The organism is Streptococcus hyovaginalis DSM 12219 (assembly GCF_000420785.1).
Taxonomy (GTDB): Bacteria; Bacillota; Bacilli; order Lactobacillales; family Streptococcaceae; genus Streptococcus; species Streptococcus hyovaginalis.
This window is the reverse complement of sequence record NZ_ATVP01000012.1, coordinates 1-57,671: the sequence shown is the minus strand read 5'-3', so window position 1 is coordinate 57,671 and position 57,671 is coordinate 1. Positions and strand designations below refer to the sequence as shown.

Below are 57,671 nucleotides of genomic sequence, written 5' to 3'. Positions count from 1 at the left end.
TTGGAATCCCAGTTGTTCCAGACGTATGCGTCATGTATTGAATGACATCTTCTGGCAAGAGGGTCTCAACTACCTCCATCCTATCAGCTAGGACAAGCTCCCGTACAGAAATCAGCCTTGTGGTCTCTTTTTCTGACATTCCAGTAACCCGTTCCATAGTCTCCTGGTCATAAATAATAAAAGAGCTCTCCAAACGCTGCGCAAAAACATCCAAAGTTGAACTCGGTAAATGATAAGAAACCATTACGGGGACGGCACCTAGATACGTCACCGCAGCAGCAACAGGTAAGTAACAAATGAGGCACTTTTATAGAGCATGACCTTGTCAGATTGAGAGATACCAAAACTCGCTAAACGACCAGCCGTTTCAACAATGGCCTCATGAACCTCTTGATAAGTCGATTCTGATGACAACTGCGGAAATGCCTCATAAACTTTATCTAAAATAATCGCCGTTTCCGGAAATGCCTCTGCTGCTTCTTTGAACTGACTATAGAGATTGAGTGGACGGTAAGTTATCTCTTTAAACATACACACCTATTTGTGAATTTTTTAATTTATTATACCACAAGATAATACTAATTAGATTATTTTTTGATGATTTTTAAATCGTGTCAGTGAAAGTGCCCTAAACAATTTTCCTCTTTCTTACTTGACGGTCTCTATTTGCCATTTCTTGAAACCTTTAAAACGAATCGCCCCATCCTGATCGGTCCGGTAGACCTGAATTTCTGACTTTTTAAAACGTTCCAAGGTTTCTTGATGGGGATGGTGATAACGATTCTTAAGACCAGCTGATACGAGGGCTATCTTAGCATCTGTAAACGTTAAAAAGGCTTGATCAGATGACCCTTTCGATCCATGGTGACCTGCTTTTAAGACATCCACTGGAAGGTGGGGATACTTAGCCATAAGAGCATGCTCCCCTTCCACCTCAAGATCCCCTGTAAAAAGAAAACGTTTATCTAATAGTTTGCCATACAAAACCAAAGAATCATTATTACCACCATCTCCTTGAGACCAAGGATAGAGAACCTGTAAAGCTGACCCCATAATCGGTAAATTATCGCCTGCTTTGACAATTCTTACCTTGACCTTCATATCCTGCAATACCTTAACAAAAGACGAATTCGTCATAGCACCTGGGCTGACTATGATTTCCTTAACATGAAACTGTTTGACCAAAACCTGCATATCTCCCATGTGATCGGTATCAGTATGTGTAATGACCAGCTGGTCAATGGTCGAAACACCACGACTAATTAAATAAGGAATTGACGTCCGCTCGGCATTAGATGCACTTCTCCTTTTTCGCCACTCCTCTTTGACTTCAAAATTCACCCGACCTCCTGTATCAATCAAAAGATTTTTCCCTGTGGTATCTCTAATGAAAATCGAATCCCCTTGGCCAACATCCATAACCGTCACTTCATTCTCCAAGGGATGTTTCGTCACGAAAAAAGTGCTTAGAATGCCTAAAATCAAAAACCATCTCAAAAACTTTTGTTTCCAGAAATCATACAAACATGCCAAAAGTATCAGCATAAAAATGAGAACCACTACACTAGGGCTACCAAAAATAAGAGGCTTTGGCGATAGCTGATCCGTCCATTTGATAAAGAACTCAAGAAAGGAAAAAATAGGATTGAGTCCCCTTAGAACTACCAAGGGGCTGACTAATAAAACAAGACTTAATAATGGTAAGAGGAAAACATCGAAAATAACTGAAAAACATGCGGTTAACAGAATTGACAAGGGTTGAAAGGTACCAAAATAAAAAATCAACAAAGGTAAAATCCCCGCTGAAAGCACTAAGCTCTCAGCAATCACTTTAGATCGTCCCTGATATCGCTCCAAATCGAGTGTTGATAAGATAAAGGCGTAAGCAAAGGACAGAACACCACCTGTTGTTTGGAGAAAATGCGGTGATAGAATAAATAACACTAAAATGGTCACTCCCAAATTATCCCATTTTCTAAGACCAAATTGACTTAAAATAGCTTGAATGAGACTACGCACTACAGAAATAGTGAATCCGGTTAATCCAGCATACAGAAAGGCAAAAGGAACAAGAAAGAAGACAAGGTTTTCTCTCAAAATCCCACTTCTTAAAAGAAAGTAACGAAAAAGACCAATAAAAAAACCAACCTGCATACCTGACAAAGCAAAGAGGTGGATGATCCCTAGATTACTATAAATCTGTCCCATTTCATCGAAAGCCTTATCTAAATAACCTAGCAACAAACCCGTCATATAGTGTTTCATCGGTTCAGGAAAGTGTTGATTAATATGGACTAAAAGTTGTCGTCGCCATAATCGGACCCACTCCAAGGGAGAATTCGGCTTGACCCGACTAACTTTTCGAATAACAGCGATTTGTACAGTCCCATAGATCCCTTCCTTCCTCAAATAGGAAGCATACTGAAAACCATTGAAATTTCGCTGCTCAGCAGGCTGTTCAACACTTCCTTCTACTTCAAGTTCAACAAGCTGGCTAAGATTTTGAAAATAAGCTTTTTCAGCTTTTGAGTTTAAACGGTAATAAACCTGATACTTTTGCTTACCCTCCATAGCTCTTACAGAAAGAAGGTCGCCATCAACTGAAACTGTATCAGGTACTAGCCTCAACTCTGAAACCCGACTTGGCAATTGTCTGACCAAGTCCTCTTGACGGTGTCTAACAATCCCAAAGTAAGAAGCAAACAAACAGATAATAAGGAAAGTTTGCCAAATAGTCTGCCTGTCATACTGCTTGATCAAGGCAAGTACGGCAATACAAGTCAAACCTAGAGCTATCCATGATTGTGATAGAATGACAAAATAAGTTAAGGCTATCAAAAAAGCCAAATACATTGGCTTTAGGGAAAAGCGTCTAATCAACGGTTACTTCCTCACGCAGCTTCTCTAGAGTCTTTTCACCGATACCGGAAACATTGGCTAAATCCTCAACAGATTTAAATCCACCACTACTATCGCGATAATCTAAAATATCTTGCGCCCTCTTTTGACCGATCCCAGAAATGGTTTGTAAGTCCGTAAGCGTCGCTGTATTGAGATTAATCTTATCTGACACTGAAGAAGCACCTGGTTCATTTGCTAAAACAGCTGGATCTTTAGGAACAACTGTGATATTTTCCCCTTGGCTTGCCACATAAATCACTGCCTCATCGGTTAGTTTTTGAGCAAAATTAACTGATTTACGGTCTGCCTCTTCTGTCACACCACCCGCTAAAAGAACAGCCTCGTTCACACGACTTTTATCTGGCAACTGATAAACACCAGGCTTTTTGACAGCCCCTTTCACATCCACAGTGATAACATCAGTATCTCGCTCTTTCGCCTGCTTCTTTTTGACTTCTTCTGAAGAAATAGCTGTGTCACTATCAGATGACACCTCTTTTGACCACGATGGCAGCGTACTTTCTAATTCTTTTTGTGAACCATTGACCACAAGAAAACCACACACCATCAATAAGGTCAAAATAACAAGTGTTAAACCAGCAATGAGTTTATACTCACGAATTTTATCTAAAATATCCTCAAGCATGATTATCCTCCTAACTGATAATTCGCAAAGAACATCAAAAAACTTCAGGCAACTGAAATTTTTACAAATCTTAAGACCTGCTTTGAGCTGCTATCAGTGAGTACCCCTTACAAGAAAAGAGAACGATGCATCCTTTTCCTGTAACAAAAAAAATGGAAAAGCGTCAACCAGTTAAAGAAGCTATCAGCAAGTTCTCATTTGTCCTTGTCACCGAAAACGTCTCGAAAGGGATTTTTGAGTTAAAATGGTGCAAACAAAGTGGCATCAAAACGATCTAAAATAGATTTAGGAAGCTAAAACTATAATGAACTTTATTCGTATCAAAAAAATTCACTGATCCTTTTCAGTGGAACATCTGCTGACTGCATTAGTTTTCTCGTAAAATAATAAGAGGCTGGACTTCAGCCCAACCTCCCAAGTAACCTTATAAGTAAGAATAATCTAAGATACCCCTTAAAATAGCATTCTCAAAAAATGGTCTCCTGCAAAGATTAAGGTTTCTTAACTGTTCTCGCAGGATCCCAAACAAAACTGGCAATAAAGCTAAATAGTAAGGTAAAAAAGACAGCTACAAGAGCTATAATACCTAACGGAATGCGGTAGAGTAACGTCAGAGGATTTCGCTTCATTTTAGCAGTACGATAAGTGTCATTATCAGTATCTAAGCGGTCAAACTCCGCCTGAATGCGACTAGCTACCTCTGCAATCCCCGCATCATTCATCCGCCGAATATCAGAAATATCAATCGGATTTCCAAAGTTCATATCCACCCGTTCTCCACTCATCAAGCCTCCCAGGGTCATCGGTCCTGTATAAGCGGCAGGCATGATTCTCACCTTGGCCATTTTCGCAATAACAGCGACACCACCTTTAACATCTTGAGAATGACGACTGCCACTTGGAAACATCACCAAAGACCGATCGCCTTTTTTTAACATATTAACGGGATACTTAATGGCTTCTTGTCCTGGATTTTCACGGTCAATTGGAAAAGCGCCACACATACGAATCCACCATGAAAAAATACGATTGGTAAACAACTCTTTTTTAGCCATAAAAATAAACTGCTTGGGACGAGCCGCAAAAGCCATATAAATGGGATCCCAGAACGTACGATGCGGTGCTACAAAAATGTAATTCTCATCTGCCGGTAAAATTTTCTCCTCATTATGATAGTGGGCATTACCATTAAAAACCCATAATAAAAAGACAACTAAACCACGTAAATAGGCATAAAACATGTCATTTCCTCCATACAAACTCTCATTATTATAGCATTTTATACCCTTTTAGAAAACTGGATACCTGCAAGCAAAAGCATTTCAGTTTTCACTTGACTTATGAAAGCCTTTTCTATATGATGGCAATAAGATAACACCCAACAAAGGAGGATCTGTTATGAATCAATTTGAAGCCTTCAAAGCTACCTTATCCGAAGAAAGTCTCAAAGCGATTTACGAGGAAAGCAAGATTGAAATCGCAGGAGATAGTCTAGAAGGAACCGAAACTTTCTCTGCAGCCCTAGCTACCCAAATGGCCATTAATTTGGTTGAAAAATACCATGATTGGCTTAATACTGAAAACTAAAGCGTCTAATATCCTTAAGACTAGCTCTCACCTATCAAACTACTTCAATCCCCTATCACCTCCGATATCACCCCAAAAAATAAACTAACCTTAACACCAGACTGGTCTCCAAAACCAGTCTTTTTTGATATAATGTTCCTATGTCTAAAATCCATTTACAAGAAGGAGAGCGCATCGATCAGCTCTTCTCAACTGATGTTAAAATTATTCAAAACAAGGCTGTATTTAGCTACTCTATTGACAGCGTTCTCCTATCCCGTTTTCCTAAAATTCCTTCAAAGGGACGCATTGTAGACCTCTGCTCAGGAAATGGTGCTGTCGGTCTTTTTGCCAGCACCAGAACGAAGGCTTCAATCACTTTAATTGAACTGCAAGAACGCTTAGCTGATATGGCTAAACGCTCCATCCAGCTTAATCACCTAGAAGATCAAGTGGTCATGATTCAGGATGACCTCAAAAATCTTTTAGACCATGTTCCGCGCTCTCAGGTTGACCTCATTCTCTGCAATCCACCTTACTTTAAAGCAATAGAAACTTCCAAAAAAAACCTCTCTGAGCACTATCTCCTAGCACGCCACGAAATTACTACCAATTTAGAAGAGATTTGTCAGGTCTCACGACACGCTCTTAAGTCAAACGGTCGTCTTGCCATGGTTCATAGACCCGATCGTTTTTTAGATATCCTCGATACCTTGAGGCAGTACAATTTAGCACCAAAGCGTATCCAGTTTGTCTATCCTAAAATGGGAAAAGAGGCTAATATGCTTCTGATCGAAGCGATCAAAGACGGATCGACAGACGGTTTGAAAATATTGCCACCACTCTTTGTTCATAAGGATAACGGTGACTATACTGATGCCATTTTTGACATCTATTTTGGCAAAAGGGACAAATGACATGACTGACATTAAAGCTTATATGTACGTCTTGGAATGCGCAGACGGCACACTCTATACCGGCTACACGACAGACGTCGAGCGTCGCTTGAGCACACACAATACTGGCAAAGGTGCCAAATACACTAGAGCCCGGCTACCAGTCAAACTCCTCTATCAAGAAAGCTTCCCAAGCAAACAAGAAGCCCAAAGTGCCGAAGCCTATTTCAAACAAAAAACACGTCTGCAAAAATTAGCATATATCAAAAAACATAGCAAGCCTTAATCGAGTTGCTATGTTTTTTATAATGTCATCGTGGAGACGATCTTTAATATTGTCTTTTTATCTCTCACCTTTGTTGCGAATCACAAAACCTGTTTTCTTTTCGCTTGAGGTGTTTTTGTGTGGTTTTTTATTATCTTGACGACGGTTATCTTTTTTGAATTTATCATCACGACGTTTAAAGTCTCGGCGGCCACCATCGCGATTATCACGACGGCGATCTCCTCGACCACCGCGGCGACGGTCATTGTCACGACCTCCACGGTTGCGCTCACGATTACCGCGACCACCTTTACCTTTACCACCACCCGATGGTTTAAATGGCAATGGTTTTTCGCGAGCAATCTCTACTTCTGGCATGCTCTCTGGATCTTGAACGGTTAAGCTCAAGACATAGAGTGCTAATTCTTCAGGGGTGAATTCTTGCGCCAATTGGACGGCATCTCCCTTGAATTTTTCGAAGTTTGCACGGATAGACTCATCCGCAAAATCACGTTCAATTTTCTTTAGAGCTACTTTTTTCTTAGCTTGGAAGGCTTCCTCAGCTGTCGCCGGTTTAAGACCCTTCATCGCTTTTTTTGTCAATTTCTCAATCATTGACAAGTAGCCCATCTCATTTGGTGATACAAATGTGATTGACTCACCAGATTTTCCAGCACGTCCTGTACGACCAATACGGTGAACATAACTTTCTGGATCTTGTGGAATATCATAGTTATAAACATGTGTAACACCAGAAATATCCAAACCACGTGCAGCAACGTCTGTCGCTACAAGGATATCAATTTGGTCATTTTTGAAATCGCGGATAACACGAAGACGTTTATTTTGATCCAAATCACCATGGATACCTTCTGCACGGAAACCACGAAGTTTCAAACCACGTGTCAATTCATCAACACGACGTTTAGTACGACCAAAGACGATTGATAGTTCAGGTTGATCAACATCCATAAGACGTGTCATAGTATCAAATTTATCTTGCTCTTTAACACGAACATAATACTGATCAACGTTAACATTAGTTAACTCTTTAGCTTCGATCTTAACGTGCTCAGGTTCTTTCATAAATTTAACACCAATGCGTTTAATAGCGTCAGGCATCGTCGCAGAGAAAAGAAGGGTTTGACGCTCTTCTGGCACACGGCTGATAATCGCTTCGATATCCTCCAAGAATCCCATGTTAAGCATTTCATCAGCTTCATCGAGGATTAATGTTTCAACATTATCCAATTTTAAAGCTTTACGTTTGATTAAATCAAGTAAACGTCCTGGCGTACCAACAACAATGTGAGCACCTGATTTTAGGGCTTTAATTTGTTTTTCGATGGATGAACCACCAAAAACAGACCGGACTTTTACCCCCTTATCACGACCAAAACGGAAAAGTTCTTCTTGCGATTGGACAGCTAACTCACGAGTCGGTGCAATAACAAGGGCTTGAATCACGTTTCTGTCAGTAGAAATCTTATGAAGTGTAGGCAAACCAAAAGCAGCTGTTTTTCCCGTACCAGTTTGAGCTTGACCAATCACATCTTTTCCTTCAAGTGCGAGTGGAATCGTCAACTCTTGGATAGGTGATGCTTTTTCAAAACCGGCAGTTACAACGGCTGCTTGGATATCTTCACTAAGGTTTAATTCTGTAAATTTCAAATGTTTCTCTTTTCTAAAAGTGGTGCGAAGCCACTTTATTAAGCTGGTGCAGACAATTGGCTCACTAAAAGCCAGTTCAAATCCTTATGACATGATAAAAATTTGGCAAATCAAAGTTTGAAAACTTTTCTAGCCAACACATCTGCTAGTAATTATGACAACTTATCTAGTGTAACACATTCCTATTTAAAAAAATAGGAATTAAACCGCAATTTAACATAAACACGTTTTCATAAAAAGTCAATAAACGTATTAATAGTCACTTCCTAGAGAAGTTGTCCAGATGAGTAAGATAAAATGTCTAGCAATTGAAAGGCTATTCCAAGATAGATCACAATCATAGCAACTCTCCGCCAAGATGTGAGAGCCGTCACGGGGATATTGCCAGCCACCATTAAGGCGCCCATAACCATTAGGACAGACGCCAGCTTACAAAGGTAATCTTGATGACAAAACGAGAAGATGGCAGATAAGATAAGGGCAACTAGGTATAACAATTTCATTGTCTTCAAAGACTGCCCTGAATATTTCATATATGGCATCAACATGAAGCATACCAAAATTGCTAAACCATTAATGCACTTAATCAACACCACCTTTTCGTTTGACTCCTTCTCAATGGATGTATTTTCTTATTTAATTGATAGCCACATACCGACGAACCCCACTGTAAGATTGGTAGCTAAGCCAGGTATGCCCATCCGCTGTGATAACTTGGTCATAATACAGACGGTAACCTTTATCTAATTTAAAAACGACTGGACTTGAAAGGTTAGCCTGATGACGAACCATAGCCTCCTTGGTAAATGTCCATTGCCCTTTAGGCGGAATCGTTACTGAATGATCTTTGGATGGTTGGGTAACAGCATTATCAGGATCCTTTACGTCTGTCTCGATCGCAATGTACCGTCTCACACCACTATAAGACACATAGGAAAGCCATTGATGACCATTGTCTGAGAGAACCTTGTCATAATTAATGGCCTCACCAGCTTCAAAGTAAAACTGAACTGGGCTTGATAAACTTGTCTGATTTCGAACCGCGACCCGTTCTTTAAAACGATACGTTCCCCTAGTAGGGAGGGTGCTCTCAGGACGAGACCCCTCTGAATCACTGACTTGCCCTGGATTACCAACAATCGTAATAGCTACCTTAACACTTAAGACACCCCTCAAATAACCATCATTTTCTTGATAATAAAGGTGAATATTATACTCACCTGAATGATGCTTATGATCTGCTAAGTTGACATGTAAGGTGTAATCGCCATCTTGTGTTTTTTTAGCCTGATACCATACCAAATCGTCCTGACCTGACTGACTCGTCCATATCGGAACTTTGACAGCTGTAATAGGATTGGGATTGCTCACCTGACTCACTACCACATCAAAGCCTTGAGGTGTAACATTGATCACATCCAAACGACCTGCGGGAACAATGTGATTACCTATGCTTGACTGAGCATCTGGTTGAGTATGTTTATCGTCTTTAACCGGATCAGCAGGTTTTTCGGCGATAAGATTAATCGGTACATAGCGTCTCACACCGCTATAAGACATGTAGGAAAGCCATTCATAGCCATCTGCAACAAGAACCTTGTCGTAGTTAACGCGTTCTCCTTTTTGATAGTAGAACTGTGTTTTAGCTGATAGTTTTGCATCATTTTTAACAGCTGTTTGTTCGGTAAACGTAAATGTTCCACTTTGTGGAAGGCTTAGTTTTGCCGCTTCTTCCAGTGTTTCTTCAACCACCGGAGTACCACTCTCTACAGCCTTCAAGGCGACATAGCGCTGTATACCACTATAACTTTGATAAGTTAACCAAAGGTAACCATCATTTTTCGTCACATGTTGATAATAAACAGAGTCACCTTTATGGTATTCAAAAACAGTTGCGCTATCAATCTGAGGGGCATTTTTAACAGCGACAGTTTCTGTAAAAATATAGTTCCCTGACTCCGGAAGTTTATTTTCTGCCATCGTAGGGACATGATTCGTTTCCTTAAGCGTTTGCGTCACTGCTTGACTAGCTGATCCTTGACTGATTACGGACTCTACCGTTGACGGTATCACCGGTGCTACCTCAGAAGAGTCCATTACCATTTGTGAAGAATCACCACTCTTTGAATGCATCACTTGAGGCACGCTTACCTGAACTTCTGATGTCACAGCTTTTCCATCAACATCCTGCTGAGACTGGGCTGTTGCTGATGATGACTCTGAGATAGACTCTGGCAAAATGGCCATCTCGGAAGTGATATTCTCCTCTGTCTGCTCTAAAACAAGCTGATGGGTTGTTGTAGCTGGGGCAATGTTTGCTTGAACGGTATCTGCCGCTACTGACTGTTGACCAGTAACAAGATAGGCACCTAATAAAACGGAAGCTGCACCAAACGAATAGGTGCGTATCGCATAACGCTGTTGTAATTGACTACTTTGATGTGCCATTAGGGTTACCTCCTTTAAAACATTTGCATTACACTACATTATAGTTATATTATAATTTTTAAATATTACTTTGTCAATGTATTTTTGTAATTTTTGTAACATTTATGTAACATGAGGTATGTTACATAAAAATAAAAGTAATAAAAAAGACGATACTAAGATCGTCTTCGACTATTTCAAAACAGCTGCTGCTAGCGCTTGTTGAATCTGAACAATATTTTTATCGCTCTTAAATTGTAAAATTTCAGCCGGTTCCATCGCTGATGAAATCCAAATTTTGAGTTCAGCATCAAGATCAAAGTGCCCCGAAGTTTCTACGGTAAAACGTGAAATAGAGCGATATGGCAAGGATTTATAAGAGATCTTCTTACCTGTTACCCCTTGTTTATCAACCAATATCAAGCGCTTTTCCGTAAAGACAATCAGATCACGAACCAGGGAGAAAGCCAGCTCGACTTGCTCGTTGGGGATCAAAATATCGCGCAGCTGTTCCTCCACCTTGTCGTTATCTTTTTGAGAAGCATTCCCAAGTAGACCAGAAAATAATCCCATCGTATACCCCTTCCATTTTGCTTATTATTATCATTATACCACATATTCTTGCCGCTTCGCTCTCATTTACTGGTAAATAACAGCGATTTGTTGATTAAAATTAAATAAAAATGATAAAATTAAAAAAATATTGACAATTTGTATTGTTAAACAAAATCTGTTGTTAATGTCTTCAAGGTGATATCCTAGGATCGTAAGCTTAACAGTTTTCAGGTTTACTCCTAAAGCCATTCCCAGACTGTTTAGAGAGAAGCGATTCAAATACTCTAATCATACTATCAACGATTTAGGAACGAGAAAGCAAACTCACAGAGATTTCTATCTTGTAGCGCAGTTGTTGACTGGTAGTATTTGTCGCATTCGCGACAACGTCTCCCTAGTCGACTTTGCGAGGGAAAGACTACGAAATCAAGTCAACTTTATTGGTTACTGATTTCTGTACAGAGGCGCAGTAGGTTGTAATATGCTCTTTCGACACCTTACAGAAAATCTGATTCGCAATGAAAATGAAGAACAAAACGAAGCAACAAGCTGAAGATAGAACTGAAGTTCATCAAAGCGAGTCAACGAAGCTGTGGCTTCATTTTCAACGTTTAGCCTTTGTAAACTGACTAACGTCAGTTCCTATTTCCAACTAGAAAAGGTCCCCTGGACCTTTTCTACATCTTCTCCTCAAGCTCCACATCAGGATACTTGTCCGCGAACCAACGGAGGGCGAAGTCGTTTTCAAAGAGGAAGACAGGCTGGTCGTGGCGGTCTTTTGCTAGGATGTTTCGGCTTGAGCTCATGCGTTCGTCAAGATCTTCTGGCTTAATCCAGCGGACGGTCTTTTTACCCATTGGTGTCATGACCACTTCTGCGTTGTACTCACCCTCCATACGGTGCTTGAAGACTTCAAACTGGAGCTGACCGACAGCACCGAGCATGTATTCGCCTGTTTGGTAGTTTTTGTAGAGCTGGATGGCTCCTTCTTGTACCAATTGCTCAATGCCTTTATGGAAGGATTTTTGTTTCATGACATTCTTAGCAGAAACTTTCATGAAAATCTCGGGTGTGAAGGTCGGTAGCGGTTCAAACTCGAACTTGTTTTTGCCAATAGTCAGCGTATCACCAACCTGATAAGTCCCTGTGTCATAAACCCCGATGATATCACCGGCCACAGCATTTTCCACATTTTCACGAGATTCAGCCATGAATTGCGTGACGTTGGATAACTTAGCTCCCTTGCCTGTGCGAGGAAGATTAACACTCATCCCACGTTCAAATTCACCAGAGACGATACGTACAAAAGCGATACGGTCACGATGCCGAGGATCCATATTAGCTTGAATTTTAAAGACGAAGCCAGAGAAATCCTTGTCTAGCGGATCAATCATCTTGTCTTCAGTCGTTTTATGACCATGTGGTTCTGGTGCAAACTCTAAGAACGTATCAAGGAAGGTCTGCACACCAAAATTAGTAAGGGCTGACCCGAAGAATACTGGTGTCAACTCACCAGCTAAGATGGCTTCTTGTGAGAACTCATTTCCAGCTTCGCTCAAGAGCTCAGTGTCTTCCTTAGCTTGCTCATAGAAGGGATTGTTGGCAAAGAGCTTATCACCATCAGCAATTTCTGCAAAACGGTCATCTCCCTTATAAAGCTCTAAACGTTGGTTATGGATATCATAAAGCCCTTCAAAAGCACGTCCCATACCGATTGGCCAGTTCATAGGATAAGAGGCGATACCTAGGACTTCTTCTAATTCTTCTAAAAGGTCCAAAGGTTCGCGGCCATCACGGTCCAATTTATTGATAAAGGTGAAAACTGGGATATTACGGTGTTTCACAACTTCAAAGAGTTTCTTGGTTTGGGCCTCGATACCCTTGGCAGAGTCCACGACCATGACAGCAGCATCCACTGCCATAAGGGTACGATAAGTATCCTCTGAGAAATCCTCGTGACCAGGCGTGTCCAAGATATTGACGCGTTTACCTGCGTAGTCAAACTGCATGACAGATGACGTTACAGAGATACCACGTTGTTTCTCGATGTCCATCCAGTCAGATTTAGCAAAGTTACCCGTTTTCTTTCCTTTGACGGTACCAGCTTCACGCAGCTCGCCACCAAAATAGAGCAATTGTTCTGTAATCGTCGTTTTACCAGCATCCGGGTGAGAGATGATAGCAAAGGTACGACGGCGTTTAATTTCGTCTTGAATTGACATAGTTCTTCCTTTGATTTTTCTGATGATAACAATTAGTTTCGGTTCATTTTTCAGCATACAAAAAGAGTTGTATAACTGACAACTCTTTTATTATAGCTAAATAAGCAATAGCAAGCAAGTCAGACTCTCACCGTCACACGTTCAAGTTCTCTTGACATAATTCTTTGAACTAGTGCCATCAATATTGAAATAACCAAGCTAACAATTAATAAATTCAGCATACCATTCTTACTAGCTAAAATTGGTGTCTCTCGTAAAAAACCATAATTCGCTTGAAAGACCAAATCAACGAGACCAATCATAAGGTTCACGATAAAGGTCATTTGTAGAATGGTTTTCAAAGAAAGTTGGATTCTAGACTCACTTTGATAGAGGTAAATCAAACTATTAATCAACAAGGCCATATGCCCAAATACATAAGATAAGATGGTTAAGTGAGGAAAAGGGTAAGGATCAAAGATAGGATAAGAAAGTGCACAGATAGCACCTGCTGTACCAAGATAGGCAAAATACGTTTTTATTCTCCCTTTTGGTAAAAAGAGAATAGCTAAAGTAGCCAGTCGACAATGATAAAAAGGAAGACATTCCGTCACATCAAAGTGAACCAAAATGTACCAACCATACAATGAAATGATTTGGAAAAATTGAAGTCTTCGCCAAAAAATCTGATAACCTGACAGATTATAAAAAAGCCGAGTCATCCCAATAGACAAAATCACAAGCGTCAAAAGAAAACTATACACAAGAGGGGTAATCCTAGGTGCATGACTGGCTGTACCCGTTATGATTGACATAATACTATACATAATCCGTTACTCTAAATTTTCTAAGCGCGTCACAATATCAGCCAACTTCATCGAATGACTACCTTTTAATAAGATTTGGTCGTCTTTTGATAAATTATCAACAATTGCTTGAGATAGAGCGTCAAAATCATCTTTAGTATCTGATTTTTCAAAGAAAAATACTGTATTTTCCGGGAATCTTCTTCTAGCCAAATCTGATAAGGACCTAATATCTTGCCCATAGAAGAAGAGCATATCCAGATTGTCTACGGATAAACTATCAAGGATGCTTTCATGAAGAGTAATAGAAGCATCTCCTAATTCTTTCATATCAGCAAGAACAGCTAGCTTTTTCCCCCCTTCATTTTGAGGAATACTTGAAAAGGTTTCTAAAATCAATTTCATGGCTGTTGGATTAGCATTGTAAACATCTGATAGGATGTCCGCACCGTTGCCAGCTTTTTTCCACTCGGTACGGTTTTTGGTCAATTCCAATGCTTTGAAGGCTCGGTAAATATCTTGGTCTGACACCATTAGCAATTTAGCAACATAAGCAGCTATCATGGCATTGGTCGCATTGTATTTTCCCGTAACCGGTAAATATACTGACTCTTCTAAAAAATTCGTTTTAAAAGTTAAGGATGCCCTCGCCTCTTGAAGATCTGTAATATAGATATCTTCATCAGCACCAAAACGAATGGTTGTTTGATTTTTAGGTAAATAGGAATCAATAATGGAATCCGCTGGAGCAATCAAAATCCCATCACTCCCCATGCCATCCGTTATTTGCATCTTACCTTCTGCAATCTTTTCACGGCTGCCAAAGAATTCTAGATGAGCTTCTGCGACTAAAGTGACTAAGCCTATGTGCGGCTTGGCTATCTCCGATAAGAGTTTTATATCACCAAGATGGTCTTGCCCCATTTCCAGAACCAGTTTCTCCGTATTATCTGGCATATGAAGAATGGTGTAAGGAAGACCAATCTCGTTATTGTAGTTCCCTTGGGTCTTGTAAGTATTGTAAGTTGTCGACAAGAGTTGAGCAATCATGTCTTTAGTCGTTGTTTTACCATTCGAACCTGTGACAGCGATCACATCGACACGACTACGCTCCACATAATAGGCGGCTAATTGTTGAAAAGCCGTTAAACAATTCTCAACTAGTAGATAGGGATGCCCTTCAATGGCTTTCTCAGATAAGGTAGCCACAGCGCCATTTTGAAAAGCTAAATCGATAAAGTCATGGCCATCGCGTGACCCTTTTAGAGGGAGAAAAAGATCACCATTGGTGATTTTACGCGAATCAAATTCAATCTGTCTCAGGTCTACATCATCAAATTCTGTTATATCGTTTTTGGCACCGACAACTTTGGCGACTTCGTATAATCGTAATTTCATCTTACAATCCTTCTTCTTGTTCAGTAATGGTTCCATTATATCATAATTTTTCAAGGAGCTTTTTATGATTAAAAACATCACTTTACTAACTTATGCCACAAAACGAATCATATCTTGCTATTTTGAAGACTTATGATATGATAAATAAGATTGTTCTTTCAATCGACAGAGTAAATGATTTGCGTCAAGTGTATGTGAATGGGATGTTGTCACATAACGAAACGAAGCGTGCGATAAATCATTGCATCCGCTGTTAGCTATATCTAGGTCACTCATAATAGAAGACTCAGATAGACCTTAACAGCTCCACAAACTTTTTAAGGAGCTTTATCATGAAAACTTTATTCACTCTTCCAAAACTAAGCGTGCGCCGCTTGGCAACGATTGGTATCTTTTTGGCCTTGACCTATGTCATCGGGCGTTTTTCACTAACGCTTATCCCAAAACAACTGGTTCTAAGCTTTACCTTCATTACAGAAACTGTTATTGGGGTTTTAGCGGGCCAAAGTCTTAGTTTCCTTATTTTTGGTCTTTTTGACATTGTTGATACCCTTTTTTCTGAAAAAGCTGGCATGTTTTTAATCGGTTGGACTATCATGGAAGCTATTTTAGGTTTCTTCTACGGGGCATTCTTCTTTGGCAAGTCCGTCACTTGGTCCTCCAAAAAAGATTGGCTCTATGTGTCTCTTGCAGTCGCCGTGATTACCATCTTGGGGAGCTTCATCATGACACCTCTTCTCATCCAGCATTATTATAAAGTACCTATTGCAGCACAATTCATCGCTGGTCGTTGGCTCAAAATTTTCGAAATCCCAATCCGGACTGTGGTGACAATGGCGATCTTATCTCAATTACAGCGACTAGCCGAATACCGTAAACTCTTAAATCCTAAAGCATAAAAAATACCCTAGCGCCTCATCCTACGCTAGGGTATTTTCCTTAAATGAGATGGCTCTCACGTTTGTCATAGATTTCTTGAGCTAAGACAACTAATTGTTCAATCAAATCAGCATACGATAAACTCATATTCTCCCACAAGAGCGGGTACATGGACCACTGGGTAAAGCCTGGCATGGTATTTAATTCATTTAAAAAAATCTCGCCAGATTCTGTGTAAAAGAAATCACAACGCGATAAGCCACAACCACCAATAGCTTTGAAAGCCATTTCTGCGTAGCGACGCATTTGTGCCATAACATCCGAAGGGATATCCGCAGGAATTGCCATAGTGATTTTATTATCAATATACTTGGCTTGATAGTCATAGAAAGCAACATCTTTCACAACTTCACCGGCTTCTGTAGTTTTGACATCAGCATTGCCTAGAATCCCAACTTCGATTTCACGCGCCGTCACACCTTGCTCAATCAAAATGCGGCTGTCGTATTTGAGCGCTTCTGCAATAGCTTTACGCAATTCTGACTCGCTTTCTGCTTTTGAAATCCCTACCGATGACCCCATATTGGCTGGTTTCACAAACACTGGAAATGAGAGCGACTGTAAACTTTCCGAAATGCTCTTTTCAAGATCATTACCTTCAATATAGACAGTATAAGCTACTTGAGGAACCCCTGTTGAGGCCAAAACCTGCTTGGTCGTGATTTTGTCCATAGCCACGCTTGAGGAGAGGATATTGGTCCCTACATAAGGCATTCCCAATACTTCTAAGAACCCTTGAATAGAGCCATCTTCTCCCATGGGTCCATGAAGCACAGGGAAAACAACGGCATTTTCCTCGTAAATATCTGAAGGTTTGATAACTTGATCAAGACGAATCGTTTCACTCGTCATCAGAACTTCAGTCTCAGACGGTTTCTCCGTAAACTCTTGAGTTTTAATAAATTGACCTGTTTGAGCAATAAAATAGGTCTTAACTTGAAATGCCTCATAGTTAACAGCCCGCATAACACTTTCCGCAGATAAAACGGAGACTTCACGCTCGGCAGAACGTCCACCATAGAGCAGTACTATTGTTTTTTTTGTCATAAGGTTTCACTTTCCACTTTTTATCATCTCATGCTTAGCAAAGCGCTAGAGAGATCAATTCAACTTATCATAACATAATTGTTCTTAAAGATAAAATCACCAGCAATCCTATCATAGCTAGCCACTATCACAATTCCGTTCTGTTTTCAATAGCTCTCAACAAAGTAACTTCATCAGCATATTCGATATCAGATCCTACGGCTAAACCGCGTGCCAGACGCGTCACCTTAATTCCCGCTGGTTTAAGAACCCGAGAAATATACATGGCAGTCGCTTCACCATCTGCAGTTGCATTGGTGGCAATAATGACTTCCTGGATATCACTATCCATGAGGCGCGTGATCAATGTTTTTAAATTAATATCATCTGGACCGACGCCATTCATAGGGGAAATCAAACCATGTAGGACATGATATAGACCATGGTACTCTTGAATTTTTTCCATGGCAGAGACATCCTTGGAGTCTTCCACAATTAAAAGTACCGTACGGTCACGATTCTCATCCGTACAGATATCACAAGGATCTTCATCGGTTAAGTTCCCACAAACAGAGCAGTAAGTGAGGTCGCGTTTAGCTGCTAAGAGATTTTTAGCAAAGTCATTTACATCCTCATCAGCCATGGCAATCGTATAGAAGGCCAAACGAGTAGCCGTTTTGATACCGATTCCCGGCAATTTTGAAAAGCTATCAATTAATTTTGCAATTGGTGTTGGGTATAACACGTTATTTCCCCTTTTCTAATTCACTAGGAAGCATATTTGGCAACATAGAGATCAATGATGTCTCTAGCAATATACTGGTGGGCCTTGGACAGATAATCTGATGCATTGGGATACATAATACCAACGGCAATATGATTATTTTGGTCATAAGCAACCACATTCAAATTAACGGTGCTCACCGTTTTTCCATCACTATCTTGTGTAAAAGTTTCAGCGGTTCCTGTTTTGCCACTAATAATCGTATTGCGACCGCGCATATCAGACCCTGTTGCCAGACTGCTATTACTATTAACCACATTATAAAAACCTTGTTGAATAATAGCCATCTGCTCTGGCGTTATCTCAACCTGATTGAGGCTTTTAGGCGCTATAGCACGAATTTGATTACCAATGCCCCCCTCAGCATTCTGATCATAAATCCCTTCAACCAAATGTGCCGACATCCGATTGCCACCATTAGATACTGTTGCTGCATACTGGGCAAGTTGCAAAGTATTGTAATTATCAAATTGTCCAAAAGATTCTGTTAGCGTATTCGAGACAGTAAAGTCTTTGGGAACAAATCCTTCTGAGACGCTTGGCAAATCAAGACCCGTTGACGAGCCTAGCCCATATTCTGCATATGTTTTACGCAAATCTCCCATGGCCTTTTGGTAACCTTTTGAAGCCAAAGGCATGTTGTAGATATAAGGTTGCCCCATCATTCTCAAGGCTAATTGTACCATATAAGTGTTAGAAGAGTATTCCAAGGCCTGACTAGCCGTTATAGAGAGAGAACCTTTGGTAAACCAAGAATTAATCGCTGTGCTATCACCCGCGAAAACAATCGGCATATCTGTCAATATCTCATTGCCTGTTAGAGCACCCGTCTGCCAACCAGCTGTCAATGTCGCTCCCTTTACGACTGAACCAGGAGTGAACACTTCATTGATAGTTCCTAAGACATTGGTCTCAACCTGATCGCTTCCTTTATCGTGTGATAAACCTGCCATTGATAAGATGGCCCCTGTTTTAGGATCCATAGCCACGGCATAGACACCATCTGAATACCTTGCTTTACCAGCCGATAGTTCTTGTTGGTAATATTTTTTGAGAATACCTTCCACCTCTGCTTGAAAATCACTATTAATGGTTAATTTAATGTGATTGCCCTTGTGCCCTTGGGAAACGATCTGTTCGTCTACAACTTTACCATTCTTATTAATCGTAATGGTCTTTGATTCGTGCTTTCCTTGAAGTTCCTCTTCGTATTGTTTCTCCAAGTAAGAGGTGCCTACTCTGTCATTAAGAGAGTAACCTTTTTTCAAGTAAGCCTCAGCTTCTTCCTCGGGTAGACCTGTCTTTTCACTTGAAATACGACCAAGCAGTGGCGCCAAGGAGCTAGTAGGTTCTTCCCGATCCCAACCATCAGAAATGGTAATCCCTGCCATTTCAGGAGACTTTTCTTGAACGGCTTGGATTTGTTCTGAAGTCAGATCATCTGTCAGTAATCGAGTAGTGTCAAAGACAGCAGTCCCGTTCATTTGACTAAAGAGAGCTACCGTTTTTAAGGTGTCCTGATCATAATCAATGTCGTTTTCTGACACTGTTGCCACAGCATTTGTATAAATCTCTGAAGAGGACAGACTGTTGTGGAATTTATCGTATTTTTTACTATCTGGCAATTTGTCTACAACTGCAGAAAAGGTCTCTTGATCTGCCAAATAATAGTCAATTTTATCCCTAACAGAAACAGTGGTTTCAGGCATAGTCACCACCTTTGCTAATTCTTGAGCAATCTCCTTGATATCTTCAGCAGAAATGATGTTATTTCGCGTAAAAGTGACTATTTTTTTAGAGACATTCTGTACTAACGGCTTTCCTTTGACATCATAAATCTGTCCTCGCTCTGTCGAAGTTGATACTTCATAGATAGTGGTCTTTCGTAATTTTTCAAGATAAAAATCTGCATTGACCAGTTGCATATCTGCCAGACGAATCACCAGAACCGTAAATAAAAAAACAACCATAAAAAAAAGGATGTAAAGCCGCCTTGCGATCACTGGTATCTCAGTATAACTTGATTGTAAACGTTTTAAAAATGCCTTCACGATGTCTCTCCAAAATTTATCGATACCCATTTATTCTATCACATTTATAAGTCGATCACGACTGAAGAATCACATTATTTGAAAAAGATTTTGAAACCATAGGATAGAGTCAGGTTGAGCCATTAAGTGATTAATAAATGGAAACTATTTGTCTGTTACAGACCATTTTTAGCTTTCTCTAATTCAAAAAAAGTGAGCCGTTCAGCACCATACGATTTCTACTGAGTAGCTGATATAAATGCTGTTTCAGTAACCATTTAAAGCTAAAAAATCGGTAACCTCATTTAGAAGGTACCGATTCATAATATTGACTTGTTAGTCATCAGGAACAACCTAAAGCCTTAGGTTATATGTTCCCTATTTACCTTGTCTGGAAATGACGGACAGATTATTCACCACCAAGGTAGTACTCAGCAGTAAGGTTCAATTTGTCGTCAAATTCAAAGACAAGTGGTGGGAAGTTAGGGATTTCAACGTCCATGATTTCATCATCATTCAATTGTTTGATGTGTTTGACAAGGGCACGAATTGAGTTACCATGTGCTCCAACAAAGACGTTCTTACCTTCTTTAAGAGCTGGTGCAATTTTATCTTCCCAGTATGGAAGAGCACGCTCAAGAGTTACTTTCAAGTTTTCAGCATCTGGAATAACAGAATCATCAAGCAAAGCATAACGACGGTCTGTGTGTGCTGAGTGCTCATCGTCTTTTGCCATTTCTGGAGGCAATACATCGTATGAACGACGCCAGATGTGAACTTGCTCATCACCAAATTGTTCTGCTGCTTCTGCTTTGTTTTTACCAGTCAATCCACCGTAATGACGTTCGTTCAAGCGCCATGATTTTTCAGTTGGTACCCAAAGTTGATCAGCTGCTTCAAGAGCCAAGTTAGTTGTTTTGATAGCACGTTTCAATACAGATGTGAAAGCAAGGTCAAATTCGATACCAGCTTCTTTAATCAATTTACCAGCATCAATTGCTTGTTGTGTTCCTTTTTCTGAAAGGTCTACGTCAGCCCATCCAGTGAAAAGGTTAGCTTTGTTCCATTCTGACTCACCGTGGCGAGCGAAAACTAATTTTACCATTAGAGTAACTCCTTTAGATTTTACGGATTAAGGTTAGTCCTTAATCGCATATTCTTGGCTAATGCCAATTACTTCTCTATTCTACCCAAAAAAGCGCTAAAAAGCTAGCAAAATCACAATTTTCTCCATGATAGCGTTTCCTTGTTTTAGCCTTTTCTATTCCCTTTTTTGAAAAACACGAACTTTTTATTTTTTTCTTAAAAAAAGACTTGCATTGACATTTTTCCAGTGATAGAATAGAAAAAATTTGTCTAAAATCTGGCAACTTGCCCTTTTCACAATAGGAGGAAATCATGGTTTCAACGTCAACACAAATTGGGAATTTTCAGTTTGATAACTGCCTTATGAATGCTGCTGGAGTACGCTGCATGACAATTGAGGATCTAGAAGCAATTCGTCATTCCAAAGCCGGTGCCTTCGTTACCAAAACAGCCACCTTAGAGGAGCGCGAAGGTAATCCATCGCCACGTTGGGCCGACGCTCCCTTTGGAACCATCAACTCCATGGGGCTCCCTAACAAAGGCTTCCAATATTACCTAGACTATGTCATTTCACTTCAGCAATCGCAACCTCAGGAGTCCCATTTCTTGTCTGTCGTCGGCATGTCTCAAGAGGAAACTCATGTGATCGTGCAAACCATTCAAAAAAGCGATTATCAAGGCTTGGTAGAGCTCAATCTCTCTTGTCCAAATGTTCCAGGAAAACCACAGATTGCCTATGACTTTGAAACAACCGAGCAGCTGTTAACAGATATCTTCAGCTATTATAAAAAGCCACTCGGTGTCAAATTGCCACCCTATTTTGATATTGTCCATTTTGACCAAGTAGCCGATATTTTAAATAAATTCCCTTTAACTTTTATCAATAGTGTTAATTCAATTGGAAATGGGTTAGTCATCAAAGACGAGACTGTTGTAATCAAACCTAAAAATGGATTTGGTGGTATCGGTGGTGACTACATCAAACCAACAGCTTTAGCCAATGTTCATGCCTTTTACCAACGTTTAAAACCATCCATCCAAATCATCGGTACTGGTGGTGTCAAATCTGGTCGCGATGCCTTTGAGCATATCCTCTGCGGCGCTAGCATGGTTCAAATCGGCTCAGCATTTGGTTACGAAGATGTTGCTATTTTCGAACGAGTTCAAAGAGAACTCGCTGATATCATGGCAGAAAAGGGCTATGAAACACTTGAAGACTTCCGTGGCAAACTTCACTACATAGACTAAAGCAGCAATTAGATATCATTCAGGATTTCATAGCAGATATGACAGCAGAGTATCCTAAATATATTTTATAAAAACGAGTGGCCCCTGATGAAACCACTCGTTTTTTTATTTTTCTGACAGCCTCTCAAGTACTCTGTCTTAATCGATAAACCACGTCTTTAATCCCTCTTAAAGATGTCTCTTGAGTAAACCTTGTCAATCACATCGTCAAGATTAATATCATTCCGATTAGCAATAATCGCATGCCTAAGTTCTTTAAAACATTTGAGATTATTAACCACCTCTGAACCAAAGAACATTAACTTCATCGAATTATCCATATCTATGAGAGGTGGAGTATGAGCTATACTTTCTTTAAAATAAGGACTCGTCTTCCCAGTCATCTTCCTCCATAATAGTTTCGTCATCTTCCTTAACTTCCTGTCCAGGACTATCTCCCTTAGGTTTAAAAAGATCCAAGACCTTAAATAGGGCAAATACTTTTAGCACTGAAAAAACAAAGAAAATAAGTGCTATTAGCTGAAGAGTTGTCATGACTCAATATACCTCTGTTTCGTTTTTTCGTTGGCAATCCTCGCAGATACCATATATGGTAAACTGACTTTTTGTCACACGATAGCCGGTTTGCTGCGAAGCTTCTTGAGCAATATCCGGTAACTCAATAGCCAAATCACTAATCCGACCACAAACCTCGCAAACCACATTGACATGGTCATGCCCCATAAAGTCAAAGTAGGTCGTATTATCGTTTGTCACCTTTATTTCTGACACAAAGCCTTCATCCACTAACATTCGCAAATTATTATAAATCGTTGCCAAACTGAGGCTAGGAAATTGTGGATTAAGATCTCTATAAATCTGCTCAGCACTAGGATGATGATGTGCCCTTATCATATAAATGACAATCGCTCGACGCGATTCTGTAATTCTGATGTGCTTTCTTTTAAAATGATCTATAACACCCTGATATTCTGGCATTATATCCTCTGTGACTTCAGTTAACATTGGCAAATCACCTCCTTCTGCTATGATCCTAAAATTTGTCAGAGTCGCTTATGCACGCTTTCTAAAAAGTAACTGTAGTTGACATATTATTCCAATATGATCAACGTTTTTTCTTCAAAAATGAATAACTTAAAATACTATACAAAGCAACTATGCCAAAAGTTACTAAATGTACCAAAACAGACTGTTCTTTGGAGAAACCTTTAGAAGCACCTGCAGTAGCTCCTTTTTCAGTAAGGACTGAATCCGTCGTTAAGTCATCAGTCTCCGCATCTGTCTCTTGATCAGTAGACATCTTATCATCCGAAGCAGTTTGTGAATCGTTATCTAAACCTGGTTCCTGGTTCCATTCAAATGGGATCACTATCCCTTGTGGAAAGGCATCAATACTTGGGGCAATAAGACGTGGCATGACACTAGTATTTGTCTCTAGGGATTCAAAGCTATCTAGCAAGGCCTCTACAGCAATCTGAACTGGCATAGGTTCTTGATTACGATCATTTTCAACCGTTGATTGTCCTGAATCATCCCTGACACTATCCGTTATCGCAATAGCCACTGGAGCAGAGCTAGCAGTATCAACTGTAACCACAGGCTCTTGGTTCGGAATACTATCTGATTTCTTTGATAGATCAGGGTCCAAGTTACTATTATTATCAATCTGATCAGCAATAATACTTATGACGATTTCTTGAATCGGTTCAATAGCACTATCATCACGTTCATCGTCTACAACCGGCAAGTCTGGTTCTGGCAATGGTACCATTGGGGCTTCTGGGAGATCTTTAGGTAAAACTGTTAGCTGATAGCTCTCTGAACGTAATCGCCCATCAGAATCACTAACGACCACTGTCACACGATAATCACCAGCTTCAGTCAATATCTGACTTTCACCCTTCTCTAGGGTAACAAGGATACCACTATCTAGATTCTCGTAGGAAATACGCTCAATTTGACTAATCAAGCTATCGTTTTCAAAAAGACCATCTTCAAAATCATGAACTGTGATCGGTGCTAATAAATCAATTACGCCTTCACTGTCAACAACCACTACCGGATCAACTATAATCACCGGAGGTGTATTAACAATTTCATCAATAACAGAAAACGTTAATCCTGAAGCTGTAGTAGCTACTACCGTATAACTAACCTTATCTTTAACACTGATTTGCTCTTTCGTAATAGGAACATAGAGTGTTACTGTATCATTACCATTATCCACCGCTCTTACCGAAAATCGAGTCGTTCCAAAGTCCGGTAAATAATTCAGTTGTTCACCCCGCCAGCTGTCATTGGTACGGTCAAAATAAACAACTATCTGCGTTGTCTTCTCAGCAGTAGACGTACTTACACTAGATTCTTCTCTAGGGATCACTACAGATAAATGATCAATTCCAGTTGATACTACAATTGGGATTTCAGTCACGGCAGTTGATATTGGAAAATTCGCCAAAGCGACTCTGCCTGTTCTCTTAGCTACCTCAGCTGTCATTCCCAAAGCTTCCCATAAATCAAAGTCAGCCACTTCGTCTTCAGTGACTGCGGGACTAGTCTCTGCTATCGTAGAAACCTCGTCTTGGTTTTGCAAATTATTTTCTGATGTTGTCGGTAACGGCGATACTTCCATGGTTCCTGGCTGTTCCGTAACATCTTTCACTTCTCCTGAAACGACCTCTGGCTCGGAAGAACTCAAATCGGTCTGTTCAACTGGAATACTATTAGCTTCTAAGACTGGGACAACAGGTACTGAAATAACAGGTTCTCCTGAAGATAGTCCCTCGGAATCCTGGTCTGCCGCTTGGACATTACCTGTGATCAAAGCACCTGCTAAAATAGCACAAGAAACCAAAGTCACAAGACTTCTAGAAGTCGTTCTTCGATTAACTGATGACAGCAAATGGCTGGACCGAGTAGGATCTTCTCCCATGATAACCTGCTCCTCCTGATAATGTAATTTTTCTCTCAATTTAACTCTATTTCTCTCTATATAATCACTCTATTATACCCTATTATCTCCCAAAATACTATCTAAAGATTTTGCAAAAAAGTCACTGTTTTGATCACAATAGATAGCACTACTCTCTCTAAAACAACTCGAATATGCCAAAAAATGGGGTTGAAAAGTTTCTCCCCATCCAATTGATATCGTCGAAGTAGTATCATTATGGATAGCCTTAGCCATGCAGACGCTAAAACAACCATCCAAATGTATACCCAAGTCACAAAGAAACTCAAGGCAAATATAGCTGAAATCATGGAAAATTATTGATTTTATGCCCCCAAAATGCCCCAAAATACAAAAAAAGCCCATTGCACAACGCCGAAACGTTGATACAATAGGCTTTTTAGAGCTGAATTATTTTACAGCGTCTTTAAGTGCTTTACCAGCTTTGAAGGCTGGAACTTTTGAAGCTGCGATTGAGATTTCTTCACCAGTTTGTGGGTTGCGACCTTTACGAGCTGCGCGTTCGCGAACTTCAAAGTTACCAAAACCAATCAATTGAACTTTGTCACCTTTTGCAAGGAAACCTTCGATAGCTTCAAATACTGCATCAACTGCTGCAGCTGAATCTTTCTTAGTCAATTCTGTTGCTTCTGCAACTTTTGCGATTAAATCTTGTTTATTTGCCATTTTGAACAAATCCTCCATAAAATTTAAGCCGTAGCTTATTAACAATTTCTATCATATCTGAAAAACCTTATCAGGTCAAGTATTAAGCGCCACTCAATAGCTTTTTTATCATTTTGTAAGCTTAAGGTTCTTTAAACAAATCAAAGCGAATACGGTCATTCGCCAAGTCGAACTCCGTCGCTTGAGCGTATAAACCATTTGATAATTCAATGTCTTTTAAGGATAAAATAATCTCTGATTTTTTAGGCTTTATCGCTAAGAAATCTGGAATATCATAAGCATTTGAGATATAACTTAACACCTCTTTTTTGGGTAAGGATAGGGTGCCTGCTGAAACAGATTTTACCTCCAATTGAACATTACCATTACTCAAGACAAAAGGTTCAAAGTAGACATATAAAGGCACTTCATAACCCAATAAAGTATAAGTCCCTTGAAATAACACTTGACTCGATGTTGTATAAAATTCATAGCGAAATCCCTTAGTTTGATAATCTTCTAAAAAGGCTGCCGCTGTATTATTAAGTTCCTCTCTAGTCGTTACAAAACTCCCTGCTTTGATCGGTGTTTTTCTTTTTGAGGTATTTTCAGCTGTCATTTTTTGTTCTCTGGGCTGTAAAACACGATAAACAACCACACTCACAAAGGCTAGATTAAGGGCTAGTAATATTAGAAAAAGATATTTCCATATCGTATGGGATAGCTTAATTTTCATAAGTTTGAGTGATTTCCTCCATTATAGCATCCGCCATAATACTATATCCGGTATTGTTGGGATGAAAGTGGTCTTCAGAAAAGAGGGCGTCATTGACGACTGTTGTCTGATCACCAGAAACAGACACAATCCCTTCTTGACCATCAATTCCCTTGTATAACTGATCATTGATTCCCACAAAATAAACTCCTTCATAGGTTTTTGTCAAGGACTCCGTCTGAGCATTCCAGTTGTCAATCACATCCTGCATCTGCGTCATCTCCGGGAAATTAAGATAAAAGGGATTATAGATACCAATAATATAAATGGGCAAGTCTGGATTTTCGCGACGGGCTAAAGCGATAATCTCTTTCACATTACTGAGATAAGATGTCGTCGCTTTATCAAAACTCTCAAGACTAAGATCATTTAAATGTTGGCGAATGACTTTCATCACATCGTTACCACCGACAGTGAGCGTCATTAAATTAGCTGTTTTAAGGTTCTTCTGAATGACCTCCTGCTGCTTCATCCGATTGAGAATCTGTCGACTGGTGTTGCCTGAAATGCCGTAATTGCTAGTAACCGTATCAAAGCGGTAGGCTTCATCCAAGCGCTGGGCTAGCAAGGGGACAAAACCTCCCTGATTAGTTGTATCTCCTACTCCCTGAGTTAAGGAATCTCCTATGGCTAGTAGGTGAAATTTTTGATTCTTTTCTTGAAGAAAATCAGCTTTTTTTAATTGAGAATCTGACGTTGGCAATACAAACCAAAAGAAGAAACCAAACAATAAGAGACTCGCCATGAACACAGCAAGTTCTTTGAACCACGACTTATTCATAGCGCACCAAAACAGCGAAGGCATCTTCACCCGTATGTGTTTGAATGATAGACCCTGTTTCTAAGACAGGAATCTCTGAGGTCACTAGGTGCTGTAACTTATCTCTCAAACTGACCGCAAAATCCTTTTGACCAGCGTAAGAAATCCCAATCTCTGCAATCGATCGATCGCCGATCGTACTCACAAAGTGATCTAACCACTTGGCGAAGGTTTTGGCACCTCTACCTTTGACAATCGGATTTAGCTCATGATCTTTCATTTCCATTACAACTCGAATATTCAAAAGTGAACTTAACAAGCCTGTTACACGGCCGATACGTCCCCCTTTAACCAAATTTTCCAGAGTAGAGACACCAATATAGAGTTCTGTCTTTTCACGTACCTTTTCAACTCTATCCAAAATGTAGTCCAAATCCCGCCCTTCTTTAGCCAATTTTGCCGCTTCAACAACCTGGAATTTCATAGCCTGATCTGTAAAGCTAGAATCGATAACCGTCACTTGAGCACCCGCGATCATCGCTCCTTGACGAGCAGCTTCAACCGTCCCTGATAGCGAGTGGGACAAATGAATTGATACGATATGTTCTGCGCCATCAGCCATCAAGTTTTCATATACTTCAGCAAATAAACCAACAGGTGGCTGACTGGTTTTAGGCAAGTTTTTACCCTGTTTCATCAAAGACAGGAATTTTCCTTCTTCTTTTAAATCAGCATCCGAATACAGTTCACCATCAATCATCACAGACAAAGGAACGATTGTGATGCCCAAACTATCCGCTAGACCTTTTTCAATGGTCATCGATGAATCTGTCACAATTCTAATATTGCTCATGTCATAACCTATTCTAATCTTAATTTTTATTTATTATACCAAAAAGCAGGCATTTTAGGAATCGTTTTCTGGTGACGCTTGCACGAAACGGTCATCATAAAAACGCCTATTTTTTCAAGAGCTCCTTGGCTTGCTCAATAGCTGTCTGAGTAACATCACTTCCTGCAATCATCTTCGCAACTTCCTGCACACGCTCTTCATCTGTCAACAAACGCACGGTTGAGACTGTCGAATGTTCATCGCTTTGTTTCGAAATGAAAAACTGATAGTCTGCTGCTGCAATTACCTGTGGTAAGTGTGAGATAGCCAGAACCTGCCCATTGCTACCAATCTTATGGATCTTTTGAGCAATCGCTTGGGCAACACGACCAGAAACTCCGGTATCTACTTCGTCAAAGACAATACTGGTCTTATCCTCCTTACGCGAAAAAGCTGACTTGATAGCGAGCATTAAACGTGATAATTCTCCACCTGAAGCAACTTTTACAAGTGGTTTGAAATCTTCTCCAGGATTTGTGGAAATGTAGAATTCAACCACCTCATTACCCTCTTTGCCAAATTTCCCCTTTGAAAAATGCACTTTAAAATCCGCTTTTTCCATATAGAGATCCTGCAACTCAGCCTTAATGTCCTTTTCTAGCTCTGATGCAATATCACGACGCGCTTGTGACAGTCGTGCTGCCGAACTGAGCAAGTCTTTTTCAAGCAAGCGCAAATCTGATTCCAAACTCTCAGAATTGCTATCATTACCAGTCAGCAAATTATATTCTTTTGTAATATTATCAAAATAATCTAGGACATCATCAACACTGCCCCCATATTTTCGAGTGATGGCATTGAGCGTATCTAAACGCGATTCAACTGCTTGCAAATAACCTGCATCAAAATCTAAATGATAAATGATATCTTCTAGGCGCTTACTAACGTCTTCTAAAATATAATAGCTCTCACTGAGATGACTAGATAACTCCTTAAATTCAGGGTCAAACTCTTCTAGAGTCACCATATCATTCATCGCAGACCGAATATTAGACAAACTTGAGAAGTTATCATTATCTAGCATGGCATAAGCGTTGGCCAGAGTGTCCGCAATCTGCTTGTGATTCATTAACTTATCACGTTCTTGAGTCAATTTCTCATCTTCACCCGACTTCAAATGCGCCGATTCAATTTCAGCTATCTGAAAAGCCAACATATCAATTCGCGCCTTGTGTTCGCGCTTATTTTGTTGCTGTTCCAACACACGCTTACGTAAAAGCCGATAGTTCTCAAACACCGCCTGATAATACTGTTTAATAGCACGAAAATCAGCATTGCCAAATTCATCTAACATGCGAATGTGAAGACTGGGTTTCATCAACTCTTCTTGATCATGCTGCCCATGGATATCAACCAAATGCTGCCCTATAGCTTTCAAGGTTGTCAAATTAACCATTTGACCATTAACACGGCTCACACTTCGCCCATTTTGGAAAATGTCTCGTCTGATAATCAAATCATCTTCTAGATCAATCCCATTTTCCTCTAAAATAGCCACTAAATGCGGGGATTTTTCAACAGAAAAGAGCCCTTCGATTTCAGCTTTGGTTTCACCTCGACGGATGACTTCTGTAGAAGCACGCGCTCCCAACATCATATTCATAGCATCAATGATAATGGATTTACCGGCTCCCGTCTCACCCGTCAAAACGGTCATACCATTATCAAAGGTTAATGAAATCTCCTCAATGATCGCAAAGTTTTTTATGGAAATTTCTAATAACATGACAATCCTCTATTTCTTTTTAATCCAATGGTCAAAAGTCTCGTATAGGGCACTGGCATCATCTGGCGACTGCGCTACCAATAGCAAACTGTCGTCATCAACAATTAAACTAAAAATACCCGAAGAGAACTCTTCTAAAATTAAGCGTTTTAAGTATTTTGTCGATCCAGGCACTACAGAAAAATGCAACAAGTGCTCATTAAAATGATTTCCTCTTGACAAAGAAAGAATGTCTTCTGAAGCTCTCTGAAGAGGACTCATGTAGCGTTTTGCTGCCTCTGATGACAAACCGTATACATAGCCGCCACGGTTGTTTTTTACCTTGATGATACCGATAGTATCAATATCACGCGAAATAGTCGCCTGCGTAACCACAACCCCGTTATCTTTTAAAATCGCAACAAGTTCCTGTTGCGTCTCGATATCTTGCTCACTAACAATTTTTCGAATTAAATCAAGCCGTTCCGTTTTCCTCATGTTTTTTAAATTCCTCGTGTGATTGTCGCACTACTTCCTCAATAAGATGTGACACTAAATTTTCAGGAACATCCGACTTCACTAAATGTGCTAAAAATTCAATATTCCCGTGGCCACCTTGAATTGGTGAAAAAGTGAGTCCCTTAACTGTAAATCCGTAATTCAGTGCAAAAGATGTGACTTCTCTCAAAACTTTCTCGTGAATGCTCTTGTCTTTGACAATACCATTTTTACCAATCTGGTCACGTCCAGCCTCAAACTGTGGCTTTACCAAGGCAACCACATCTCCATGATCCACTAAAATAGCAGAAAGAGCCGGTAAAATAAGGTTCAAGGATATAAAACTCACATCAATACTAGCTAATTCTGGGCTACCTTCTAGAAAATCTTTCGGATCCGCATAGCGAAAATTATATTGCTCCATAGAGCGTACACGATCATCTTGACGTAACTTCCAGACTAGCTGATTGGTGCCGACATCTACTGCGTAAACCAAACGTGCACCATTTTGTAACAGAACATCTGTAAAGCCTCCTGTTGAAGCACCGATGTCAATAGCCAGTTTGTTGTCAGCATTGATCTCAAAGGTGGTTAAAGCTTTTTCAAGTTTTAGGCCACCGCGGCTCACATATTTGAGCTTTTCACCTTTTAATTTCAACTCCGTTGCCTGGTCAATCTTCTCACCTGGCTTATCATAACGCTCCCCATTGATGACATTGACGACTAAACCGGCCATAACGCCACGTTTGGCTTGCTCACGGGTGTCAAAAAGCCCCTGTTTATAAGCTAGCACATCCACTCTTTCCTTGGGCATGAAGTCGTAACCTTTCTATCATTTTTATCATTTCCTGTGACTGGAAGACCGTTTCCATCTCCAACCCTCTCAAGATAGCAATCGCTTGGTCTAATGAATTTTCCAATAACTCATGAGACTGCTCAAGACCTATCAATGCTGGATAAGTAGATTTTTGGGCAGATACATCTTTACCAGGTGTCTTTCCTAAAGCGTCAAAATCCGCTGTCACATCTAAAATATCATCGCGGATTTGAAAAGCCAATCCGACCAACTGCCCCACCTGTTTTAACTGATCAAGCACACCATCAGGCTGTTGGGCGATGTAACCCGCCGCGAGAAAAGGGAAGGTCAATAAAGCCCCTGTTTTATTAGCATGAATAGCTTGGATTTGTTCCAAGTTCAGGGACTTCCCCTCACCTTTCATGTCTAACATCTGACCACCAACCATACCAAAAGTACCTGAAAAACGTGATAAGAGTTGAATGAGTTGTATTTTAACATCAGATGGCAAAGCCGTTTCAACAATCAGTGAAGGCGCATCTAAAAAAAGGGAGTCCGCTGCTAAAATGGCTGTTGCTTCATCGAACTTTTTGTGACTCGTTAAACGCCCACGACGGTAGTCATCATCATCCATCGCCGGCAAATCATCGTGAATCAAGCTTCCAGTATGAATCATTTCAAGAGCCGCAGCGACATCTAAATGGCATTGCGTCATGGAAAGGCCAAACCCCTCCAAAAGCGTCAGCAATAAGATCGGACGAATCCGCTTTCCACCACCTTCAATCGAATAGAGAATCGCTTTAACAAGCTCATCAGAAACCCTTCCTTGACTTTCGTAATAACGCTCTATGGCCTGGCTAATTAAGCTAAATTTATCCATTAGATATCCATTTCCACTTCACTACCATCAGGCTGCATCACCTTCACCAAGGTTTTTTCCGCATCCTGTAAGGTTTTTTGTAATTCTTTAGACAATGTCATGCCTTTTTGAAACTGCTCAATAGCTTTTTCCAACGGCACATCACCACCCTCTAATTGGGCAACAATTGTCTCTAAATCATTTAAATTTTCCTCAAATGTTTTTTGCTTATTTGGCATTTTTTACCTCTACTTCTATGTGACCATCTTTCATCGCAATGTTAAGAGTGTCACCATCTTGCACATCACTAACGCTGGTAACTGGTCTCCCCTCTTTTTCCACAATAGCATAACCACGCGCGACAATCCTCTTAGTATCCAGCGACATCAGGGCCTCCTGGGCTTTTTCCAAGCGGCTAACCTTGCTGTCATAAAGACTTGTCATGCTGGACATTAATAGTCGCTGCAAACTGGTTAACTTGTCTTTATTGCCCTCAACCTTTTGAGAAAGTCCCAGAGTCAATAAACGTTGCGACAGGAGTCGCTCTCTTTGACGCGCTTCTCCGACCTGCTTAGCCACTTCTTGGTTCAAACGACTGGTCAAATGATCCAGTTTTTGCAAAAAACCATCATAAAGCCGTTCTGGCTGCCTAAAAATGACGGATTGCTCCAGTTTTTCTAAACGCTGACCATACCACCTTAAACGTTGCAAGCTAGCTTGATAAGTCCTCTGTTGACGTTCGCCAATCCAAACGAGTAAGTCCGCCTTACTAACAGGAGTGGCTAACTCCGCAGCTGCTGTCGGTGTTGCAGCACGCTTGTCCGCTACAAAATCAGCCAGGGTTGTGTCAGTTTCATGCCCCACACTGGAAATAATCGGTAGACGCGATTCAAAGATAGCCTCTACAACACTCTCCTCATTAAAAGCCCAGAGATCCTCGATAGAACCCCCTCCTCGACCGACAATAAGTAAGTCTAAGTCAGCTCTTTGGTTGGCTAGTCTAATATTTTGAACAATATCTTTAGCAGCCCCTTCGCCTTGAACCTTAGTTGGAAATACTAAGATTTCGACACCTGGAAAGCGCCTGGACACTGTTGTTATAATATCGCGAATAACGGCGCCACTGACACTCGTTACCACACCAATTTTTTTCGGAAATTGAGGCAGAGTCTGCTTATGCTGCTCTGCAAAATAACCGGCTGCGCTCAGCTTTTTCTTAAGTTGCTCAAACTGTAAAGCCAAGGCGCCAATCCCATCTGGTTCCGCTTTTTCAATGATAATGGAATAAGTGCCACTAGGCTCATACAGCTGCACCCGGCCAATAACATTGATTTTCAAGCCTTCTTCCAAATCAAATCCCAATTTTTTAAAGGAACCTGCCCACATAGTCGCGTGAATAACAGCACCTTCATCCTTTAGGGAAAAATACTGATGATTAGGGCGACGACGGAAGTTCGAAACTTGGCCTGTCAGATAGACGCGTTCCAAATAAGGATCTCGGTCAAACTTTAATTTAAGATACTTCGTTAAATGACTAACGGTAAGATAATCCGCCATCTGATTCCTTTCTTGTTTTTATGCAAAATTCTTTATACATTATACCATTTTTTAAATGATAGGTCAGAAAGTATCTTCTAAATTCAGCCCACAAAGACAACAGAGGCCATAACAAACATACGTCTACTCATAGAGAAGGGAAACACTCCATCAAAGTATAATTCTTTATGAGGTGACTCAGACATTTTACCCACTTAATACTACAAACACTTCTAAAACACCCTTGAACAAAGAATAAAATTAGGATGTTCAATTAGAGACAAAATGCCCCAACAATCGCTTGTTGAAATCAAAAAGGAGCTGGTATTAAAACCCTGCCCCTTAGGATACGATTAAGAAAAGTCTTTTAAAAAAGTGATTGAAAATTCTCAAAAGTTGGCTAATCAGTCAAGGAGGAAACTAATAGAGTGCACCTCCTTACTCGGCGCTTTAGACTCTGATAAAAATGATACTGCAGCTGCTGCGAAGGCTGCTTAATTGATCGCCAACTCCAAATTACTCAGCAAGCCATTTCAGAGTAACTTCAAAACATTAGGACGTGTTAGCAAATCATCCTTTCAGGCATCGCATTCGTTTCCAGTGTTATGGCAAGCTTACAAGGCCCCAACAATGTTATGTGGTTGGTACAAGTCATCTAGATAAGCTATCTCATCGGCACTTAAAATAACATCAAAGGCTCCCATGAAATCATCCAAGTATTTCTCCTTGGTTACCTCAACAATCGGCGAGTGAATGCCCTTTTGCCACAACCAAGCCAAGGCAATTTGTGCTCTAGAAACACCTTTTTGTTCAGCCAATTCTGCTACCCGTGCTACAATTGCACGATCTTGCTCCTCAGTGGCATCGTATTTGGCATGTGCAATTTGATCCGTCTTACTCCGAGCGGTATCAGCAGTCCAATCGCGGACAATTCGCCCAGCCGCTAAAGAACTGTAAGGCACTAGAGCAACTCCCATATCTTGACAAAATGGGATCATTTCTCGCTCATCTTCGCGGTAAAGCATATTGTAGTGATTTTGCATAACTGAAAATCTTGTCCAGCCATTTTTTTCAGCCACATACTGTGCTTTTTGAAACTGCCAGGCATACATAGCAGACGCACCAAATCATTTAATACTGCCATAGTCTCTTCAATGGGGGTATCATAATCCCAACGATGAATATACAGAATGTCAATATAGTCTGTCCCCAGACGTTTCAAACTGGCATCTACATGATTAAAGATCGCCTTGCGCGATAAGCCCTTTGTGTTTGGACTATCAGAGTGCCCATCACCAAAGAAAATCTTAGTAGCAATAACAACCTCGTCACGATTTGCAAACGCCTTTAGAGCACGCCCTAAGTATTCTTCACTAGTACCTTCCGCATAGCTATTAGCAGTATCAAAAAAATTAATCCCCACATCGAGTGCTTTTTTAATGATTTTCTGACTAGCTACTTCATCCAAGAGCCACCCCGAATGAAAGCCTTTACTAACATCTCCAAAACTCATGCACCCCACACATAACTTCGAAACCTCCAGACCTGTTTGACCTAACTTAAGATACTCCATGATGATAACCTCCTGGACTGAATTCTAGATAACATTACCATTATCCCCTACGAACCCAGTTGTTATCAAGCGCTTTCATCGTCTTTTAAAGTTAGCCTGGTCCTCTTTCATAAATGTGCCCTCTCTTATCCTTGATAACCAAGACTTGTCTCACACCAAGATAAAAAAGGCACACCCCATCCAAAAAAGAGAATCGCTTTGACTATCAGCAACTGCCTAAGGTGCCGATTTGAGGACTAAAAAAGAGACAGGATGGGCTCCGGGCTCTAGAATGTTATGAACGCGTTAAAGTATAGTCTTTTGAATTAACTTTGATACATCGTTACTTTCGACTTGCCGTACTCAAGTACTGTCCGCGTCTCAGTTCCTTGTCTGAAAGTTAATTCATTTGACTATATTTACCATACGTACTGCTACTCCCTACCAATTAAAATCATCTCCAACAGTTCAAATCATATAATAAACAATAGCAAGGTATTGTAGAGTAGATGCCAAGAGAATAAAGAGATGCCAAATCATGTGAAAATAAGGTTTCTTTTTAGCATAAAAGAAAGCACCTATCGTATAAGCCAAACCACCTGCCAGCATCAACAGCCCGAAAACGACTGTCGTTTCCTTGATAATCGCCGGAAGAATAAAAACAACCAACCAGCCCATCAATAAATACAGGATAAGACTAAAGCGTTCATTGATGTTTCTTGCAAAGATTTTGTATAAAATGCCAAATACGGTTACACCCCACTGCAAAATAATGATGACTATCCCTAACCATCCTCCTACAAGAGATAAGGCTACTGGAGTATAAGAGCCTGCAATAGCGATGTAAATCATACTATGATCAATGATACGCAAAATGTATTTTTGCGGCGTACCATAAGCCATTGAGTGGTATACAGTAGATGATAAAAACATCAAAAACAAACTAATGACAAAAATAGACATTCCCACAACCGCTGTCACATCGTAACGTTGAAAAGCATAAACTGCCGTAACCGGCAGAAGCGCCAACATCCCCAAAGCACCGATGCCATGCGTCACCGTATTAGCAACTTCCTCCCCAAAAGATAGCGGATTACTCAATTTAAAGGTTTGATTCATTATTGACAGCCCCTCCCATTTCTAAAGTCAACAAACGTGCTTTATAGTATGTCTTGATCGCTAAACATGAGTAATGAATCACTTCGGGAATCGTACTTGTTTCTTCGCTCATACCAACTACAAAAAAGTGATAAAGCTCTTCAGAGGAATAGTCTTTTCTTAAAACGGACAGTGTCTCCCCAACTTCTTGCAAGCTAAACACATTTTTCAAAAAAGCAATTGCAATCAAACGCGCCAGGTGATGACGCTGATACTTTTTCTTGATGGGTTTATCAAGATGACCATTTTTGACATAATTATTAACCATCGCAGCTGTTACACCTTTTCGATCGCGGTTCAAAGGCGTCTGGCTAACTTTATTGACATAATACAATACCTGATCTAAATACAAGTCCAATTCAGGCAATTGTCCCCAATCGGGTAATGGATTTAATTTTATTTCTTCAAAATCATATAATCTAGTTTCCATAACTAGATTATAACACTTCACTAAAAATATACAAGAAAAAACCTCGTCAGTGACGAGATTCTAACCTAATGATCTAAACTTCTACGAGCTGCCTCATAGGTCTGTTCTAATAACATCGTAATTGTCATTGGGCCTACCCCACCAGGTACTGGGGTAATGTAAGAGGCTTTGGGCTCTACTGATGCAAAATCAACATCCCCGACTAGTTTACCATCAGCATCACGATTCATACCAACATCGATTACAACTGCACCATTTTTAACATAATCCGCCGTGATAAAATTGGCTTTACCAATCGCTACAACTAAAATATCCGCTTTGTGGGTAATCTCTGAAAGATGACGTGTCTTTGAGTGAGTGGAAGTCACAGTTGCATTAGCTTCTAATAACAGTGCAGCCATGGGTTTTCCTACGATATTTGAACGTCCAACAACTACAGCATTCTTTCCTTCTAAAGAAATGCCATAGACCTCAAACATCTTCATAATACCCGCTGGTGTACAAGGTACCATCATCGGCTGGCCAGACCAAAGTCTTCCAGTATTCACATGATGAAAACCATCCACGTCCTTATCAGGATCGATAGCCAAAACCACACTGTCTTCATCAATATGCGCCGGGAGAGGCAACTGGACTAAAATACCATGGAAACGGTCATCATGATTGTATTTGTCCACAATGGCTAACAGCTCTTCCTGGCTGATATCGGCTGACAAACGGACTGTTTCACTATAGAAACCAGCTTTTTCAGCAGCACGCTCCTTATTTCTGACGTAAATATGACTGGCAGGATCATCACCAACTAAGATAACAACCAAACCAGGAACGACTCCCTTTTCTGCTTTTAAAAGGCTAATCTTATCAGCTAATTCAGACTGCAGCTTTTGCGCTAGTGCTTTTCCGTCTATACGTATTGCCATTTCATCACCTCTATCATTTTTTAACATTATAACATAAAGCAAAAAAGAGGCTGGAACAAAAAGCTCCAAAACCTCAACTTTTATCTTGAAATCCGTTTTATTATAAAAACCACCATGATTTCGTTCGGTTTTTATAGAATAAGTGACTTATTTTAGATATCTTCCTAAAAATAACCGAATGCTAGTTTAACTCCTCGATATCCTCTAGCGGTTTACAAAACCTTGCTTAAGAAATTCTTAGTTCGCTCTTCTTGTGTGTTTTCAAAGATTTGTTCAGGTGTACCATCTTCAACAATATAACCACCATCCATGAAAATAACACGATCTGCCACTTCACGGGCAAATCCCATTTCATGCGTTACAATGACCATAGTCATGCCTGATTTAGCGAGATCTTGCATAACAGCCAACACTTCACCTACCATCTCTGGGTCAAGAGCTGAGGTTGGTTCATCAAATAACAACACATCCGGATCCATGGCTAAACCTCTAGCAATGGCAATACGTTGCTGTTGTCCACCCGACAAGCTAGATGGGTAAGCATTTGCCTTTTCTCCTAACCCCACTTTCTCAAGTAGGTCATGTGCCTTTGCTTCTGCTTCAGCTTTGGAGAGTCCCTTAGTTTTTATAGGAGATAAGGTAATGTTATCGAGAACTGTCATATTAGGGAAAAGGTTAAATTGCTGAAAAACCATCCCCATTTTCTCACGCATTTTAAAAATATCATTTTTTTTATCAGTGATATCCACACCTTCAAAGGTGATCGTTCCCTTTGTAGGCACTTCCAGTAGGTTCATGGTTCTCAAAAATGTTGATTTTCCTGAACCTGATGGACCAATAATAACAACAACTTCTCCTTGTTTGATGTCAAGATCGATTCCTTTTAAAACTTCATTTTTACCAAAGTATTTATGAAGATTATCGATAGTAATCAGTGTTTCAGACATTATAATGTCCCTCCATTTTCCATGCGCTTTTCAAGTAATTTTAACAAGCTAGACATCGCTGTTGTGATCATCAAATAATAGAAAGCGGCAAATAATAAAGGCTCTACCGGAATATAGGTTGCCGTCACGACAGACTGCGCACCGTTCCACAATTCCATGACACCAATCGTTTGCAAAAGTGAACTATCTTTGATAATCGTAATAAACTCATTACCTAAAGCAGGCAAAATATTTTTTATCGCTTGAGGTAAGATAACATAGCGCATCGCGTTACGTGGCTTAATTCCTAGAGAATAAGCAGCTTCTAACTGACCTTTAGGAACAGATTCAATACCTGCACGAACAGACTCTGAAATATAAGCCCCACTATTTAAAGAGATGATGATAATCCCTGGCAAGAGACGTGTGAAGTCCATATCAAGAACACCAAAACCAATTGTTGGCGCATTCGTAAAATGCATCCATGCAAACGCAATCATGATCTGAACAACCATCGGAGTGCCTCGGAAAATCCAAACATAAAAACTGGCTAGCCAACTCAAAGGTTTAAACGAATTTCGCTTAGCCAAAGCTACCAAAATCCCAATAATGGTCCCGAAAAACACGACACAGAATGAAATCATAATCGTGACAAGCACGCCATAGTTAAAATAAGCCCAATACTTGGGAAGGAATGAAAAATCCATAAGTACTCCTAATAATTAATTATTAGAGGTATTATAGCATAATCGGGTAAAAAATACAATTAAAACGGTATTTTTATACATTTATTGTAAAAAATATACCAAAAGTGCTAAAAAAGGACTGAGGTTCTCCCTCAATCCATTAAGTACCCTCGCTTAATAAAGCAAGTCATAAATCTCCATAGCGATTAAATCGATGCTGTCAAAAGAGTAAGACTCTCTTGCTTCAACATCACGCAAGGTAAACACGGGACCATTTTCAGGATCGTTACTGAAAGAAACCTCAGCGACAACGACTCCTTCGCGTTCAAAATTACGTTTTAAATTACCACCATCAGTCGCCATAAGTTCTAAACGGTTGATGATTCTCACTAAATGTGATTCCATATCATGCTCCTCTATTTCTATTACTTTCCCATATTTTACCATAAAAACCACCTAAAGTAACACGAAATCCACTAATTTTACGTTTTATTCCCTATTTCTGCTCTCCATATCACCGATTTTAGCACTCTATGTACGAAAGTGCTAAAATATAATCTTTTTACTTGCAATGATTGACGTTAGTGCTATAATAATAGACAGATAAAGTTTGACTATAACTGACCTTATTAGTTATAGCCAGATTTTACCATCTATTGTTACTAGAATTACGTCAAAAAAACGAGGTGTCTCTATGCTTTGTCAAAATTGCAAATTAAACGAATCAACCATCCATTTATACACTAATGTTAATGGTAAACAAAAACAAGTTGATCTCTGTCAAAATTGCTATCAAATTATGAAAACAGACCCTAAAAATGGTTTTCTATCCCATTTAGGACAAGAACAGGCTTCTTCATCACTAAACCCATTCTTCGATGATTTCTTTGGAGACCTTAACAATTTCCGTGCTTTTAGTGGTGATTTGCCTAACACTCCTAAGACACAGGCGGGAGGCCAAGGCGGTAACGGCGGTACAGGAAATAGGATTCCAAATCGCCCTCAAGGATCCACTCCGCAAAAACCTCAAGGACTACTCGAAGAATTTGGGATTAACATTACTGACATTGCCCGCCGTGGCGACATTGACCCTGTCATCGGTCGTGACGATGAAATCCTTCGTGTCATTGAAATTCTCAACCGTCGTACCAAAAATAATCCAGTCCTCATCGGTGAACCCGGTGTTGGTAAAACAGCTGTTGTTGAAGGATTGGCTCAAAAAATCGTTGATTCAGATGTCCCTCAAAAACTCCAAGGAAAACAAGTCATCCGATTGGATGTGGTTAGTTTAGTACAAGGTACTGGAATCCGCGGGCAGTTTGAAGAGCGTATGCAAAAACTGATGGATGAGATCCGCAACCGCCAAGATGTTATTCTCTTTATTGATGAAATCCATGAAATCGTCGGTGCAGGTAATGCTGGTGATGGTAATATGGATGCGGGTAACATCTTGAAACCAGCGCTGGCCCGTGGTGAGTTGCAACTCGTTGGTGCAACCACACTCAATGAATACCGCATTATCGAAAAAGATGCCGCTCTGGAACGTCGTATGCAACCCGTCAAGGTTGACGAACCAAGTGTGGAAGAAACCATTACAATCTTAAAAGGCATTCAGCCGAAATACGAAGATTACCATCATGTCAAATATAGCACTGATGCTATCGAGGCTGCTGCTATCCTTTCTAATCGCTACATTCAAGATCGGTTCTTGCCTGATAAAGCTATTGATCTACTGGATGAAGCCGGTTCTAAAATGAATTTGACTCTTAATTTTGTTGATCCACAAGAAATTGACCAGCGTCTCATTGAGGCTGAAAATCTCAAGGCACAAGCAACTCGTGACGAAGATTACGAACGTGCTGCCTACTTCCGTGATCAAATCGCTAAATACAAAGAAATGCAAGCTCAAAAAGTCGATGATCAAGACACACCTGTTGTGACAGAAAAAAATATCGAAGCCATCATCGAACAAAAAACAAGCATTCCAGTCGGTGAGCTCAAAGAAAAAGAGCAAAGTCAATTGATTCACCTAGCAGACGATCTCAAAAGTCATGTTATCGGACAAGATGATGCTGTCGATAAAATAGCTAAAGCTATCCGCCGTAATCGTGTTGGACTAGGGTCTCCAAACCGACCAATAGGAAGCTTCCTCTTTGTCGGACCAACTGGTGTCGGTAAGACGGAACTGTCTAAACAGCTGGCTATCGAGCTCTTCGGTTCTGCTGATAGCATGATTCGATTTGACATGTCAGAGTATATGGAAAAACACTCTGTTGCAAAACTGGTCGGGGCTCCTCCAGGATATGTTGGTTACGAAGAAGCTGGTCAATTGACTGAAAAAGTGCGCCGTAACCCATACTCACTAATCTTGCTTGACGAGGTTGAAAAAGCTCACCCAGATGTCATGCATATGTTCCTTCAAGTCTTGGATGATGGTCGTCTAACGGATGGTCAAGGGCGCACGGTCAGCTTTAAAGACACTATTATCATTATGACTTCTAATGCGGGAACTGGTAAAGTTGAAGCTTCAGTCGGATTTGGTGCCGCTCGTGAAGGACGTACTAATTCCGTTCTCAATCAGCTCGGAGACTTCTTTAGTCCGGAATTCATGAACCGTTTTGACGGTATTATTGAATTTAAAGCACTTGAAAAAGAAAATCTCCTTCACATCGTTGATCTAATGCTCGAAGATGTGAACAAACGTCTTGCAATGAACGGTCTTCACTTGGAAGTAACTGATAAAGTCAAAGAAAAACTAGTTGACCTAGGGTATGACCCTAAAATGGGAGCTCGTCCGCTCCGTCGTACCATCCAAGAGCATATCGAAGATGCTATAACAGACTTTTATCTCGAAAACCCTTCTGAAAAAGAACTTCGTGCTATCATGACTTCTAACGGAAAAATCGTTATTAAATCAAGCACTAAAGTTGAAGCAACTGCAGAAGAAAAATAAGTTAAAAGAGGTTGGGAAAAGCCAACCTCTTTTTAGTAGTCATTACTGCTAACAAGTGCTAAATGCTGCGAGTAAGCTATCGCTTTAGCCAAGCCTCCTTCTGATGTTGGCTCATCACCACGAACAATATGCCCTCTTCACTGAATATTCTTGATACCACCATCCTTCAATACCAAACCAGACTGTTTCTGAGACTTTTTTAAATAAAACACCTTGTCATCAGTCATTTTGATCACTCACAAGAGAAGCCCCCAAGTGATACCATAGCTCATTTAAAATAGCCATTACAAATGAAGTAATGACAATCCTGGGCGACATGACGGGTAAAACCTTAACAACCTCAATGAAGAATTGATAAAGCCAAGGGGATATGCCTAGATTTCTCTCTCAACGATTCCAGTAAGTTTGAAAATCTTTAAAAAGAGAAGTCTTAAAATAAATAACAGATACTACTACCATGGATAGCAAAACTGCCAATACATCGAAGGGAAGTTTCAATATCGCATACTGGGGATTAGCGTATACAAAGGCTCTACCCAAACCATAACCTACAATATCAATGATGGCACCTACTGACATGGCGAACCAAACGCGACTTTTGCTAGCTTTCGTTGCCTTTGGACCAACCAACCAAGAAATCGCCAAAACTTGCAAACCATGCGTGACAAGTGTGACAAACATGGGTGCTGGATAGAAGAAAAAGTCACCCAAAAATGACCCAATACCTGCTACAATAACCGCTTCCAAAGGAGGAAACAATAGACCAACTAAGAAAATGACAATACCATTAATATAAAAATGCCCTCCAGGAACTGGAATAGATAAAATACTGGCACTCAGTATAAGAGTTGCCGTCATTAATAATGCTGAAATCGTTAAGCGCCTCGCTGACATATATCATCCTCCAATAGTTTAAATATTGCTATCTGTTATATCAAGTTTTTAAACAATTGTCAAAATTTTGTGAGAACTATTCTAGTGAATTTCAGACATTTTTAGTATAATAAGAAAAAAGAAATTAGAGGAATCCCATGTCAAATCCAGTCTTTGGTCTCAAAGAAGACAATGTCCAATATCAAAATCGTTACGGTGTTTATGCCGTTATCCCTAATCAAATCGGCGACCAAATCATTCTTGTTCAAGCTCCAAATGGTGCTTGGTTTCTTCCTGGTGGCGAAATCGAAGGTAGTGAAAATCATCTCCAAGCTCTTGAGCGAGAGTTAATTGAGGAATTAGGGTTCGAAGCAACTATCGGTGATTACTTTGGGCAAGCTGATGAGTATTTTTATTCTAGCCATCGTGACACACACTTCTATAACCCTGCCTATATTTATGAAGTAACCGCCTACCAAGAGATTAGCAAACCCTTGGAAGATTTCAACAATTTAGCTTGGTTCCCTATTCAAGAAGCCAAAGACAAATTAAAACGTGGTAGCCATCAATGGGGCATTGAAATGTGGCAGAAAAAACATAGGAAATAATATTTTCATCTGAATTAGTGATATAATAAAGACACAATAGTTTTATAGGAGGATGCATATGAGACTTATTAATGTGACAAGTAGTCACCCGACACTTGTGAAAAATCAACTCCGAAACACTGATGCAACTTTCGTTGAAGTCTATTCAGCTGGCAATACTGATGTTATCTTCACCCAAGCCCCTAAGCATTATGAACTGGTTATCTCCAATAAATACCGAGCTATCAAAGATTCTGAACTTGAAAAAATCCGTGAATTTTTCCTCCACCGAAAAGTTGATACCTCAATCATTCAAAAAGATAAGATCAAAACGTCTCTTACTGACAAACTGATCATTATCTCTATACCAACCACTGATTAAGCAAGTCCCATGGCTTGTTTTTTTATTTTTGACAGATAAAAACAGGAGCCTCAGGCAGCCACTGCTTCTAACAATGGCATCAGAGATTCCTGTTTATTTCGTATGACGCTGAAATTTCAGACCTTAGCAAGACCAGTACCTTCACCACGTCTATTTAACAGCTATTTAGTTTGTTTCAAAACCTTCTGCAACTGCTTGAGCAAAATGACTCTCAACAATTTGGGCACAGTGATCACATAGGGTCGCATGGTAAGAGCGCTCTTGTGTTGTTGGGTCAATACGACGGCAACGATCACATACATCACCTAATGCTCGTTCAACACTGAAAGCAACGCCATCAAATGCAACAGCATCCGCTGGTTTTTCCGCTTCATCAGCCAATGTTAGATTAGAAACGATTAAAAGCAAGGCAATGTTACTATCTAAGGCAGCTAGCATAGTTCTTACTTCGTCGTTAGCATATACTGTCAGATGAGCTTCTAGTGATTTACCAATCACTTTAGCATTACGAGCTTCTTCTAACGCTTTTTGAGCATGCGCACGGAATTCCATAAAGTCATCCCAAGCAGCTAAAATGCTTTCCTCATTTTCAAACGTTTGAGTAGTTGGCATATCTGTCAATTGCACATACTCTTCCGTTTCATGTTCTAGATATGACCAGATTTCTTCAGTTGTATGTGGCAAAATCGGTGTTAAAAGCTTCGTGATTTTCACAAGGATATCGTAGAACACAGTTTGCATGCAACGACGTTCTAGGCTATCAGCTGATTCAATATAAACGACATCTTTAGCAAAATCAAGGTAAAAAGCAGATAAGTCGACAGTCACAAAGTTAACCACAGCCTTGTAAATAGTCATAAATTCATAATTGTCATAGGCTTCACGAATAGTGCTAACCAGATGATTAAACTTAATCGTGAGATACTTATCAACCGCTCCTAAATCATGGTAAGCAACTGCATCAGTAGCTGGATTAAAATCTTGTGTATTGGCTAGAAGGAAGCGTAATGTGTTGCGGATCTTACGATAAGTTTCAGAGACTTGTCCTAAAATATCCATAGACACACGCACGTCATTATCCGTATCAACTGAGGCTACCCAAAGACGAAGGATTTCAGCACCATATTGCTTAGCTACATCGTTAGGTGAAATGATGTTTCCTTTAGATTTAGACATCTTCTCGCCCTTACCATCAAGAACGAAACCTTGAGAAAGGACACCCTTATATGGGGCATGTCCATTAACCGCTACAGAAGTAATGAGTGATGAGTTAAACCAACCACGATATTGATCAGATCCTTCAAGATAAAGATCCGCTGGATAAGCTAAATGCTCACGCGCATTCATCACACCATTCCATGAGGAACCTGAGTCAAACCAGACATCCATGATATCTGTTTCTTTCGTAAATTCACCATTTGGTGATCCTGGGTGGGTAAAGCCTTCTGGAAGAAGATCTTTAGCCTCACGTTGCCACCAAATAACTGAACCATGTTCTGCAAATAAGTCCGCCACATAATCCGTCACGTCTTTGGTCATGATAGCCGTGCCGTCTTCAGCATAGAAGATTGGCAAAGGAACACCCCAAGCGCGTTGACGTGAAATAACCCAATCGCCACGGTCACGAATCATATTGTAAAGGCGCGTTTTACCCCATGAAGGATGGAAAGTTGTTTTTTCAATCTCATCAAGGATTTCTTGACGGAATTTTGCAACTGATGCAAACCATTGTGGGACAGCTCGCCAAATAATCGGTTTTTTAGTACGCCAGTCGAATGGATAAGAGTGAGTTATAACTTCTTTAGCTAAGAGTAAGTCGCCTAGCTTGTCAACAACTGTTGGCACCACCTTATCGTAGAACTGACCTTCAAAATCAGGACCAGCATTTTCCATCATTAGACCTCGACTGTCAACCGTTACCGCAACCTCAAGATCATATTTAACACCAACATGATAGTCGTCTTCACCGAATCCTGGTGCGGTATGGACGATACCAGTACCAGAATCTGTTGTGACATGATCACCGAGAATAACCAGCTCATCAACAGCTTCATCCCAAGGGTGTTCTGTAACGATATACTCTAACTCTGAACCCTTATGACGTGCAACAATCTCAAACGTTTCCCAACCAAATTTGGTTGCCAAGGTATCAACAAGCGCTTCTGCCACCACGTATTTACGAGCAGAATCACTTGTTTGAACCACTAGATAATCTAAGTCTGCACCAACAGTTAAACCACGTGATGCGGTAATGGTAAATGGTGTTGTTGTCCAAACAACGATATAGGTATCTGTGTCAAGAACACCCTTACCATCTTTAACCTTATTGGCATAGTAAAGTGATGTCGAATCAATATCATGATATTCGATTTCTGCTTCTGCTAACGCAGACTCAGATGACCAAGACCAATAAACTGGCTTAGCACCACGATAGATATAACCTTTATCGGCCATAGCTCCGAAAACGCGGATCTGATCAGCTTCAAACTTTGGATCAAGTGTGATATAAGGGTTGTCCCAATCTGCAGAAACACCTAGTCGTTTAAAATCGTCACGCTGCTTATCAACTTGAGAAAGGGCATAGTCACGACACATTTCAAGGTATTCAGCTAAATCCATTTCTTTACGCTTGACACCTTGTTTTGCCAATACTTGCTCAATCGGCAAACCATGCGTGTCCCATCCAGGCACATAGGGAGCTGAGTATCCCAACATTGACTTCGAACGGACAATAATATCTTTTGAAATTTTATTTAAAGCATGCCCAACATGGATATTCCCATTAGCATATGGAGGACCATCGTGCAAATGAAATGACGGTTTACCCTCATTTAATAATTGCCGTTTTTGGTAAATGTCTGCTTCTTCCCAAGCAGCTTGCCATTGAGGCTCTTTATTAGGAAGTCCTGCGCGCATTGGAAAAGCTGTTTTCCCAAGATTAAGTGTTTCTTTTAATTTCATATTGTCTCCTTAATTTTTTCTAAACAAAAAGCCTCCATCCTAAAAGGACGAAAGCTCGTGGTACCACCTTAATTCAAATCACTGTTAACCAGTAATTCCTCCTTGAACCGTAAGGTAGTTCCCCCCTCCAAGCTTACTTGTTATTCTGCTTGAAAGATCGAAAATGATAACCATTAATAAAGAGGTCTCAGAGCTCACACCATCCTCTGATCGCTTGGTACATTTATTAATGCTCGTGTTTTTCTTAATCTTCAATATTTAATTTAAAGGTTTGTGTCTCACTCAAATTCAAATCAGCCGATTCAGTAAAGGCAGTCGACTGGCCTAAAAGCGAGTCTCCTTCTGAAAATTCAGGGTCTACCACAAATGAAAATGAATCTTCACTTGTCGTACTGTCTAGAGAAGAAACATCATCCGTAAGACTAGTATCAAATAATAAATCATCTGTTAGAAGAGGTGCTTGACCAGCGATTGTTTCTTCTAGCTGGCGGTTGCTCTCTTCAACGCGTCGTTGCAACTCCGCCATTTCCTCAGATGAGAATTGGCGTGTAGCATCTGTCGCACCAAAATCAGCCGCCTGAGGGGCATTGTTGTTGTCAAGCACTGTTTCGACAACATCTCTGAAAGCCTGATCTGAATTTTGAATATAAGAAGCTGTTGGTTGCAACAATTCATCCCACTCAGGTGAATTAACCAAGGCCAAATGACTTTCAACAGATGACAACAGGCGTTGGTGGAAAACACGTGTCTGACGTTTCAAATCTTCCGTCTCAACAGCAACACGTTTCGCTTCATCTGCTGCATCACGAAGCATGTCGTTAGCTTTTTGTTTAGCTTCTTCCAATAGTAGGGTTGCCTGGTTGTTCGCGTGCGTTAAAATATTTTCAGACTCTGTATGTGCCGACGTTTTTACCTTATCAGCAGTTTCTTGAGCTAAAATCACAGATTGGCTTAACGACTCTTTCATTTCATCAAAGTAAGCCAATTTTTCTTCAAGGATTTTTATTTTTGCTTCTTGTTCACGATTTTGACGTGTTAACTGTTCATAATCGTCAACCACAATATCTAAAAATTCATTAACTTCTTCTTCGCTATAACCACGAAATTTTAATTTAAATGTTTTATCTTTAATATCAAGTGCTGTAATTGCCATTACAACCTCCTTTATTTCTGTCTTATTTTTTTAACGACTAGACGATGCTTCCCTTTAGCAGTCATGCCCTCATGTGACATAATTCTCATGCGGCCATATCCCCTCACACTGATTAGATCAGCTTGTGAGATTTCTTCTGTCGTTTTCGTCATCAATCTATAGTTGACTTTGACCTTTTGCGCTTCAATTAGCTTTTGACTAGTTTGTCTAGGTAATTTATGCACAGCAGCGATTACCTTATCTAATCGCAAACTAGAAACCAAATAAACTTTATCTTCCCCTTCTTCAGAATGCCTTATTTTTCTCTCAAAGGGAATCTGACGTAGCTTAACTGGCACTTTAGCAATTTTGGCAACATTTGTTTCAAAATAAGTTACCATAGATTTTTCAAGAAATAACTGTGCCTCATCACCATTCACTAGAATATCACCAAAGACAGTACGCCTAATCCCAAGCTGATTAATCAATGTCCCCATAATCTGTGAATGGGTTAGCTTGTTGAATTTTTTAGCATAATCAATGGTAAGTAAAACAATCTCAAAATCATTAACATCTAGCTGATAATAATTGGGAGCAATAATGACACGGTGGTATTCATCAGTGATGATACCTTGACTTGAATAACATTGTAAAGCGGTTTGAGCAACAAGCTCTTTAATCATCGCTTCTTGCCTAGGATCAATAAAATCCGTCACATAAATACTGTAAGACCTTTCCACATACTGCAGCATATCTTGAACTTTGTCTAAAAAGTCATGTTCACTAGAATCATAATGCTGGTAGAGGTGTTTAGCTGTTGTCTTCATTTAGAATAGTAATAAGTATGAAAATACTCTCAATAAGAGTTGGAGAAAAAAGAAAACAGCAATAATGGTGAAATCAATTCCTCCAAAACGTAAATGCAATCGTCTGAAAGGAGATAGAGTTGGTTCAACAATAGATACCAATAATTGTCCCAATCGTGTTTGATAAGCACCAGGGAACCAGGACAATAATGCGTAGATAACAAGTAATGTCGAGTAAATCCTAACCAATCTCACTAAAATAAGATACATCAAAACCATATTAACGTCGTTTCATATCATAGTCAAAATTGACTTCTTGACCAGCACCAGGTATTGTCATTTCTTCAATATCTACTAGCACAAATTGAGGCGTTAGCAGGTACATAGATGATCCCACCTTTTGAAGATTCCCTGATAAAACCCTGCTCGCACCATCGACAAAATCAAGGCAACGACGTGCTTGTGCTTCTAACATATATTGAAAATCAATCAACACACACTCATTACCCGCCAGAAGGTCTACAATTTCCGTAGCATCTTCATACCTTCTAGGATATTTCAATGCTATCGTTGGTTGCGATGGCACTTGCTGTTGCTGTGTCGTATGATGACTTTGCTTACGCTCTCTACGGTAATGATCAGCAACTCCAGCATCACGTTGTGGGTTTGAACTTGGTGTGTGCTGTGTTCGACTTACTGTAGGATTGCCAGACTGGCTAGACCTAGCTGTTGTGCGTGACCCAGCAGCCTCTCTGTAACTTTTTTCCGGTTGCACTGACGGTTTTACCGGTTGTTGATGGGCATCATTTTGGGAATGTGGTGGTAGCGATGCTTCCAACTCTTCTACATCACTTACTTCATCTGTATCGAAGTAAGAAACGACTTTTTCAAATTTATCTTTTAAAAATGCCATTTATCTCTCCTATTGAAAGAACGCTGTACCAATTCGCACAAATGTTGCGCCATGTTTGATAGCAATTCGATAATCGCTACTCATTCCCATGCTCAACTCGGTCATTGGCATATTCTTTATTTTCTTAGATTTCAAAAGTTCTCTTAACTGAAAGGTTTCCTCAAAAATAGCTTCCAGTTCGTCTTCACTAGCATGAGCTGGTGCCATCGTCATCAAGCCGACCAATCTTATATTAGGTAATTCAGTCAACTCTTTAATGGCTTCGTCCAGCTCCTCAACTTTAAAACCACGCTTCGAAGCTTCTCTTGAGATATTGACTTGCAAAAAACAATTGATCACATGATTTGCTCTTTTATTAATTTCATGGGCTAATTTCAAGGAATCTAAGGCATGAAAATAATCAACTAAATTGATAACATCCTTAACTTTACGCCGTTGCAAACTGCCTATGAGGTGCCAAGTCACTGATTTATCCGCTAAAGAATGATACTTGTCCAAAAATTTATCAACGCGATTTTCTCCAATGTGCATCACACCTGCATCAATCAGTTGTCCTGCTACAGAACTATCAACATATTTGGTAACAGCAATAATTGACACATCATCTTTGCGTTGGGCGTCTTGCTTAGCTACTGCCACCTTATCAAAAACAGTCTCTTTATTAAGGGTCAGATCCATAAGTTTACTTAGCGGTTTTTAAAGAATGGTGGTGTATCCAACTCATCATCCGAGTCATTTGAACTTGAGAACGTTGACATATTTAACTTGCCATCCAATTCACCCTCTGTCGGACGTGCAATATTGTCACGACGAAGGTCCCAGTTACCAAAAGCAGAGTTTTGAGATGGCTGATTAAAGTCCGTTTGCGGAGTTGGATGTGACGTTGGCATATCCATGTTTTGAGCCATATCGAAATTCATTTGACGACGGTCAAAAGAAGGTGCTGGCTCTTCTGCTGGACGATTAGCTTGAGTCGGTTGGGCAGAAGAAGTGTTGTTGAAGGTACGTGGTGTTGAACGTATCCCTGACACTTGCTCGGTACGATCTTGACGGACACCCGTCGCTACAACGGTTACACGAATCTCATCTTTTAATGTATCATCAATTGATGTCCCCAACCAAATATTAACACCGCTACCTGCTGCTTGACCAACAATTTCAGAAGCTTCTTCTGCTTCTGTCAAGGTCATATCTAAACCACCTGTAACGTTGACAATAACATCTTCTGCACCATCAATGGTTGTTTCCAACAGCGGTGAGTAGATTGCTTTACGAGCCGCTTCGACAATACGCTCTTCACCAGAGCCAATGCCAATACCCATAAGGGCATTTCCTTTATTAGCCATTACAGTCTTAACGTCTGCAAAGTCAAGGTTAATCAGACCAGGACTTGTAATCAAGTCAGTGATCCCTTGGACACCTTGTCGAAGAACATTATCGGCTTCACTAAGAGCTTCGAGAAGAGGGGTTTTCTTATCAACAATTTCAAGCAAATTGTTGTTTGAGATGATTAGCAAAGTATCAACCTGCTCACGCAGCTCTTGAATACCTTCAATGGCAAAGTTACCACGTTTGTTACCCTCAAAACCAAAAGGACGGGTGACCACTGCTACTGTTAAAGCTCCCAAGCTTTTAGCAATGCGAGCAATGACCGGAGCAGCTCCTGTTCCAGATCCACCGCCCATACCAGCAGTGATAAAGACCATGTCAGCACCGTTCAAAGCTTCTGTTAAAACTTCTTCACTTTCTTCGGCAGCTTTACGGCCAACTTCAGGTTGTCCTCCAGCTCCAAGACCGCGAGTCAATTTGGGACCTAATTGAATCACTGTTTCCGCTTTAGAAGAACTCAAAGCTTGAATATCTGTATTGGCTGCAATAAATTCAACTCCTGCAAGACCTTCATCTATCATGCGGTTAATGGCGTTTCCACCGCCACCACCGACACCAATAACTTTAATAACGGCACCTTGCATAGACGCTGTATCAAATGAAAATGACATGTTAATTCCTCACTTTTTAATCAAACATACTACCAAAAATACCACGAACTCTCTCACCAAGATTTTGTTTAGGTTCAGTCGCTTTTGGCACTTCATTGAAGGTTGCTTCACCATCACCAGCTAGACCGTTATCAAAAGGAAAATCATTTGATACGGTTGGCTGTGTCTGCTGTGGCATTGCTGTTGTGTAGTTTGGCGCAATATCAATCGGCTTGCGGCGCAAGAGCTCTTCTCCTGTCACAGCTCCCTGAGCGATAATATCCACGTCTGTCAATGTTCCTACATATTCTACTAAAGCGATAACATTAGCAAACATTGGGTTACGGATACCCACTTGATGAGGGACAAAAAGTTTTACTTTTGAACCAAACACTTCTTGTGCAATCTCAACAACACCAGGTAAGATAGCACCTCCACCAATAATGACAATACCACCTGGAAGCTCTAACAAACGACCGCGTTCCAGATCCTGTTTCACACGCTCTAACACATGTTTAATTCGTGCTGAAATGATTTCAGCCAGATATTTTTCAGTCACATTGATTGGTTCGTCACTACCGACAACTTCCACTTGTACACTGTCTGTTGCGCTAGCTTCTTTGACATTGGCATTTCCGAAGTTAAATTTCAGCGCTTCAGCAATCTGCATAGATGTTTTTAGGACTTTTGAAATGTCCTTTGTCACGTAATCGCCACCTTCAGGATAGATATTCGTGTATTGCAACTCCTGTGCTCTCATTGAAGCAACAGTTGTTTGCCCTCCACCCATATCAATAACCGTTGCACCAAATTCACGCTCACCTTCATTGAGCACTGATCTTGTCATTGCTAGTGGTGAGATGATGATATTTTCAACTGAAATACCCGCACGTTCAACCGTTTTACGTAAATTATGCAAGATTGTCGTTGGTCCTGTATAGAGCAAGCCTCGCATTTCCAAACGAATCCCCATCATACCACGAGGATCACGGATACCTTGGAAGCTATCCACAATAAACTCTTCAGGAACTAAAGAAATGACTTCGCGTTCTGGAGTGATGCTTTTTGTTAAAGCTGATTTGACAACACTCTCAACATCTTCATCTTTGATTTCTTTTGACTCACTCGTCACAGGAATCATGCCTTGCGTAGGCTCGATTTGTAAGAGGTTCGCCGGTAAACCTACATTGATTTTTTCAATTGAAATTCCTGATTTTTCTTCTGCTTGTTCAATCGCTAATTTTATCGCTTTTGCTGCTGCATCAATGTCAACGATGATACCATCTTTCACACCTGAGCTTTTGACATTGCTTACACCAATGACATTCATGTCACCATCAACGTATTCTGCAACTAGCACTTTAATCGAGCTTGTACCAATATCTAAGCCCGTAAAAAAGCCGTTTCTTGCCATTACCCAACCTCTCATTCTTTCCATTACTTACTATTCTAAAAACCGCATCAGGGCGGAATTATTCAAAGCATATTATATCATAAAAAAGCACAAAATGAATAGCTTTTGTGCTTTTTGTTATACAAATGTAAACAAGTGAAACCTATTTCCGACTAACTTATTGGACTAGAGAATCACTGACTTCCTCACTAGGTAATGACTCAGAAGGTTGACTTGCACTATCAGTTGCTCCATCTACTTGTGACACCTCTTGATCTTGAGGAACCGTTGTTTGTTCTGTTGTCACCTCAGAACTATCTGAGGTAGATTCGCTTGCCTCATTGGTTACGAAGATACCAACCTCCATATCAATCACACTCGGCCCTTGCAATTGTTGTTTAACCTGCGTATAGTAAGGCAAACTTGCTGAAATCTTTGCTAAGGGAACCCTCACGGTATTACCATCATACATCTCAATCAAGACCAAATCTTTTGTGGACTTAGATGATTCGGCAGTCACTTGTCGAATGTTTCGTCGAATAGGTCTTTTAAGGCTACCTATTGCTTTAATAAAAGCCTTGATCTGTTGTTTTTTAGAAAGATTGATCGTCAGATAGTTGTTTGGTAACTGCTTGGTCTCTTCGTCAATTACCAGCCCATTATCCAGTATGGGATAAAAAGCATTGTTCACCTGGCGGTAAGCAACCACTTGATGTTCCTTGACTGATAAATGAAACTGGTTTGGGAACCGATAGTCAACACTTGCTGATTTTACCCACGAATCATTGTCAACAATCTTTTGGGCAATAGCTCTTCGCTGTCCAAAAACCGTCAGCAAATAATCACCCGATGAAATCTTCGAAGCGGCCACAACGTCTTTTTTAGTTGTGAAGCGATTGCCACTAACACTCAAGGTTTTGGAAGTACTTAAAGGACTGATCATAAAAATCGCTAACAAGAGAACCAGTGAAAAAATCGTGACAATCACTAGAAAGCGGTTGCGATGTGGATTTTTTTCTCTAGGTTTTCTTACCTTCTTAGGTTTAGCTTTTTTGTCAAAAGTTAATGTCTTTTTTAGTCTGTTTTTACGAGGTGCTACTTCATGCTCCGCTTCCTTTTTCTCTGGTGAAAACTGAGCCCGCTTTAGCTCCTGTAGTCGCTTTTTAGCTTGTTCTTGCTCCTCTTTTTCTTGGGCTTTTTTGTGTAAGAATTCTTGATTACGCTTTTGCCATTCGGTCATCGCCGGCTGCTCTTTTTGCGTATCTTTCTTTAATTTTTTATCATCTTTCGCCATTTTGCGATCCCTTTATCCTCTCAATATCTTCTATCAATTTTTGATAAAAAGCTTCTTGAGAAGTTATTTCTTGACTAGTTGCCATCGCTTGTTCAAATTGAGAAGACTTGCTAAACAACTTCTCACTATATGCCCCAAGCGTTTCTAAAGACAGCTCCTCCTCAGACAAGGTCAACGCATAACCCTGACGCTCAAAATACGCAGCATTTTCCAACTGGTCACCGCGACTAGCTTCTTTTCCCAAAGGAACAATGAGATGCAACTTTCTAAGCGCGACCAATTCAAAGATTGTATTCGAACCACCTCTCGTGATAACGAGATCTGCCATTTGCATCAAAGGTTGGTAAAGATCCGTCACATAGTCTACCCGATAACAATTTCGCGATAAAGTATTTAAGGTCTCATCACCTGTAATATTAATGATATTATAAGCTGCTTTCAACTCATCAATATGCTGACTAACGAACTCATTAAAAACATTAGCCCCTGCAGATCCTCCAACAAAAAGCAGGGTCTTCTTGCTAGGATCAAATTGCTCCCGAATATTCTCTACAAGAGCATCGTCCTGAATCGAATAAGGCTGAACTTTTGTGATCGCACCAATATGCTCCGTTTTACTGAGCGAAGCCTCCTGTTGGAAAGTCGTGTACATTCTAGTCGCAAAACGGTAAGCAATCTTGTTGGCCAAGCCCATCGATAAGTCAGACTCATGAATAAAAACCGGAACTCCCAACAATTTTGAAGCAATTACCGGTGGTACCGAGACAAAGCCACCTTTTGAAAAGAGTGCTGTTGGTCGAATTTTAGCAACAAGAACCAGTGATTGAAGCACACCAAATGCGACTTTGAAAACATCCAACAGATTTTGCCATGAAAAATACCGGCGTAATTTTCCAGTCGCTATCCCATGAAAATGAACGCGTTCAGCCAACCGGCTAATCTCCTCATGTTCAATCCCATTTCTATCTCCAATATAGTGGACTTCCCAATCATCTTGGATAAGTTTAGGGATTAAAATAAGATTCAAGGTCACATGCCCAACAGTGCCACCGCCTGTCAAGATTATTTTTTTCTTAGGCATGATGTTCACCTCTCAGGGTTTCAACCACCTTCAAAAATTCATCGCCACGAACTTCAAAGTTAGGATACATATCCCAACTCGCATTGGCGGGACTTAGAAGAACCGTATCGCCTGAAGTGGCTAACTCAAATGCTTTTTGGGTCGCTGCTGCAACATCAGCAACATGGTAAACAGGAATAGCCGCAGTTTCTGCTAAAGAGGTTAATTTATCTGCTGTTTCACCAAGTACTACCATTGCCTTTAAGCCTTTGATGTCTGGTAAGAGAGCGTCGAAATCATTTCCACGATCAAGTCCACCTGCAATTAAGATGAGATGATCATTATCAAACCCAGATAGCGCTTTTTGGGTTGCTAAAATATTTGTTGATTTTGAATCATTAAAGAAAGCAATGTCATTAATACTACCGACTGACTGCAGGCGATGTTTCACACCCCCAAACAACATCAAGGCTTCCCGAATGACGTCATTTGAAATCCCCGACAGTTTGGCAACAGCGATTGTTGCCAGAGCATTCTCTACATTATGATCACCCGGAACGCCTATTTCTGATCTCGCCATAATCTTCTCATCCTTAAAGAAAAGAGCATCATCTCGTAAGTAGGCACCATCTACTTTATCAATCGTTGAAAATGGAATGACAGTTGCCCTAGTCTCTTCAGCCAAGCGACGAGCAATACCTTGATTAAAATTAAGCACCATAAAATCAGCAGCTGTCATGCGCTTTTGAATCTGCCACTTCGCTGCGACATAATCCTCAAATGTGCCATGGTAGTCTAGATGCGTTGGCTCAAGATTAGTAATAACCGCAATATGAGGTTTGAAGGTGTCGACTCCCATTAATTGAAACGAGGACAATTCCATAATCAGCGTGTCTGATTCAGTCGCTTTAATAACAACCTCCGAAGCGGGGTAACCAATATTTCCAGCCAGTAGACCAGATTGTCCGGAGTTATTAAACACATCAGCGATCATAGTCGTCGTTGTCGTCTTACCGTTTGAACCCGTAATCCCAACAATCGGAGCTTCTGAAACTAAAGCCGCTAATTCCACTTCTGTCCAAATAGGAATACCTTTTTCACGTGCTCTGACAATCATTGGATTATGATAAGGAATTCCAGGATTTTTAACCATAAGAGCAAATTCTTCATCTAGTAACTCCAAGGGATGATTGCCACACAAGACCTTGATTCCTTCTTCAAGCAGCTCTTGCGCTGTTGGATTTTCTTCGAATGGCTTGCCATCATTCACTGTGACGATAGCTCCAAGTTTCGCTAACAATCTTGCTGCAGCTTGACCTGAACGCGCCAATCCTAAAACAAGAACCTTTTTATTTTCAAATTGTGTGATTGTTTTCATAGTATAAAAAACGATTGTTTCTGGCAGATGCCAATTAGTATCGTTTATCTTCCTTCTACATTCAATAATATCATCTTATTTTACCCTTTATTAGGGCTTTTTTCAAGAATCCTCATTTTATCGAGATGATTGCTGTGTAGCGTTACAATAGATGTGAGACTTCTAGAAGTCAAAAAGAAGATTCCCTGATATGATAAGAGTACCACGACTCATCAAAAAGGAATCTTCTCATGACTAGTATATCACAAAATCTTCGCTATTTACCACATACTCTAGAAACACGTTACCACGCGGTTAAAACCTACCAAAATGGTGCCTCTGTCGCCTTCATCTGTCGACGCTACAAGGTCTCAAAAGCCTCTCTCATACGCTGGAACAAGCGATTCGACGGAACTAAAGAATCGCT

General features: G+C 40.3%; 54 protein-coding genes, 3 pseudogenes and 1 riboswitch (1 of these 58 running past the window's edge). Of the genes and pseudogenes, 9 read left to right on the top strand and 48 right to left on the bottom strand.

Going from position 1 to position 57,671, the window contains the following annotated elements:
• From G574_RS10950 to G574_RS0108585, 4 genes and pseudogenes are all read right to left on the bottom strand, one after another.
• A pseudogene (locus tag G574_RS10950) lies at positions 1-531 on the bottom strand (AMP-binding protein) (it extends 1,004 nt beyond the left edge of the window).
• A 117-nt stretch (positions 532-648) separates the two neighbouring features.
• Positions 649-2,853: a DNA internalization-related competence protein ComEC/Rec2 gene (locus G574_RS0108600; RefSeq protein ID WP_029691849.1), complete on the bottom strand. Its 2,205-nt coding sequence runs from the start codon at positions 2,851-2,853 to the stop codon at positions 649-651.
• Positions 2,854-2,872: 19 nt separating this feature from the next.
• Complete coding sequence (locus tag G574_RS0108595; protein WP_029691848.1) at positions 2,873-3,547, bottom strand: helix-hairpin-helix domain-containing protein; 675 nt, start codon at positions 3,545-3,547, stop codon at positions 2,873-2,875.
• 491 nt (positions 3,548-4,038) lie between these two features.
• Entirely contained in the window at positions 4,039-4,788 is a 750-nt protein-coding gene (locus tag G574_RS0108585) for a lysophospholipid acyltransferase family protein (protein WP_029691847.1), read from the bottom strand.
• A 157-nt stretch (positions 4,789-4,945) separates the two neighbouring features.
• On the opposite strand from G574_RS0108585, the gene G574_RS0108580 reads away from it, so the two are divergent.
• The 3 genes from G574_RS0108580 to G574_RS0108570 all read left to right on the top strand — a co-directional run bounded on the left by G574_RS0108580 (position 4,946) and on the right by G574_RS0108570 (position 6,295).
• A complete protein-coding gene (locus G574_RS0108580; protein ID WP_017768957.1) occupies positions 4,946-5,134 on the top strand; it encodes a hypothetical protein in 189 nt (62 codons plus the stop codon).
• Positions 5,135-5,274: 140 nt separating this feature from the next.
• Positions 5,275-6,030 carry a tRNA1(Val) (adenine(37)-N6)-methyltransferase gene (locus tag G574_RS0108575; protein WP_029691846.1) on the top strand — a complete coding sequence of 252 codons (756 nt, stop codon included), beginning with the start codon at positions 5,275-5,277 and terminating at the stop codon, positions 6,028-6,030.
• A gap of 1 nt (position 6,031) precedes the next feature.
• Positions 6,032-6,295: a GIY-YIG nuclease family protein gene (locus G574_RS0108570; RefSeq protein WP_029691845.1), complete on the top strand. Its 264-nt coding sequence runs from the start codon at positions 6,032-6,034 to the stop codon at positions 6,293-6,295.
• Positions 6,296-6,352: 57 nt separating this feature from the next.
• Here the strand turns inward: G574_RS0108570 and cshA are convergent, their stop codons facing one another.
• From cshA to G574_RS0108535, 7 genes are all read right to left on the bottom strand, one after another.
• Positions 6,353-7,945 (bottom strand): degradosome RNA helicase CshA, encoded by a 1,593-nt coding sequence (gene cshA / locus G574_RS0108565; protein WP_029691843.1) that lies wholly within the window; start codon positions 7,943-7,945, stop codon positions 6,353-6,355.
• A 266-nt stretch (positions 7,946-8,211) separates the two neighbouring features.
• On the bottom strand, positions 8,212-8,448 hold the full coding sequence (locus G574_RS0108560; RefSeq protein ID WP_156828125.1) for a hypothetical protein: 237 nt from the start codon (positions 8,446-8,448) through the stop codon (positions 8,212-8,214).
• 133 nt (positions 8,449-8,581) lie between these two features.
• A complete protein-coding gene (locus G574_RS0108555) occupies positions 8,582-10,393 on the bottom strand; it encodes an SH3 domain-containing protein (protein ID WP_051130561.1) in 1,812 nt (603 codons plus the stop codon).
• 171 nt (positions 10,394-10,564) lie between these two features.
• The gene (locus G574_RS0108550) at positions 10,565-10,945 is read right to left on the bottom strand and encodes a PH domain-containing protein (RefSeq protein ID WP_029691840.1); all 381 of its coding nucleotides are present in this window, start codon (positions 10,943-10,945) and stop codon (positions 10,565-10,567) included.
• Between the two features lie 659 nt (positions 10,946-11,604).
• A complete protein-coding gene (locus G574_RS0108545; protein WP_017769347.1) occupies positions 11,605-13,149 on the bottom strand; it encodes a peptide chain release factor 3 in 1,545 nt (514 codons plus the stop codon).
• Between the two features lie 119 nt (positions 13,150-13,268).
• A complete protein-coding gene (locus tag G574_RS0108540) occupies positions 13,269-13,943 on the bottom strand; it encodes a YwaF family protein (protein WP_029691839.1) in 675 nt (224 codons plus the stop codon).
• A gap of 18 nt (positions 13,944-13,961) precedes the next feature.
• The gene (locus tag G574_RS0108535) at positions 13,962-15,332 is read right to left on the bottom strand and encodes a UDP-N-acetylmuramoyl-tripeptide--D-alanyl-D-alanine ligase (RefSeq protein WP_029691838.1); all 1,371 of its coding nucleotides are present in this window, start codon (positions 15,330-15,332) and stop codon (positions 13,962-13,964) included.
• Between the two features lie 164 nt (positions 15,333-15,496).
• Positions 15,497-15,587, top strand: a riboswitch (THF riboswitch).
• A 77-nt stretch (positions 15,588-15,664) separates the two neighbouring features.
• Here G574_RS0108535 and G574_RS0108525 point away from each other — a divergent pair.
• Positions 15,665-16,231, top strand: coding sequence for a folate family ECF transporter S component (locus tag G574_RS0108525; protein WP_017769350.1), 567 nt, complete (start codon positions 15,665-15,667; stop codon positions 16,229-16,231).
• Positions 16,232-16,271: 40 nt separating this feature from the next.
• Here G574_RS0108525 and G574_RS0108520 read toward each other — a convergent pair whose 3' ends face one another.
• From G574_RS0108520 to G574_RS0108505, 4 genes are all read right to left on the bottom strand, one after another.
• A complete protein-coding gene (locus G574_RS0108520) occupies positions 16,272-17,318 on the bottom strand; it encodes a D-alanine--D-alanine ligase (RefSeq protein WP_029691837.1) in 1,047 nt (348 codons plus the stop codon).
• A gap of 127 nt (positions 17,319-17,445) precedes the next feature.
• A complete protein-coding gene (recR, locus tag G574_RS0108515; RefSeq protein ID WP_017769352.1) occupies positions 17,446-18,042 on the bottom strand; it encodes a recombination mediator RecR in 597 nt (198 codons plus the stop codon).
• A 23-nt stretch (positions 18,043-18,065) separates the two neighbouring features.
• On the bottom strand, positions 18,066-20,132 hold the full coding sequence (pbp2b, locus tag G574_RS0108510) for a penicillin-binding protein PBP2B (protein ID WP_245540410.1): 2,067 nt from the start codon (positions 20,130-20,132) through the stop codon (positions 18,066-18,068).
• A 388-nt stretch (positions 20,133-20,520) separates the two neighbouring features.
• Positions 20,521-21,216 carry a phosphoglycerate mutase gene (locus G574_RS0108505; RefSeq protein WP_017769354.1) on the bottom strand — a complete coding sequence of 232 codons (696 nt, stop codon included), beginning with the start codon at positions 21,214-21,216 and terminating at the stop codon, positions 20,521-20,523.
• Between the two features lie 293 nt (positions 21,217-21,509).
• On the opposite strand from G574_RS0108505, the gene G574_RS0108500 reads away from it, so the two are divergent.
• Positions 21,510-22,445, top strand: a complete 936-nt coding sequence (locus tag G574_RS0108500; RefSeq protein WP_029691835.1) for a dihydroorotate oxidase — start codon at positions 21,510-21,512, stop codon at positions 22,443-22,445.
• 158 nt (positions 22,446-22,603) lie between these two features.
• Here the strand turns inward: G574_RS0108500 and G574_RS0108495 are convergent.
• The 21 genes and pseudogenes from G574_RS0108495 to G574_RS0108390 form a co-directional block, all read right to left on the bottom strand.
• Positions 22,604-22,741, bottom strand: a pseudogene (locus G574_RS0108495) (UDP-glucose 6-dehydrogenase); the annotation flags it as partial.
• A 58-nt stretch (positions 22,742-22,799) separates the two neighbouring features.
• Positions 22,800-22,979: a hypothetical protein gene (locus G574_RS0108490; protein WP_017769715.1), complete on the bottom strand. Its 180-nt coding sequence runs from the start codon at positions 22,977-22,979 to the stop codon at positions 22,800-22,802.
• A 3-nt stretch (positions 22,980-22,982) separates the two neighbouring features.
• Positions 22,983-23,450, bottom strand: a complete 468-nt coding sequence (locus tag G574_RS0108485) for a Fur family transcriptional regulator (protein WP_051130559.1) — start codon at positions 23,448-23,450, stop codon at positions 22,983-22,985.
• Between the two features lie 100 nt (positions 23,451-23,550).
• Positions 23,551-25,416 carry a hypothetical protein gene (locus tag G574_RS0108480; protein WP_156828124.1) on the bottom strand — a complete coding sequence of 622 codons (1,866 nt, stop codon included), beginning with the start codon at positions 25,414-25,416 and terminating at the stop codon, positions 23,551-23,553.
• A gap of 390 nt (positions 25,417-25,806) precedes the next feature.
• Positions 25,807-26,082, bottom strand: a complete 276-nt coding sequence (locus tag G574_RS0108470; RefSeq protein ID WP_017769711.1) for an HU family DNA-binding protein — start codon at positions 26,080-26,082, stop codon at positions 25,807-25,809.
• A 121-nt stretch (positions 26,083-26,203) separates the two neighbouring features.
• On the bottom strand, positions 26,204-26,797 hold the full coding sequence (locus G574_RS0108465; protein WP_017769710.1) for a YpmS family protein: 594 nt from the start codon (positions 26,795-26,797) through the stop codon (positions 26,204-26,206).
• Positions 26,787-27,617: an SGNH/GDSL hydrolase family protein gene (locus G574_RS0108460; RefSeq protein ID WP_029691831.1), complete on the bottom strand. Its 831-nt coding sequence runs from the start codon at positions 27,615-27,617 to the stop codon at positions 26,787-26,789. Before G574_RS0108460 ends, G574_RS0108465 begins: the two co-directional genes overlap by 11 nt.
• Positions 27,610-28,449, bottom strand: a complete 840-nt coding sequence (locus tag G574_RS0108455; protein ID WP_029691830.1) for a DegV family protein — start codon at positions 28,447-28,449, stop codon at positions 27,610-27,612. The genes G574_RS0108460 and G574_RS0108455 overlap by 8 nt, the downstream gene beginning before the upstream one ends.
• A 106-nt stretch (positions 28,450-28,555) precedes the next feature.
• Positions 28,556-30,214, bottom strand: coding sequence for a DNA repair protein RecN (gene recN, locus G574_RS0108450; protein ID WP_029691829.1), 1,659 nt, complete (start codon positions 30,212-30,214; stop codon positions 28,556-28,558).
• Positions 30,215-30,223: 9 nt separating this feature from the next.
• Positions 30,224-30,691, bottom strand: coding sequence for an arginine repressor (locus tag G574_RS0108445; protein WP_029691828.1), 468 nt, complete (start codon positions 30,689-30,691; stop codon positions 30,224-30,226).
• Positions 30,669-31,505 (bottom strand): TlyA family RNA methyltransferase, encoded by an 837-nt coding sequence (locus G574_RS0108440; RefSeq protein WP_029691827.1) that lies wholly within the window; start codon positions 31,503-31,505, stop codon positions 30,669-30,671. The genes G574_RS0108445 and G574_RS0108440 overlap by 23 nt, the downstream gene beginning before the upstream one ends.
• Positions 31,471-32,367 (bottom strand): polyprenyl synthetase family protein, encoded by an 897-nt coding sequence (locus G574_RS0108435; RefSeq protein WP_029691826.1) that lies wholly within the window; start codon positions 32,365-32,367, stop codon positions 31,471-31,473. Before G574_RS0108435 ends, G574_RS0108440 begins: the two co-directional genes overlap by 35 nt.
• Positions 32,367-32,585 (bottom strand): exodeoxyribonuclease VII small subunit, encoded by a 219-nt coding sequence (locus G574_RS0108430; RefSeq protein ID WP_017769703.1) that lies wholly within the window; start codon positions 32,583-32,585, stop codon positions 32,367-32,369. Before G574_RS0108430 ends, G574_RS0108435 begins: the two co-directional genes overlap by 1 nt.
• Positions 32,575-33,903 (bottom strand): exodeoxyribonuclease VII large subunit, encoded by a 1,329-nt coding sequence (gene xseA, locus G574_RS0108425; RefSeq protein WP_023649393.1) that lies wholly within the window; start codon positions 33,901-33,903, stop codon positions 32,575-32,577. Before xseA ends, G574_RS0108430 begins: the two co-directional genes overlap by 11 nt.
• Positions 33,904-34,496: 593 nt before the next feature.
• Positions 34,497-35,455: pseudogene (locus tag G574_RS10945) on the bottom strand (aldo/keto reductase).
• Between the two features lie 447 nt (positions 35,456-35,902).
• On the bottom strand, positions 35,903-36,553 hold the full coding sequence (gene trhA, locus G574_RS0108415) for a PAQR family membrane homeostasis protein TrhA (protein ID WP_029691825.1): 651 nt from the start codon (positions 36,551-36,553) through the stop codon (positions 35,903-35,905).
• Positions 36,537-37,022 (bottom strand): DUF1836 domain-containing protein, encoded by a 486-nt coding sequence (locus tag G574_RS0108410; RefSeq protein ID WP_029691824.1) that lies wholly within the window; start codon positions 37,020-37,022, stop codon positions 36,537-36,539. Before G574_RS0108410 ends, trhA begins: the two co-directional genes overlap by 17 nt.
• A 65-nt stretch (positions 37,023-37,087) precedes the next feature.
• The gene (locus tag G574_RS0108405) at positions 37,088-37,942 is read right to left on the bottom strand and encodes a bifunctional methylenetetrahydrofolate dehydrogenase/methenyltetrahydrofolate cyclohydrolase (protein WP_029691823.1); all 855 of its coding nucleotides are present in this window, start codon (positions 37,940-37,942) and stop codon (positions 37,088-37,090) included.
• A 212-nt stretch (positions 37,943-38,154) separates the two neighbouring features.
• The gene (locus tag G574_RS0108400; protein WP_029691822.1) at positions 38,155-38,889 is read right to left on the bottom strand and encodes an amino acid ABC transporter ATP-binding protein; all 735 of its coding nucleotides are present in this window, start codon (positions 38,887-38,889) and stop codon (positions 38,155-38,157) included.
• A complete protein-coding gene (locus G574_RS0108395) occupies positions 38,889-39,575 on the bottom strand; it encodes an amino acid ABC transporter permease (protein ID WP_029691821.1) in 687 nt (228 codons plus the stop codon). Before G574_RS0108395 ends, G574_RS0108400 begins: the two co-directional genes overlap by 1 nt.
• A gap of 153 nt (positions 39,576-39,728) precedes the next feature.
• Positions 39,729-39,959 (bottom strand): DUF1797 family protein, encoded by a 231-nt coding sequence (locus G574_RS0108390; RefSeq protein ID WP_000443582.1) that lies wholly within the window; start codon positions 39,957-39,959, stop codon positions 39,729-39,731.
• A 289-nt stretch (positions 39,960-40,248) separates the two neighbouring features.
• Between G574_RS0108390 and G574_RS0108385 the strand changes: the two genes are divergently transcribed.
• Positions 40,249-42,507, top strand: a complete 2,259-nt coding sequence (locus tag G574_RS0108385) for an ATP-dependent Clp protease ATP-binding subunit (RefSeq protein WP_029691820.1) — start codon at positions 40,249-40,251, stop codon at positions 42,505-42,507.
• A gap of 387 nt (positions 42,508-42,894) precedes the next feature.
• On the opposite strand, the gene G574_RS0108375 is transcribed toward G574_RS0108385, so the two are convergent.
• On the bottom strand, positions 42,895-43,401 hold the full coding sequence (locus tag G574_RS0108375) for an ECF transporter S component (protein ID WP_029691819.1): 507 nt from the start codon (positions 43,399-43,401) through the stop codon (positions 42,895-42,897).
• 137 nt (positions 43,402-43,538) lie between these two features.
• Here G574_RS0108375 and G574_RS0108370 point away from each other — a divergent pair, with 137 nt between their 5' ends.
• A complete protein-coding gene (locus G574_RS0108370) occupies positions 43,539-43,988 on the top strand; it encodes an NUDIX hydrolase (RefSeq protein WP_029691817.1) in 450 nt (149 codons plus the stop codon).
• Between the two features lie 58 nt (positions 43,989-44,046).
• The gene (locus tag G574_RS0108365) at positions 44,047-44,349 is read left to right on the top strand and encodes a DUF1827 family protein (protein WP_017769693.1); all 303 of its coding nucleotides are present in this window, start codon (positions 44,047-44,049) and stop codon (positions 44,347-44,349) included.
• 165 nt (positions 44,350-44,514) lie between these two features.
• Here the strand turns inward: G574_RS0108365 and ileS are convergent, their stop codons facing one another.
• From ileS to murD, 11 genes are all read right to left on the bottom strand, one after another.
• Positions 44,515-47,310, bottom strand: coding sequence for an isoleucine--tRNA ligase (ileS, locus tag G574_RS0108360; RefSeq protein WP_029691816.1), 2,796 nt, complete (start codon positions 47,308-47,310; stop codon positions 44,515-44,517).
• A gap of 244 nt (positions 47,311-47,554) precedes the next feature.
• Positions 47,555-48,463: a DivIVA domain-containing protein gene (locus G574_RS0108355; protein WP_029691815.1), complete on the bottom strand. Its 909-nt coding sequence runs from the start codon at positions 48,461-48,463 to the stop codon at positions 47,555-47,557.
• An 11-nt stretch (positions 48,464-48,474) separates the two neighbouring features.
• Positions 48,475-49,269: a YlmH family RNA-binding protein gene (locus G574_RS0108350; RefSeq protein WP_029691813.1), complete on the bottom strand. Its 795-nt coding sequence runs from the start codon at positions 49,267-49,269 to the stop codon at positions 48,475-48,477.
• Entirely contained in the window at positions 49,270-49,527 is a 258-nt protein-coding gene (locus tag G574_RS11370; RefSeq protein ID WP_084677592.1) for a YggT family protein, read from the bottom strand.
• A gap of 1 nt (position 49,528) precedes the next feature.
• Positions 49,529-50,161 (bottom strand): cell division protein SepF, encoded by a 633-nt coding sequence (locus tag G574_RS0108345; protein ID WP_029691812.1) that lies wholly within the window; start codon positions 50,159-50,161, stop codon positions 49,529-49,531.
• A 9-nt stretch (positions 50,162-50,170) separates the two neighbouring features.
• A complete protein-coding gene (locus tag G574_RS0108340) occupies positions 50,171-50,839 on the bottom strand; it encodes a YggS family pyridoxal phosphate-dependent enzyme (RefSeq protein ID WP_029691811.1) in 669 nt (222 codons plus the stop codon).
• An 8-nt stretch (positions 50,840-50,847) separates the two neighbouring features.
• Positions 50,848-52,161 carry a cell division protein FtsZ gene (ftsZ, locus tag G574_RS0108335; RefSeq protein ID WP_029691810.1) on the bottom strand — a complete coding sequence of 438 codons (1,314 nt, stop codon included), beginning with the start codon at positions 52,159-52,161 and terminating at the stop codon, positions 50,848-50,850.
• A gap of 16 nt (positions 52,162-52,177) precedes the next feature.
• Positions 52,178-53,554: a cell division protein FtsA gene (gene ftsA / locus G574_RS0108330; RefSeq protein ID WP_029691809.1), complete on the bottom strand. Its 1,377-nt coding sequence runs from the start codon at positions 53,552-53,554 to the stop codon at positions 52,178-52,180.
• A 157-nt stretch (positions 53,555-53,711) separates the two neighbouring features.
• The gene (locus G574_RS0108325; RefSeq protein ID WP_029691808.1) at positions 53,712-54,827 is read right to left on the bottom strand and encodes a cell division protein FtsQ/DivIB; all 1,116 of its coding nucleotides are present in this window, start codon (positions 54,825-54,827) and stop codon (positions 53,712-53,714) included.
• The gene (locus tag G574_RS0108320; RefSeq protein WP_029691807.1) at positions 54,814-55,908 is read right to left on the bottom strand and encodes a UDP-N-acetylglucosamine--N-acetylmuramyl-(pentapeptide) pyrophosphoryl-undecaprenol N-acetylglucosamine transferase; all 1,095 of its coding nucleotides are present in this window, start codon (positions 55,906-55,908) and stop codon (positions 54,814-54,816) included. The genes G574_RS0108325 and G574_RS0108320 overlap by 14 nt, the downstream gene beginning before the upstream one ends.
• A complete protein-coding gene (murD, locus tag G574_RS0108315) occupies positions 55,901-57,265 on the bottom strand; it encodes a UDP-N-acetylmuramoyl-L-alanine--D-glutamate ligase (protein WP_029691806.1) in 1,365 nt (454 codons plus the stop codon). The genes G574_RS0108320 and murD overlap by 8 nt, the downstream gene beginning before the upstream one ends.
• Positions 57,266-57,495: 230 nt before the next feature.
• Here murD and G574_RS11545 point away from each other — a divergent pair.
• Positions 57,496-57,671 (top strand): transposase (locus G574_RS11545; RefSeq protein ID WP_156828123.1); only part of this gene is annotated, 176 nt, incomplete at its 3' end.

Excerpts from the sequence above, each read along its gene's own strand:
- G574_RS0108600 (WP_029691849.1), bottom strand. The coding sequence starts at position 2,853 with ATGTATTTGGCTTTTTTGATAGCCTTAACTTATTTTGTCATTCTATCA.
- G574_RS0108595 (WP_029691848.1), bottom strand. The coding sequence starts at position 3,547 with ATGCTTGAGGATATTTTAGATAAAATTCGTGAGTATAAACTCATTGCT.
- G574_RS0108585 (WP_029691847.1), bottom strand. The coding sequence starts at position 4,788 with ATGTTTTATGCCTATTTACGTGGTTTAGTTGTCTTTTTATTATGGGTT.
- G574_RS0108580 (WP_017768957.1), top strand. The coding sequence starts at position 4,946 with ATGAATCAATTTGAAGCCTTCAAAGCTACCTTATCCGAAGAAAGTCTC.
- G574_RS0108575 (WP_029691846.1), top strand. The coding sequence starts at position 5,275 with ATGTCTAAAATCCATTTACAAGAAGGAGAGCGCATCGATCAGCTCTTC.
- G574_RS0108570 (WP_029691845.1), top strand. The coding sequence starts at position 6,032 with ATGACTGACATTAAAGCTTATATGTACGTCTTGGAATGCGCAGACGGC.
- G574_RS0108560 (WP_156828125.1), bottom strand. The coding sequence starts at position 8,448 with ATGAAATTGTTATACCTAGTTGCCCTTATCTTATCTGCCATCTTCTCG.
- G574_RS0108555 (WP_051130561.1), bottom strand. The coding sequence starts at position 10,393 with ATGGCACATCAAAGTAGTCAATTACAACAGCGTTATGCGATACGCACC.
- G574_RS0108550 (WP_029691840.1), bottom strand. The coding sequence starts at position 10,945 with ATGGGATTATTTTCTGGTCTACTTGGGAATGCTTCTCAAAAAGATAAC.
- G574_RS0108545 (WP_017769347.1), bottom strand. The coding sequence starts at position 13,149 with ATGTCAATTCAAGACGAAATTAAACGCCGTCGTACCTTTGCTATCATC.
- G574_RS0108540 (WP_029691839.1), bottom strand. The coding sequence starts at position 13,943 with ATGTCAATCATAACGGGTACAGCCAGTCATGCACCTAGGATTACCCCT.
- G574_RS0108535 (WP_029691838.1), bottom strand. The coding sequence starts at position 15,332 with ATGAAATTACGATTATACGAAGTCGCCAAAGTTGTCGGTGCCAAAAAC.
- G574_RS0108525 (WP_017769350.1), top strand. The coding sequence starts at position 15,665 with ATGAAAACTTTATTCACTCTTCCAAAACTAAGCGTGCGCCGCTTGGCA.
- G574_RS0108520 (WP_029691837.1), bottom strand. The coding sequence starts at position 17,318 with ATGACAAAAAAAACAATAGTACTGCTCTATGGTGGACGTTCTGCCGAG.
- G574_RS0108505 (WP_017769354.1), bottom strand. The coding sequence starts at position 21,216 with ATGGTAAAATTAGTTTTCGCTCGCCACGGTGAGTCAGAATGGAACAAA.
- G574_RS0108500 (WP_029691835.1), top strand. The coding sequence starts at position 21,510 with ATGGTTTCAACGTCAACACAAATTGGGAATTTTCAGTTTGATAACTGC.
- G574_RS0108490 (WP_017769715.1), bottom strand. The coding sequence starts at position 22,979 with ATGACAACTCTTCAGCTAATAGCACTTATTTTCTTTGTTTTTTCAGTG.
- G574_RS0108485 (WP_051130559.1), bottom strand. The coding sequence starts at position 23,450 with ATGTTAACTGAAGTCACAGAGGATATAATGCCAGAATATCAGGGTGTT.
- G574_RS0108470 (WP_017769711.1), bottom strand. The coding sequence starts at position 26,082 with ATGGCAAATAAACAAGATTTAATCGCAAAAGTTGCAGAAGCAACAGAA.
- G574_RS0108465 (WP_017769710.1), bottom strand. The coding sequence starts at position 26,797 with ATGAAAATTAAGCTATCCCATACGATATGGAAATATCTTTTTCTAATA.
- G574_RS0108460 (WP_029691831.1), bottom strand. The coding sequence starts at position 27,617 with ATGAATAAGTCGTGGTTCAAAGAACTTGCTGTGTTCATGGCGAGTCTC.
- G574_RS0108455 (WP_029691830.1), bottom strand. The coding sequence starts at position 28,449 with ATGAGCAATATTAGAATTGTGACAGATTCATCGATGACCATTGAAAAA.
- recN (WP_029691829.1), bottom strand. The coding sequence starts at position 30,214 with ATGTTATTAGAAATTTCCATAAAAAACTTTGCGATCATTGAGGAGATT.
- G574_RS0108445 (WP_029691828.1), bottom strand. The coding sequence starts at position 30,691 with ATGAGGAAAACGGAACGGCTTGATTTAATTCGAAAAATTGTTAGTGAG.
- G574_RS0108440 (WP_029691827.1), bottom strand. The coding sequence starts at position 31,505 with ATGCCCAAGGAAAGAGTGGATGTGCTAGCTTATAAACAGGGGCTTTTT.
- G574_RS0108435 (WP_029691826.1), bottom strand. The coding sequence starts at position 32,367 with ATGGATAAATTTAGCTTAATTAGCCAGGCCATAGAGCGTTATTACGAA.
- G574_RS0108430 (WP_017769703.1), bottom strand. The coding sequence starts at position 32,585 with ATGCCAAATAAGCAAAAAACATTTGAGGAAAATTTAAATGATTTAGAG.
- xseA (WP_023649393.1), bottom strand. The coding sequence starts at position 33,903 with ATGGCGGATTATCTTACCGTTAGTCATTTAACGAAGTATCTTAAATTA.
- trhA (WP_029691825.1), bottom strand. The coding sequence starts at position 36,553 with ATGAATCAAACCTTTAAATTGAGTAATCCGCTATCTTTTGGGGAGGAA.
- G574_RS0108410 (WP_029691824.1), bottom strand. The coding sequence starts at position 37,022 with ATGGAAACTAGATTATATGATTTTGAAGAAATAAAATTAAATCCATTA.
- G574_RS0108405 (WP_029691823.1), bottom strand. The coding sequence starts at position 37,942 with ATGGCAATACGTATAGACGGAAAAGCACTAGCGCAAAAGCTGCAGTCT.
- G574_RS0108400 (WP_029691822.1), bottom strand. The coding sequence starts at position 38,889 with ATGTCTGAAACACTGATTACTATCGATAATCTTCATAAATACTTTGGT.
- G574_RS0108395 (WP_029691821.1), bottom strand. The coding sequence starts at position 39,575 with ATGGATTTTTCATTCCTTCCCAAGTATTGGGCTTATTTTAACTATGGC.
- G574_RS0108390 (WP_000443582.1), bottom strand. The coding sequence starts at position 39,959 with ATGGAATCACATTTAGTGAGAATCATCAACCGTTTAGAACTTATGGCG.
- G574_RS0108385 (WP_029691820.1), top strand. The coding sequence starts at position 40,249 with ATGCTTTGTCAAAATTGCAAATTAAACGAATCAACCATCCATTTATAC.
- G574_RS0108375 (WP_029691819.1), bottom strand. The coding sequence starts at position 43,401 with ATGTCAGCGAGGCGCTTAACGATTTCAGCATTATTAATGACGGCAACT.
- G574_RS0108370 (WP_029691817.1), top strand. The coding sequence starts at position 43,539 with ATGTCAAATCCAGTCTTTGGTCTCAAAGAAGACAATGTCCAATATCAA.
- G574_RS0108365 (WP_017769693.1), top strand. The coding sequence starts at position 44,047 with ATGAGACTTATTAATGTGACAAGTAGTCACCCGACACTTGTGAAAAAT.
- ileS (WP_029691816.1), bottom strand. The coding sequence starts at position 47,310 with ATGAAATTAAAAGAAACACTTAATCTTGGGAAAACAGCTTTTCCAATG.
- G574_RS0108355 (WP_029691815.1), bottom strand. The coding sequence starts at position 48,463 with ATGGCAATTACAGCACTTGATATTAAAGATAAAACATTTAAATTAAAA.
- G574_RS0108350 (WP_029691813.1), bottom strand. The coding sequence starts at position 49,269 with ATGAAGACAACAGCTAAACACCTCTACCAGCATTATGATTCTAGTGAA.
- G574_RS11370 (WP_084677592.1), bottom strand. The coding sequence starts at position 49,527 with ATGGTTTTGATGTATCTTATTTTAGTGAGATTGGTTAGGATTTACTCG.
- G574_RS0108345 (WP_029691812.1), bottom strand. The coding sequence starts at position 50,161 with ATGGCATTTTTAAAAGATAAATTTGAAAAAGTCGTTTCTTACTTCGAT.
- G574_RS0108340 (WP_029691811.1), bottom strand. The coding sequence starts at position 50,839 with ATGGATCTGACCCTTAATAAAGAGACTGTTTTTGATAAGGTGGCAGTA.
- ftsZ (WP_029691810.1), bottom strand. The coding sequence starts at position 52,161 with ATGTCATTTTCATTTGATACAGCGTCTATGCAAGGTGCCGTTATTAAA.
- ftsA (WP_029691809.1), bottom strand. The coding sequence starts at position 53,554 with ATGGCAAGAAACGGCTTTTTTACGGGCTTAGATATTGGTACAAGCTCG.
- G574_RS0108325 (WP_029691808.1), bottom strand. The coding sequence starts at position 54,827 with ATGGCGAAAGATGATAAAAAATTAAAGAAAGATACGCAAAAAGAGCAG.
- G574_RS0108320 (WP_029691807.1), bottom strand. The coding sequence starts at position 55,908 with ATGCCTAAGAAAAAAATAATCTTGACAGGCGGTGGCACTGTTGGGCAT.
- murD (WP_029691806.1), bottom strand. The coding sequence starts at position 57,265 with ATGAAAACAATCACACAATTTGAAAATAAAAAGGTTCTTGTTTTAGGA.